The sequence below is a fragment of the Burkholderiales bacterium genome (assembly GCA_015075645.1).
In the GTDB taxonomy this organism is placed as follows: domain Bacteria; phylum Pseudomonadota; class Gammaproteobacteria; order Burkholderiales; family Casimicrobiaceae; genus VBCG01.
This window is the reverse complement of the sequence record JABTUF010000003.1, coordinates 1-55,779: the sequence shown is the minus strand read 5'-3', so window position 1 is coordinate 55,779 and position 55,779 is coordinate 1. Positions and strand designations below refer to the sequence as shown.

The 55,779-nt window shown below is 67.4% G+C and carries 62 protein-coding genes and 1 pseudogene (1 of these 63 only partly in view); 9 read left to right on the top strand and 54 right to left on the bottom strand.

The window, feature by feature from the left end:
• The 6 genes in view from HS109_07205 to HS109_07180 are tightly spaced (at most 54 nt apart) and all read right to left on the bottom strand, a layout consistent with a single transcriptional unit that may run on beyond the window.
• Positions 1-14, bottom strand: the start of a protein-coding gene (locus HS109_07205) for a carbohydrate ABC transporter permease (GenBank protein ID MBE7522157.1). 826 nt of this gene lie to the left of the window's left edge; 14 of the gene's 840 nt are visible here — the first part of the coding sequence; it begins with the start codon at positions 12-14; its stop codon lies beyond the left edge, outside the window.
• Positions 11-907: a sugar ABC transporter permease gene (locus HS109_07200; protein ID MBE7522156.1), complete on the bottom strand. Its 897-nt coding sequence runs from the start codon at positions 905-907 to the stop codon at positions 11-13. The genes HS109_07205 and HS109_07200 overlap by 4 nt, the downstream gene beginning before the upstream one ends.
• 25 nt (positions 908-932) lie before the next feature.
• Complete coding sequence (locus HS109_07195; protein MBE7522155.1) at positions 933-2,345, bottom strand: sugar ABC transporter substrate-binding protein; 1,413 nt, start codon at positions 2,343-2,345, stop codon at positions 933-935.
• A 54-nt stretch (positions 2,346-2,399) separates the two neighbouring features.
• Positions 2,400-3,965 carry a choline-sulfatase gene (gene betC / locus HS109_07190; protein ID MBE7522154.1) on the bottom strand — a complete coding sequence of 522 codons (1,566 nt, stop codon included), beginning with the start codon at positions 3,963-3,965 and terminating at the stop codon, positions 2,400-2,402.
• An 8-nt stretch (positions 3,966-3,973) separates the two neighbouring features.
• Positions 3,974-4,915, bottom strand: a complete 942-nt coding sequence (locus HS109_07185) for a tripartite tricarboxylate transporter substrate binding protein (protein ID MBE7522153.1) — start codon at positions 4,913-4,915, stop codon at positions 3,974-3,976.
• 44 nt (positions 4,916-4,959) lie between these two features.
• Positions 4,960-6,447, bottom strand: a complete 1,488-nt coding sequence (locus HS109_07180; protein ID MBE7522152.1) for a sulfatase — start codon at positions 6,445-6,447, stop codon at positions 4,960-4,962.
• Between the two features lie 147 nt (positions 6,448-6,594).
• Here HS109_07180 and HS109_07175 point away from each other — a divergent pair, with 147 nt between their 5' ends.
• Positions 6,595-7,695, top strand: coding sequence for a LacI family DNA-binding transcriptional regulator (locus HS109_07175; protein MBE7522151.1), 1,101 nt, complete (start codon positions 6,595-6,597; stop codon positions 7,693-7,695).
• On the opposite strand, the gene HS109_07170 is transcribed toward HS109_07175, so the two are convergent.
• From HS109_07170 to dinB, 7 genes are all read right to left on the bottom strand, one after another.
• On the bottom strand, positions 7,674-8,600 hold the full coding sequence (locus HS109_07170) for an ABC transporter permease (protein MBE7522150.1): 927 nt from the start codon (positions 8,598-8,600) through the stop codon (positions 7,674-7,676). The two genes, HS109_07175 and HS109_07170, sit on opposite strands and share 22 nt — an antisense overlap.
• Entirely contained in the window at positions 8,600-9,661 is a 1,062-nt protein-coding gene (locus HS109_07165) for an ABC transporter permease (GenBank protein ID MBE7522149.1), read from the bottom strand. The genes HS109_07170 and HS109_07165 overlap by 1 nt, the downstream gene beginning before the upstream one ends.
• Positions 9,651-11,189, bottom strand: a complete 1,539-nt coding sequence (locus HS109_07160) for an ABC transporter ATP-binding protein (protein ID MBE7522148.1) — start codon at positions 11,187-11,189, stop codon at positions 9,651-9,653. The genes HS109_07165 and HS109_07160 overlap by 11 nt, the downstream gene beginning before the upstream one ends.
• Before the next feature lie 121 nt (positions 11,190-11,310).
• Positions 11,311-12,309, bottom strand: a complete 999-nt coding sequence (locus HS109_07155) for a BMP family protein (protein MBE7522147.1) — start codon at positions 12,307-12,309, stop codon at positions 11,311-11,313.
• Between the two features lie 367 nt (positions 12,310-12,676).
• Positions 12,677-12,889: a hypothetical protein gene (locus HS109_07150; GenBank protein MBE7522146.1), complete on the bottom strand. Its 213-nt coding sequence runs from the start codon at positions 12,887-12,889 to the stop codon at positions 12,677-12,679.
• A 705-nt stretch (positions 12,890-13,594) separates the two neighbouring features.
• Positions 13,595-15,655 (bottom strand): NADPH-dependent 2,4-dienoyl-CoA reductase, encoded by a 2,061-nt coding sequence (locus HS109_07145; protein MBE7522145.1) that lies wholly within the window; start codon positions 15,653-15,655, stop codon positions 13,595-13,597.
• 122 nt (positions 15,656-15,777) lie between these two features.
• The gene (gene dinB, locus HS109_07140) at positions 15,778-16,971 is read right to left on the bottom strand and encodes a DNA polymerase IV (protein ID MBE7522144.1); all 1,194 of its coding nucleotides are present in this window, start codon (positions 16,969-16,971) and stop codon (positions 15,778-15,780) included.
• A 132-nt stretch (positions 16,972-17,103) separates the two neighbouring features.
• Between dinB and HS109_07135 the strand changes: the two genes are divergently transcribed.
• From HS109_07135 to HS109_07125, 3 genes are all read left to right on the top strand, one after another.
• Positions 17,104-19,401, top strand: coding sequence for a S8 family peptidase (locus HS109_07135; GenBank protein MBE7522143.1), 2,298 nt, complete (start codon positions 17,104-17,106; stop codon positions 19,399-19,401).
• Between the two features lie 143 nt (positions 19,402-19,544).
• Positions 19,545-21,182 carry a peptide chain release factor 3 gene (locus HS109_07130; protein ID MBE7522142.1) on the top strand — a complete coding sequence of 546 codons (1,638 nt, stop codon included), beginning with the start codon at positions 19,545-19,547 and terminating at the stop codon, positions 21,180-21,182.
• A gap of 448 nt (positions 21,183-21,630) precedes the next feature.
• Positions 21,631-21,903 carry a hypothetical protein gene (locus HS109_07125; GenBank protein ID MBE7522141.1) on the top strand — a complete coding sequence of 91 codons (273 nt, stop codon included), beginning with the start codon at positions 21,631-21,633 and terminating at the stop codon, positions 21,901-21,903.
• Between the two features lie 69 nt (positions 21,904-21,972).
• Here the strand turns inward: HS109_07125 and HS109_07120 are convergent, their stop codons facing one another.
• The 18 genes from HS109_07120 to HS109_07035 form a co-directional block, all read right to left on the bottom strand.
• Positions 21,973-22,278, bottom strand: coding sequence for a DUF1330 domain-containing protein (locus HS109_07120; protein ID MBE7522140.1), 306 nt, complete (start codon positions 22,276-22,278; stop codon positions 21,973-21,975).
• 129 nt (positions 22,279-22,407) lie between these two features.
• Positions 22,408-22,893 (bottom strand): VOC family protein, encoded by a 486-nt coding sequence (locus tag HS109_07115; protein MBE7522139.1) that lies wholly within the window; start codon positions 22,891-22,893, stop codon positions 22,408-22,410.
• 49 nt (positions 22,894-22,942) lie between these two features.
• Positions 22,943-24,259: a diaminopropionate ammonia-lyase gene (locus HS109_07110; protein ID MBE7522138.1), complete on the bottom strand. Its 1,317-nt coding sequence runs from the start codon at positions 24,257-24,259 to the stop codon at positions 22,943-22,945.
• Entirely contained in the window at positions 24,256-24,651 is a 396-nt protein-coding gene (locus HS109_07105) for a hypothetical protein (protein MBE7522137.1), read from the bottom strand. Before HS109_07105 ends, HS109_07110 begins: the two co-directional genes overlap by 4 nt.
• Positions 24,618-25,037 (bottom strand): hypothetical protein, encoded by a 420-nt coding sequence (locus HS109_07100; GenBank protein ID MBE7522136.1) that lies wholly within the window; start codon positions 25,035-25,037, stop codon positions 24,618-24,620. Before HS109_07100 ends, HS109_07105 begins: the two co-directional genes overlap by 34 nt.
• Positions 25,038-25,066: 29 nt before the next feature.
• On the bottom strand, positions 25,067-25,492 hold the full coding sequence (locus HS109_07095) for a hypothetical protein (GenBank protein MBE7522135.1): 426 nt from the start codon (positions 25,490-25,492) through the stop codon (positions 25,067-25,069).
• Positions 25,493-25,554: 62 nt separating this feature from the next.
• Positions 25,555-26,202, bottom strand: coding sequence for a class I SAM-dependent methyltransferase (locus tag HS109_07090; protein ID MBE7522134.1), 648 nt, complete (start codon positions 26,200-26,202; stop codon positions 25,555-25,557).
• Between the two features lie 66 nt (positions 26,203-26,268).
• On the bottom strand, positions 26,269-26,670 hold the full coding sequence (locus tag HS109_07085) for a DUF302 domain-containing protein (GenBank protein ID MBE7522133.1): 402 nt from the start codon (positions 26,668-26,670) through the stop codon (positions 26,269-26,271).
• A 112-nt stretch (positions 26,671-26,782) separates the two neighbouring features.
• Positions 26,783-26,986, bottom strand: a complete 204-nt coding sequence (locus tag HS109_07080) for a hypothetical protein (protein ID MBE7522132.1) — start codon at positions 26,984-26,986, stop codon at positions 26,783-26,785.
• A gap of 17 nt (positions 26,987-27,003) precedes the next feature.
• Positions 27,004-27,984: an MBL fold metallo-hydrolase gene (locus HS109_07075; protein ID MBE7522131.1), complete on the bottom strand. Its 981-nt coding sequence runs from the start codon at positions 27,982-27,984 to the stop codon at positions 27,004-27,006.
• A 214-nt stretch (positions 27,985-28,198) separates the two neighbouring features.
• The gene (locus HS109_07070) at positions 28,199-28,372 is read right to left on the bottom strand and encodes an amidohydrolase family protein (GenBank protein ID MBE7522130.1); all 174 of its coding nucleotides are present in this window, start codon (positions 28,370-28,372) and stop codon (positions 28,199-28,201) included.
• 3 nt (positions 28,373-28,375) lie between these two features.
• The gene (locus HS109_07065) at positions 28,376-29,128 is read right to left on the bottom strand and encodes an amidohydrolase family protein (protein ID MBE7522129.1); all 753 of its coding nucleotides are present in this window, start codon (positions 29,126-29,128) and stop codon (positions 28,376-28,378) included.
• A gap of 226 nt (positions 29,129-29,354) precedes the next feature.
• Positions 29,355-29,702, bottom strand: a complete 348-nt coding sequence (locus HS109_07060) for an addiction module protein (protein MBE7522128.1) — start codon at positions 29,700-29,702, stop codon at positions 29,355-29,357.
• Positions 29,648-29,806 carry a hypothetical protein gene (locus HS109_07055; GenBank protein MBE7522127.1) on the bottom strand — a complete coding sequence of 53 codons (159 nt, stop codon included), beginning with the start codon at positions 29,804-29,806 and terminating at the stop codon, positions 29,648-29,650. The genes HS109_07060 and HS109_07055 overlap by 55 nt, the downstream gene beginning before the upstream one ends.
• A gap of 386 nt (positions 29,807-30,192) precedes the next feature.
• On the bottom strand, positions 30,193-30,450 hold the full coding sequence (locus tag HS109_07050) for a hypothetical protein (GenBank protein ID MBE7522126.1): 258 nt from the start codon (positions 30,448-30,450) through the stop codon (positions 30,193-30,195).
• A gap of 30 nt (positions 30,451-30,480) precedes the next feature.
• A complete protein-coding gene (locus HS109_07045; GenBank protein MBE7522125.1) occupies positions 30,481-32,115 on the bottom strand; it encodes an IS66 family transposase in 1,635 nt (544 codons plus the stop codon).
• A gap of 30 nt (positions 32,116-32,145) precedes the next feature.
• Positions 32,146-32,505 carry an IS66 family insertion sequence element accessory protein TnpB gene (gene tnpB, locus HS109_07040; GenBank protein MBE7522124.1) on the bottom strand — a complete coding sequence of 120 codons (360 nt, stop codon included), beginning with the start codon at positions 32,503-32,505 and terminating at the stop codon, positions 32,146-32,148.
• On the bottom strand, positions 32,505-32,861 hold the full coding sequence (locus tag HS109_07035) for an IS66 family insertion sequence element accessory protein TnpB (GenBank protein MBE7522123.1): 357 nt from the start codon (positions 32,859-32,861) through the stop codon (positions 32,505-32,507). Before HS109_07035 ends, tnpB (HS109_07040) begins: the two co-directional genes overlap by 1 nt.
• A 71-nt stretch (positions 32,862-32,932) precedes the next feature.
• Between HS109_07035 and HS109_07030 the strand changes: the two genes are divergently transcribed.
• Positions 32,933-33,442, top strand: coding sequence for a hypothetical protein (locus tag HS109_07030; GenBank protein ID MBE7522122.1), 510 nt, complete (start codon positions 32,933-32,935; stop codon positions 33,440-33,442).
• Here the strand turns inward: HS109_07030 and HS109_07025 are convergent.
• Entirely contained in the window at positions 33,411-33,782 is a 372-nt protein-coding gene (locus HS109_07025) for a hypothetical protein (protein MBE7522121.1), read from the bottom strand. The two genes, HS109_07030 and HS109_07025, sit on opposite strands and share 32 nt — an antisense overlap.
• A gap of 25 nt (positions 33,783-33,807) precedes the next feature.
• Here HS109_07025 and HS109_07020 point away from each other — a divergent pair, with 25 nt between their 5' ends.
• From HS109_07020 to HS109_07005, 4 genes are all read left to right on the top strand, one after another.
• On the top strand, positions 33,808-35,289 hold the full coding sequence (locus HS109_07020; GenBank protein MBE7522120.1) for a DUF4277 domain-containing protein: 1,482 nt from the start codon (positions 33,808-33,810) through the stop codon (positions 35,287-35,289).
• A complete protein-coding gene (locus HS109_07015; protein ID MBE7522119.1) occupies positions 35,177-35,476 on the top strand; it encodes a hypothetical protein in 300 nt (99 codons plus the stop codon). The genes HS109_07020 and HS109_07015 overlap by 113 nt, the downstream gene beginning before the upstream one ends.
• A 601-nt stretch (positions 35,477-36,077) precedes the next feature.
• Entirely contained in the window at positions 36,078-36,227 is a 150-nt protein-coding gene (locus HS109_07010; GenBank protein MBE7522118.1) for a hypothetical protein, read from the top strand.
• 62 nt (positions 36,228-36,289) lie between these two features.
• Positions 36,290-36,469, top strand: coding sequence for a hypothetical protein (locus HS109_07005; GenBank protein ID MBE7522117.1), 180 nt, complete (start codon positions 36,290-36,292; stop codon positions 36,467-36,469).
• A gap of 110 nt (positions 36,470-36,579) precedes the next feature.
• Here the strand turns inward: HS109_07005 and HS109_07000 are convergent, their stop codons facing one another.
• The 22 genes and pseudogenes from HS109_07000 to HS109_06895 form a co-directional block, all read right to left on the bottom strand.
• Positions 36,580-36,816: a type II toxin-antitoxin system HicA family toxin gene (locus HS109_07000; protein ID MBE7522116.1), complete on the bottom strand. Its 237-nt coding sequence runs from the start codon at positions 36,814-36,816 to the stop codon at positions 36,580-36,582.
• Positions 36,813-37,019, bottom strand: coding sequence for a type II toxin-antitoxin system HicB family antitoxin (locus HS109_06995; protein MBE7522115.1), 207 nt, complete (start codon positions 37,017-37,019; stop codon positions 36,813-36,815). The genes HS109_07000 and HS109_06995 overlap by 4 nt, the downstream gene beginning before the upstream one ends.
• Before the next feature lie 61 nt (positions 37,020-37,080).
• Positions 37,081-37,731, bottom strand: coding sequence for an HNH endonuclease (locus HS109_06990; GenBank protein MBE7522114.1), 651 nt, complete (start codon positions 37,729-37,731; stop codon positions 37,081-37,083).
• Between the two features lie 426 nt (positions 37,732-38,157).
• Entirely contained in the window at positions 38,158-38,430 is a 273-nt protein-coding gene (locus HS109_06985) for a type II toxin-antitoxin system RelE/ParE family toxin (GenBank protein ID MBE7522113.1), read from the bottom strand.
• A complete protein-coding gene (locus tag HS109_06980; GenBank protein MBE7522112.1) occupies positions 38,417-38,656 on the bottom strand; it encodes a CopG family transcriptional regulator in 240 nt (79 codons plus the stop codon). Before HS109_06980 ends, HS109_06985 begins: the two co-directional genes overlap by 14 nt.
• A 1,765-nt stretch (positions 38,657-40,421) precedes the next feature.
• Positions 40,422-40,643, bottom strand: a complete 222-nt coding sequence (locus HS109_06975; GenBank protein MBE7522111.1) for a DUF433 domain-containing protein — start codon at positions 40,641-40,643, stop codon at positions 40,422-40,424.
• Positions 40,644-40,688: 45 nt separating this feature from the next.
• A complete protein-coding gene (locus tag HS109_06970; protein MBE7522110.1) occupies positions 40,689-41,783 on the bottom strand; it encodes a RelA/SpoT domain-containing protein in 1,095 nt (364 codons plus the stop codon).
• Between the two features lie 2,696 nt (positions 41,784-44,479).
• Entirely contained in the window at positions 44,480-45,169 is a 690-nt protein-coding gene (locus tag HS109_06965; GenBank protein MBE7522109.1) for a hypothetical protein, read from the bottom strand.
• 97 nt (positions 45,170-45,266) lie between these two features.
• Positions 45,267-45,890 carry a DUF1353 domain-containing protein gene (locus tag HS109_06960; GenBank protein MBE7522108.1) on the bottom strand — a complete coding sequence of 208 codons (624 nt, stop codon included), beginning with the start codon at positions 45,888-45,890 and terminating at the stop codon, positions 45,267-45,269.
• A gap of 539 nt (positions 45,891-46,429) precedes the next feature.
• The gene (locus HS109_06955) at positions 46,430-46,948 is read right to left on the bottom strand and encodes a hypothetical protein (protein ID MBE7522107.1); all 519 of its coding nucleotides are present in this window, start codon (positions 46,946-46,948) and stop codon (positions 46,430-46,432) included.
• Positions 46,945-47,091, bottom strand: a pseudogene (locus tag HS109_06950) (IS3 family transposase). The gene HS109_06955 and the pseudogene HS109_06950 overlap by 4 nt, the downstream one beginning before the upstream one ends.
• A 197-nt stretch (positions 47,092-47,288) precedes the next feature.
• On the bottom strand, positions 47,289-49,556 hold the full coding sequence (locus HS109_06945) for a hypothetical protein (protein ID MBE7522106.1): 2,268 nt from the start codon (positions 49,554-49,556) through the stop codon (positions 47,289-47,291).
• A gap of 191 nt (positions 49,557-49,747) precedes the next feature.
• Positions 49,748-50,461 carry a DUF4400 domain-containing protein gene (locus HS109_06940; GenBank protein MBE7522105.1) on the bottom strand — a complete coding sequence of 238 codons (714 nt, stop codon included), beginning with the start codon at positions 50,459-50,461 and terminating at the stop codon, positions 49,748-49,750.
• A 4-nt stretch (positions 50,462-50,465) separates the two neighbouring features.
• On the bottom strand, positions 50,466-51,056 hold the full coding sequence (locus HS109_06935; protein ID MBE7522104.1) for a TraM recognition domain-containing protein: 591 nt from the start codon (positions 51,054-51,056) through the stop codon (positions 50,466-50,468).
• A 102-nt stretch (positions 51,057-51,158) separates the two neighbouring features.
• Entirely contained in the window at positions 51,159-51,443 is a 285-nt protein-coding gene (locus HS109_06930) for a hypothetical protein (protein MBE7522103.1), read from the bottom strand.
• Positions 51,424-53,007: an IS66 family transposase gene (locus HS109_06925; protein MBE7522102.1), complete on the bottom strand. Its 1,584-nt coding sequence runs from the start codon at positions 53,005-53,007 to the stop codon at positions 51,424-51,426. The genes HS109_06930 and HS109_06925 overlap by 20 nt, the downstream gene beginning before the upstream one ends.
• 78 nt (positions 53,008-53,085) lie before the next feature.
• Positions 53,086-53,433 (bottom strand): IS66 family insertion sequence element accessory protein TnpB, encoded by a 348-nt coding sequence (tnpB, locus tag HS109_06920; protein MBE7522101.1) that lies wholly within the window; start codon positions 53,431-53,433, stop codon positions 53,086-53,088.
• Complete coding sequence (locus HS109_06915) at positions 53,430-53,852, bottom strand: transposase (GenBank protein ID MBE7522100.1); 423 nt, start codon at positions 53,850-53,852, stop codon at positions 53,430-53,432. Before HS109_06915 ends, tnpB (HS109_06920) begins: the two co-directional genes overlap by 4 nt.
• Positions 53,853-54,091: 239 nt before the next feature.
• Positions 54,092-54,361 (bottom strand): DUF2442 domain-containing protein, encoded by a 270-nt coding sequence (locus HS109_06910; GenBank protein ID MBE7522099.1) that lies wholly within the window; start codon positions 54,359-54,361, stop codon positions 54,092-54,094.
• Positions 54,321-54,560 (bottom strand): DUF4160 domain-containing protein, encoded by a 240-nt coding sequence (locus tag HS109_06905; GenBank protein ID MBE7522098.1) that lies wholly within the window; start codon positions 54,558-54,560, stop codon positions 54,321-54,323. Before HS109_06905 ends, HS109_06910 begins: the two co-directional genes overlap by 41 nt.
• A gap of 129 nt (positions 54,561-54,689) precedes the next feature.
• Positions 54,690-55,160: a hypothetical protein gene (locus HS109_06900; GenBank protein ID MBE7522097.1), complete on the bottom strand. Its 471-nt coding sequence runs from the start codon at positions 55,158-55,160 to the stop codon at positions 54,690-54,692.
• Between the two features lie 75 nt (positions 55,161-55,235).
• Positions 55,236-55,700 carry a hypothetical protein gene (locus tag HS109_06895; protein MBE7522096.1) on the bottom strand — a complete coding sequence of 155 codons (465 nt, stop codon included), beginning with the start codon at positions 55,698-55,700 and terminating at the stop codon, positions 55,236-55,238.
• Between the last annotated feature and the right edge of the window lie 79 nt (positions 55,701-55,779).

Genomic DNA, 55,779 nt, shown 5'->3' with positions numbered 1-55,779 from the left:
TGTCGTGATGTCATCGCGCGCGCCTCAGCCGGAACATGAGGAGGGACACCGCGGAGGTGATGACGAGCAGCACCACGGCGAGCGCCGAGCCGTAGCCCAGGTTGAGTTCCGAGAACGACGTCCGGTAGGCGTAGAGGTTGAGGATCTCCGTCGCCGTGCCCGGCCCTCCGCCGGTCGCCGCGAAGATCGCGGCGAACGCGGAGAGCGCGGTCATCATGCGCATGATGACGACGATCACGATGGCCGGGCGAATCAGGGGCAGCGTGATGTGCCGGAAGCGCTGCCAGGGCGTCGCCCGGTCGATCCGGGCCGCCTCGAACACGTCCGGCGGAAGGGCCGCCAGGCTGGCGAGGATCACGAGGAACGCGAACGGCGTCCACTGCCAGGTGTGGATCGCGATCACCGAGACGAGCGCGAGCTGCGGATCGCCCAGCCAGTTGCGGCTCTCGAATCCCAGCGCCCGGGCCGCCACATCGACGAGTCCGACGTCGGGAGCGAGCACCAGCGTGCGCCAGAAGAGGCCGACCACGACCGGAGCCAGCACGATGGGCAGGATCGCCGCCACGCGCAGCACCGCCTGCCCGGCGGGAATGCTGAGGACGAGAAGCGCGAGCGACAATCCGATCGCGACCTGCAGCACGACCGTGCTGACCGTGTAGATGCCGGTGAGCACGAGCGAGTTCCAGAACCGCGGATCTCCGGCCATCTGGACGTAGTTGCCGAGCCCCGCGAATCCGGACAGCCACGGCATCGAAAGGTCGATGCGCATGAAGCTCGACCACAGGAGGTAGACGAGCGGCGCCGTCGTCGTCAGCACGAGGACGAGAAAAGCGGGCGCGAAGAGGGCCAGCGCGAAGCGTCGCTCCGCGCCGGCCGCGCGCGCGCCCACGGTCGCTGCGCGGGTCATGGGCCGCCGGACCGCTCCCTTCGAGTCACGCCTTCATGATCTGGTCGATCCGCGCCTGAGCCTCGTCGAGTGCCTCCTTCGGCTTCTTCTGACCGACGAGTGCCGCCTGGACCGCGGTGGCCATGGTGTCGCCGATCGCGGGCCACTGCGGTACGCGTGGCCGCCAGTCGACGTCCGTGTCCTGTTCCAGCGAGTCGAGCGCCGCCTGGACGAAGTTCGCGCCGGAGTCCTTCATCGCGGCGCCGAAATCCGGCGAGCGCCACAGCGAGGTGCGGTTGACGCCGGAACGCTTCGCGGGACCCGAGAACTTCCACGACGTCCGAGCCTGTGTCTCGGCCGAGGCTGCCCAGGTGACGAACAACCAGGTCGCCTTCTTCGCCTTGTCGGACAACGCCGCGTTGATCGGGAAGCCCCAGTTCCAGATCGACGTGACGCGCCTGCCCGAAGGGCCCTTGGGCCAGCGCGCGAAGCCGATCTTGCCGATCACTCTGGACTTCTCCGGATTGTTGAGCACGGCGGCCGACGAGTGTGCATCGATGTACGCGCCCAACGTCCCTTGCGAGAACGCATCCGCGATGTCGGGCCAGTTCCAGTTGCGCACTGCCGCCGGGGCATACTTCGTCAGGCCATCGACATACCAGACCAGCGCGTCGACGGCCTGCGGCGAATTGACCTTGATCGCGCTCCCGGCGAACCACTGTCCGCCGTAGCCGCGGAAGATCGACGGGTAGATGTACATGTTCTGCCCGGCGCCGGCGAAACCGCGCAGCGCCATCCCGCTCATGCGGTTCCCCGGGTCGTTGAGCGCGGCTGCGTTCTTCAGGTAGTCGTCGAACGTCTCGGCGGGCTTCAGCCCCTTCGCGTCGTAGAGATCCTTGCGATAGACCTGCACCGTGACTTCGCCGTCGTACGGCATCCCGTAGGGCTTTCCGTCGATGGACGCCGCGTCGCGCCATGCCTTCAGGATGTCGCCGTAGTTGAACCACGCCGCGTCCGTCAGCGTGGGGTCGCCGAGATATCGGTCGAGCGGATCGACCCATTTGTTGGCGACATAGAGCGGGTAGTACATCGGATCGGTCGCCGATGTCGCATACGTCGCCGTCTTCGACGAGAGGTCGAGCATCGCCTTCTGCCTGATCTGTCCCGGGGGGACCTTCTCGAAGCGCACCTTCACGCCGGTCAGCGCCTCGAACTGAGGGGCGATCGCGATCAGGTTGTCGAAGTAGGAGGCTGGGATCACCGCCACCGTGATCTCGGCACCCTCCGCCTGCCGCCAATTGACCTTCGCCGACTGCCATGGGCCCAAGTCGGCCGCCTGCGCGTGCGCGAAGCGCGCGACCCACGGCGCTCCGACGGTGGCGGCACCGATGGCGGCGCCTTGCGCGATCCACCGGCGGCGTGACACCTTCGCCGGTCCTTTCGACTCTCGTTGGTCCATCGGATCCTCCTCGGGGTGGGGCGCTCGTGGGTCATGCCGCGTCGCGGCATCGCGTCAGGTCGCCGGTCGGTCCGGCGGCGTGGGGTCGACATAGGGGAACCGGGCGCGCGGCTTGGCGCCGACTGCGCCCGTCGCCGTTGCGGGGCGCACGAAACGCCTGGCATCTCCCGCGCGCGCCTCGAAGTTCCATTCGGGGAAAGCACCTGACTCGAGCGCGAGCTCGCGCAGGAACAGGCGCCGCTTCTGGCTCGCGCGAATCCGGCCATCCACCTCAACCGGATCCCAGTCCGCGAGAACGCGCGAACGCAGCGCTTTCTCGAGATCGGCTACCGCAGGATCGCCGGCGCGATTGTGGAGTTCCCGCGGATCCTGCGCCAAATCGAACATGAGAGGCGGAAGACCGCTCGTGTACACGTACTTCCAGTTGTCGCGGCGTACCATGCGCGACGGCGCGATCACTCCCTCCGACGAATACTCGGACACCGCCTCGCGGCCGGCGCCGTCTGTGCGTCCGTCGAGCAAGTCCACGAGGCTGCGCCCGGCCAGCGGATCGACCGGCACGACCGCGGCACCCGCGCTCGAAGCCAGCTCGAGGAACGTGGGCAGGAGGTCGACGAGCGACGTCACCGCGCCGCTTCGGCGTGGCGCCGCACCAGGGGCGCGCACCACGAGCGGTACGCGTACTGAAGGTTCGTAGAACGTCTGCTTGTACCACATGCCCCGCTCGCCGAGCATCTCGCCATGGTCCGCGCAGAACACCACCACCGCCTCGCTGCCCAGCCCCGAGCGGTCGAGGGCTTCGAGCACCGCGCCGATCCTGCCATCGACGTAGCTCACCATCGCGTAGTACGCGCGGCGCGCGGCGCGCACGTGCTCCGCGGTGACCGTGTGTCGGTCCTGCCCGTGCGCGACGTACAGCCATCGGCTGTGCGGGTCGAGCGCTTCGAACGGTATCGGAGGCACCCGCGGAGCATCGATGGCGGCGTCCTCGTAGAGATCCCATTCGTCCTGCCGTGCGACGAACGGCGGATGCGGGTGCGTGAACGACACGATCAGGAAGAACGGGGCCACCTTCTCCCGCGCGAGATCGTAGATCTTCTGAACTGCGACGTGCGCGACTTCCTCGTCGTAGTCGATCTGCATGTTGCGCAGACAGGGTCCCGCGTCCACCACGTGGCCCATGCCCACCCCGGTGGGCCGGTACTGCGGGCCGCGGGACCAGTCGGGCACCCAGAGGAAGTCGGCGGGGTAGATATCGGTCGTGAGCCGTTCGTCGAATCCGTGGAGCTGATCCGGGCCGACGAAATGCATCTTTCCGGCGAGGATCGCCCGGTATCCTGCCGCGCGCAGGTAGTGGGCCATCGTCGGAATCTCCGACGGAAACTCGCACGCGTTGTCCCAAGCACCGATGGCGTGCGGCATTCGGCCCGACAGCATCGAGAATCGCGACGGTGCGCAGATGGGAGAGTTGCAGTACGCCGCGTCGAAAACGACCCCTTCCGCCGCGAGGCGCGACAACGCCGGCGCCTGCGTGACCGGATGGCCGTGGAAGGGCAACGCGAAAGGCGTGAGCTGGTCGGCCATCAGCAGCACGACGTTCGGAGGCGCGGTACGCGTCATGCAGCCGCCTACTCGAGCTTGATGTCGGCGGCTCGCATCACCGCGGTCCAGCGTTTCACGTCGGCCGCGAAACGCTGCGCGAACTCCGCCGGGGCACCGGTGATCGGCAACATGCCGCGATCGACGAGCTGCTGCGCCACCCCGGGCGTCTTCACGACCTTCGTGATCTCGACATTCAGAATCTGCACAACCTCGGCCGGCGTGCGCGACGGCGCAAACACCCCCAACCATTGGCCAGCCTCGTATCGAGGCAGCCCGGACTCCATCACCGTCGGCACGTCGGGCAGCGCCGGGAAGCGTGCGGACGCGGTGACGGCGAGCGGACGAACCTGCCCGCTCTTGATCTGCGGCATCGCCACCGGGATGGTCGCGAACATCACGGCGAGCCGTCCGCCGATCAGGTCGTTCATCGCGGGCGTCCGGCTGTAGGGCACGTGCAGCATCCGCACGTCCGCCGTCTGGGCGAAGAGTTCGCTGAAGAGATGGGCAGGGCTGCCGATGCCCGGAGTTCCGTACGCGATCTCGCCGGGCCTCGCCTTCGCGGCCGCGATCAGATCGCTCACCGACCTGAGCGACGACGACGACGCGACGACGATCACGTTGCTCGTGTCGGCTATCGGCGCGACGGGAGCGAGGTCCTTCTGCGGGTCGAACGAAAGCTTGCGCGCGCCCGCGACGTCGATCGCGAGCGAGCTCGTCGCCATGAGGAGCGTATGTCCATCGGGCGCCGCCTTCGCCACCTGCTCGGCACCGAGCGTCCCGGCGGCGCCGGGCACGTTCTCCACGACCACCGACTGGCCCAGCACTTTGGTGAGCGCCTCAGCGAGGATGCGTCCGCCGCTGTCGACCAGGCCACCCGGCGCCCAGGGGACGACCAGCCGGATCGTTCGCGACGGAAAGTCGCGCGCAAACGCCCGGCCGCTCGCGAGCGCGAGTCCGCCAATGGCCATCGCGCCCAGGACTCGGCGGCGGGCGCCGTCCGGCCTTCGGGACGTCATCGCGAACCCCGCGTCGTCGGTATGGCGGCGAACGGGCTGCAACCGGATGCGTCGTTCGCGTCGTCCGCCTGCTTGAGGAGGAAATCGGGAAACGAGCCTCCGGCGTCCGCCACGCCGAGATCGAACAGCCGCTTGACGACGTCCGGATGCCTTTCGGCGAGATTCTGCGCATCCGGGGCCGGCCGTGGCGAATCGTGCAGAAAGGCCCCTCGCCCATTGATTTTGGCGTTGAACCACCAGTCATCGTCGATGACCGTCATCGCGCTGCCCCACCCGATGGTCACGTGGTCGCGCGCGGCGGGCGCGCCGTCGAACGCGGTCTTCCAGAACGAAAGTCCATCGATGGGCGCCGGCGGCGTCACTCCCGTCGCCTCGAGGAGCGTCGCCGAGATGTCGTGGTGCTGCACGAAGGCGTCGCACACCGTGCCCGCGCCCTTCTGCTGCGGATGGCGCACGAGCAGCGGGACCTCGTAGCTCTCGGGATCGGACGGGTATCCGCGCTTGCCGATGTAGCCGCGGCGCTCCCACATGCTGTGGCCGTGGTCGGAGGTGACGACCACGAGCGTCTCGTCGAGCAGGCCGGTTACGCGCAACGTCTCGATCAGGTGTCCGAACCACCGATCGCACATCTCGACCAGCCCCTGATAGTTTGCGCGCGTGCGCTTCACGAGGTCCGGCGGCAGCCAGGGCATCTCGGCATAGGGGGAGATCACCTGTTCGCGACCGTTGCCGTCGTCGTACTTGCGCCGGTAGTGCTCCGGCACGAACCACGGCTCGTGCGGGTCGAACGACTCGACGGTGAGGAACATCCGCCCAGCGTCGAGGTTCTGCTCGAGCCAGCGCGCCGACTCCTGCATCACCTGCGCGTTGAACCACTGCTCTTCGCGGACACGATCGCGCATGTTGAGGAGAATGCGGCTCGAGAACCATGCAGCGCCGAAGCCAGGCTGCTCGAGGCCCGTGGCCTTGCCGCGCAGTTCCTGCAGCTCTCGGGGCACCCAATGGTCGATCTCCTCCTGCGAGGGCCACGGCCCGCTGCGTGCGGCATCGGCCTCCTGTCCGCGAATGAAGCTCCACTGGTGGAAGCCACGCCAGAAGTTCTTGGACGGTTTGAACTCGTGATAGAGGTCGGAGACGAGGCCGGTGCGGAAGTGCGCCTGCTCGAAGATCTCGGCGAGCGTGGACTGGTGCTCCGGAATCGGGCCCCAGCCAGGCGCGATGCCCACGAAGTCGCCCTTGATGTGGCGGAAATCTCCGTCGCGGAAAGGATAGGTCCGGCGCCCCGTATAGATGGTGCGGCGCGCGCACAGTGTCGGCAACGCCTCCGGATACGCGCGGTCGAAGCGCACGGCTTCCTTCGCAAAAGCGTCGAGGTGCGGTGTCGCGATCGCGCCCCACGGCGGCGGTGTGCCGTAGCACCCGACGGCGTCCCGGCGCAGCGTATCGAAGATGACGAGCACAACATGCTTGACGGGGGCGGACATGTCCTTGCTTCTCCGGCGCGTGGATGTATTCGTTTACATAAGGATTGCGGCTTTCCGGTTAGCTGTCAATCCTGCACAGCAGCATCCCGCGCTGCAGGGCGGCCGACCGGACTTGCAATCGATTTCGTCGCGCGTATGCTCACCACCATGAAGAACGACCCGTCCGACACGCTGCCACGCCCCGCCGAGCCGCCCCCGCGCTCGAGCGCCCGGGACGTCGCGCGCCTCGCGGGCGTGTCGACGGCCACCGTCTCACGTGCGCTCAATCTGCCCGGCCAAGTCGATCCGGACACGCGGGAACGCGTCCGGCAGGCGATCGACAAGCTCCGATACGTGCCGCACGGCGCTGCCCGCGCGCTGCGCAGCCAGCGCACGCAGATGGTGGGCGCCGTGGTGCCCTCCTTCGATTACGCGCTGTATGCGCGCACGACCAGCGCGCTGCAACGTTCGCTGGACGAGCGCGGATACTCGCTCGTGCTCGCCGCCCACCATTACGATCTCGCCACCGAGGTTCGGGTCACCGAGCAACTCATCACGCATGGCGTCGATGCGTTCGCGTTCGTGGGTCTCGACCACGACCCCGCGCTCTTCCGTCTGCTGGACGACTACGGTCGCCCCTACGTCCTGACTTGGGGCGTCGACCCGTCCGGGCGCCATCCGTCCATCGGTTTCGACAATCACGCAGCCGCGTTCGCCGTGACGGAACACCTGCTGAAGCTTGGACACCGGCACGTGGGGCTCGTCAGCGCTCCGTTGGCCGGTAACGACCGTGCACGTGAACGGGGCGCAGGGGTGCGCGCTGCGCTCGCTGCGCGCAGGCTCGCGCTGGACCCCCGAAACGTCCGATTCGCCGCGATCTCGCTCCCGGCAGCCCACGCCGCGGTTGAAAGTATGCTCGCGCAGGAGGAACGCCCGACCGCCGTCGTTGCGACCAACGACGTGCTTGCGGTCGGCGCCATGCTCGCCTGCCGCGAGGCGGGCGTCCGCATTCCCGAAGACATCTCGATCACCGGGGTGGACAACACCGACCTCGGTGCGACGCAGACCCCTCCGTTGACGAGCGTACGCACTCCGATCGTGGAAATCGGAAGCGCAGCCGCGCTTCAACTCATCGCCCGCCTGGAGGGTGCCGCTCCACCATTGCACCAGGTGCTGCCGTTCGAGGTCGTGGTCCGCGGCAGCACGAGCCCGCCCCCCAGCGCTGCGCGGAGACGCGACAGCCGCGGTCAGCGCTCGCCCTTGCGATAGGGCTTCATCAACGCCTGCGGATAGCTCGCCCGGCGCGCGACCGCGACGAGCGCGACGATCGACAGCACGTAGGGCACCATCAGCCACACCTGGTAGGGCAGCGCTCCCGCGTCGGCCTGCTGCAGACGCAGCTGCATCGCGTCGAAGAACGCGAACAAGAGCGCGCCGGCGAGCGCCTTCCCCGGCCGCCAGCCGGCGAACACGACGAGCGCGACGCAAATCCACCCGCGTCCGTTGATCATGTTGAAGAAGAACGAGTTGAACGCGGAGAGCGTGAGGAACGCGCCGCCGACGCCCATCAGCGCGCTTCCGGCCGCGACCGCCCCGATGCGCAGCGCGTAGACCGACAGTCCCTGCCCTTCCGCCGCGGCCGGATTCTCGCCGACCGTGCGCAGCGCGAGTCCGAGCGGTGTTCGGTGGAGCACCCACGCCACCAGCGGCACGAGCGCGATCGCGGCGAGCGTCAACGGCGTCTGTGCGGCGAGCACCGGTACGCCGAGCCAGGCCATTTCGGCGAACGGCTCGATCGTCGGCGGCGTCGACACGTTGGGAAAGCTCACGCGGTACGCGAAATACGCGACGCTCGTCGCGAACATCGTGATCGCGAGGCCGGACACGTGCTGCGAGAGCGCGAGCGGAACGGTCAAGAGGCCGTGCAGCAGGCCGAACAGCGCGCCGGTGCCCGCCGCCACCGCGACGCCGGTCCACAGGCCGGCGCCCGCATGCACGGCCAGCCACCCGGCGAAGGCGCCGGCGACCATGATGCCCTCGATGCCGAGGTTCAGCACGCCGGAGCGCTCGCACAGGAGCACGCCCAGCGTTCCGAACAGGAGCGGCGTCGCGATGCGCAGCACGGCCGACCAGAAGTCGGCGTTCAGCAGCATCGAGGCGAGCGCGTCGGCCATCAGCGCCAGCGGATCCTGTAGCGCACGGTCAGCGTCGCGACGAGCATCGCGATCAGCGCGACCGCGACGATGACGTCGGCGATGTAGGTCGGCACCGCCACCGCGCGGCTCATGCTGTCCGCGCCGACCAGCACGCCGGCCACGAACACCGCGGCGGCGACGACGCCGAGCGGGTTCAGGCCGGCGAGCATCGCAATGACGATGCCGGTGTAACCGTAGCCCGGCGACATGTCGAGCGTCACGTATCCGGTGCGTCCCGCCACTTCGATGGCGCCGGCGAGGCCCGCGGCCGCGCCGGACGCGAGCGCGACGAGGATGAGCGTGCGCGTGACCGGCACGCCGGCGAACTTCGCGGCGCGCGGGTTCGCGCCGACCGAGCGCACCTCGAAGCCGAAGGTCGTGGCGCGCAGCACGATCCAGGCGAGGGACGCGAACGCGATGGCGATCAGCAGCCCGGCGTGCACGCGGGTGCGCGCGAGGAGCTTCGGCAGCTCCAGTTCCTCGCGCAGCGCGACGCTCTGCGGCCAGCCCATCGCCGTCGGATCCTTCATCGGGCCGTCGAGCATCATCGACACGAACAGGAGCACGATGAAGTTCAGGAGCAGCGTCGTCACGACCTCGTCGACGCCGAAACGCGTCTTGGCGAACGCCGGCAGCACCATCAGCAGTGCACCGACCAGGGCGGCCGCCGCGAACATCGCGACGAACAGGACCGCCGGGGGCAGGTCGAAGCCGCTGCCGCCGTGCAGGCCCCCGATCGCGACGGCGGCGAGCGCACCCGCGTAGAGCTGGCCTTCCGCGCCGATGTTGTACAGATGCGCACGGAACGCGATCGCGGCCGCGAGGCCGGTCAGGATGAGCGGCGTCGCGCGCGTGAGCGTCTCGGCCCAGGCGAAGCGCGAGCCGAAGCCGCCCTCGAAGATGAGCGCGTAGGTGCGTGCGACCGGCGCCCCGGCCCAGGCGACGAACAGCGCCGCGACGACGAGCGTGAACGCGATCGCGGCGAACGGGGCGGCGAGCGCCATGCCCGCCGAGGCGCTCGAGCGCGGCTCAAGCCGCATCGCGCGCTCCCTCGCCGGCCATCGCGAGTCCGAGCCCGGCGAGCGTCCAGTCCCGGGAGGGCCGCGCGGGGGTGAGCCGGCCCGCGTGGAGCACCGCGATCCGGTCGGCGAGCACGAGGATCTCGTCCAGGTCCTCGGACACGAGCAGCACCGCCGCGCCACGCGCGCAGGCGTCGAGCAGGTGCTGGTGCACCCAGGCGACCGCGCCGGCGTCGAGGCCCCAGGTGGGCTGGCTCGCGACGATCAGCGCGGGCAGGAACGCGTCGGGCTTCGCGGCGCCGCCGGAGAGTGCGCGCCCGACGATCAGCTTCTGCATGTTGCCGCCGGAGAGCAATCGCACCGGCGTGTCGATGCCGCCGCCGCGCACGTCGTACCGGTCGACGAGCCCGCGGGCGTAGGCGCGGGATGCGCGCCGTCGTACGACGCCCGCGCTCGCGAACGGCCGCCGGTAGCGCTCGGCGATCGCGTTCTCCCAGACCGGCATTTCGCCGATCGTGCCGACCTCGCGGCGGTCGTCGGGGATGCGCGCCACGCCCGCCGCGATCCACGCGCGCGGGTCCGCGGCGAGCGCGGCGCCGCCGAGCGACACGCTGCCCGCGTCGGCCGCGCGCATGCCGCACAGGAGGTCGACCAGCGCGGACTGGCCGTTGCCGGCCACGCCCGCGACGGCGGTAATCTCGCCGGCGTGGAGCGCGAGCGAGACGTCGTCGAGGCGCTGACCGCGCTGTTCGCCGCGCATCGTCACGTGATCGATCACGCACACGGCGCCGCCGCGCGCACGCGGCTTCGCGCTCGGCGGCGGGATCGCGCGCCCGACCATCAGTTCGGCGAGCGCGGCCTTGGAGGTCGCCCGCGCCGGCAGCGTCGCGGCGAGCTTGCCCGCGCGCAGCACCGCGATGCGGTCGGAGACGCGCAGCACCTCGTCCAGCTTGTGGCTGATGAAGATCACCGACACGCCGGTGTCGACCATGCCGCGCAGCGTCGCGAACAGCCGCTCGCTCTCCTGCGGCGTCAGCATCGCCGTCGGTTCGTCGAGGATCAGGACGCGCGCGTCCCGGTAGAGCGCCTTCAGGATCTCGACGCGCTGTCGCTCGCCGACCGAAAGACGCGCGACGCGCGCGTCGGGATCGACCGCGAGCCCGAAGCGCTCTGCCGTCGCCACGAGGCGCGCGCGCGCCTCGCGCCGCCGCGACACCGGCCGCCACAGCGGCTCGGTGCCGAGCGTCACGTTGTCGAGGACCGACAGGTTGTCCGCCAGCGTCGAGTGCTGGTGGACCATGCCGATGCCCGCCGCGATCGCGGCGGCGGGATCGCCCGGCGGCAGCCTCGCCCCGAACGCGTCGATCGTGCCTTCGTCGGCGACGTAGTGCCCGAACAGGATCGAGACGAGCGTCGACTTGCCCGCGCCGTTCTCGCCCAGCAGCGCCAGGATCTCCCCCGGCGCGAGATCGAGCGAGACGGCGTCGTTGGCGACGAGCGCGCCGAAGCGCTTGGTGATGCGAGACAGCGTCAGGGCGGGCGTCGACATCGCATGCCTCGGGTGCGCGGCACCCGCCCGCTCCCCGGGTACGCGGCGGCTGCCGGGTACCGGGGGTGGGCCACGGCCGCCGGCGCCCGCGGGAGCGGGCCGCGCGGCGAGGCGGTCCGGCCTACTTCGCCGTCGCCTTCGGTTCCTTGTCGTTGATCTTCACGATGAACTTGCCGTCGAGGATCGCCTTCTCCTTCGCCGCGATCTTCTCCTTGAGTTCCTTCGGCACCTTCGCGTCGAACGTGCCCCAGGGCGAGAGTTCGCTGCCCTTGTACTTCATCATCGAGTACGGGCCGTAGTCCTCGGCCTTGAACTGCCCCGCCTTCACCGCCTTGATCGCGCGGTCGATCGTCGGCTCCATGTTCCACAGCGCGCTCGACACGACGGTGTCGGGGTACTGCGGCTGCGTGTCGATCACGTTGCCGATCGCGAGCTTGCCTTTCTCCTTCGCCGCATCCGACACGCCGAAGCGCTCGGCGTACATGATGTCGGCGCCCTTCTCGATCATCGCGAACGCCGCCTCCTTCGCCTTGGGCGGATCGAACCAGGAGCCGATGAAGGTGACGTAGAACCGGGCCTTCGGATTGACCTCCTTCGCGCCTTCCATGAACGCGTGCATCAGGCGGTTCACTTCGGGGATCGGGTAGCCGCCGACCATGCCGATCTTGTTGGTCTTGGTCATGCCGCCGGCGACCATCCCGGTGAGGTACGCCGGCTCCTGGATGTAGTTGTCGAACACCGCGAAGTTCGGGGCCTGCGGCTTGCCGGAGCTGCCCATCAGGAACGAGACCTTCGGATAGTCCTTCGCGACCTTGCGCGCCGCGGCCTCGACCGCGAACGACTCGCCGACGATCAGCGTGTTGCCCTTCTCCGCGTACTCGCGCATCACGCGCTCGTAGTCCGCGTTCGCGACCTTCTCGGAGAACACGTACTCGATCTCGCCGCGGTCTTTCGCCGCGTTGAGCGCCTTGTGGATCCTGCCCACCCACTGCTGCTCGATCGGCACCGTGTAGATCGCCGCCACCTTGAGCCTGGTCTGCGCCATCGCCGGCGTGCCGAGCATCGCCGCCGCCAGTGCCGCCGCCGCGCCCGCCCTCAACCATCCCCGTCGCGTCACCATCGCGTCATCTCCCCGGAACGAATTCGCCGCGCGCGCCGTGGCGCCGGCCCGGCGCATCGTGCGCCGCGCGACATGATCGCATACACCGGGACGGCCCGCGCCGGGCGTTTCGTCGAGGATCCCGGCGGAGGATCGACCTCCGCCGGGCGTCCCGACTGGTGACCGCAGGCGCGAAACGCTCCGCACCTGCGGCGGCGACCCCGATCTCCGGTGAAGCACGCCGCGCACAGCGTGCAGGATCGCCGTCCTTCCGTCTTGGGACGGAAGCCTTGCCGCTCCATCGGGATCGACCTCCCGATCGAGCGCGTGGTTCCCGCGGCGGACCGATCCCGAGGCGATTTCCCCCGATGACCGGCCCGGCCCGCGTTCATCGCGGCCGCTCGCCGCTCGCGAGGAACGCGAGCGCGAAGCCCAGCACCGACAGCCGCTCGCGCTGGACGGAAAGCTCCCGCTCGGGCGCCGCGAGCCTGACGTCCAGTCCGTCGCGCCCGCGAAACCAGGCGCCCGCCTTGCCGCTGCCGGCGTACTCGAGGTCCGCGCGGCCGTGCGGCCGTTCCGGGGTTTCGTTTCGTCGTGCCATTCTGGGTGCCTCGCATGTCGTGATGATGAAAGCCATCGCGTCGGACGCCCGGAAACGACCGGGCCCGGCGCCTTGCGGCGACCGGGCCCGGTCGGAGGAGACGATGCGCGGGTCAGCGCATCGTTCCCGGCTCCGTCGGCCGGTCGCAAGAGTGCAGGTCGGAAGTCGTCATGGGCATGGAATCCTCCTCGTCATGCTCGCGCGGGCGAGCGAAGTCGAACGGCCGCACGCGCGGCGGAACACGGACGAAGATGGGAAACGACTGGCCCTTCGTCGATGCCGCCGGCGCCCCGGCGGACCGCGTGGGCCGGGGAACTACCGCAGGACGATGCTGCCGCCGATGCGCATGCCCATGCCGATCCGGGCGCAGTGCGCCTGGAGGGCAACGGGAAGGTTCATCGTCGGGGTCATGGTTGCGTCGTCGTGCGGTGGCGCTCGTGCGAGCGAGGATCGAATTCTAACGAGGGCCCCGCGACGACTCCAGCAATTTCGCGATCGCGACACGCGGCGCGTGGCGAAAACGCAACACCGCCCGTGAAGCGCCGGATTGAAGCGAAAGGCGTCAGGCTCAAGCCTGACCTACCGGAACCCGCGACATCTCGCAGTCCTCGTAGGTCCGACTTCAGTCGGACGCTTCTCGCCGAGACTCGGCGAACCCCGTCAGGCTCAAGCCTGACCCACGGTCTCGCCGGCCGCCGCGTGGCGTTACAAGCCCATCGCCACCCGCGTGCCCTGCTCGATCGCGCGCTTCGCGTCGAGTTCCGCCGCGACGTCGGCCCCGCCGATGAGGATCGGCTTCACTCCGGCGGCCTCGAGCGGCGCGACGAGTTCGCGCCGCGGCTCCTGCCCCGCGCAGATCACGATCGTGTCGACGTCGAGCACGCGCGGCGTGCCGTCGATGACGACATGCAGTCCCGCGTCGTCGACCTTCACGTACTCGACGCCGCCTGCCATCGTCACCCCCCGCTGCTTGAGCAACGTCCGGCGGATCCAGCCGGTCGTCTTCGCGAGCCCCTCGCCCACTCTCGAGGATTTCCGCTGCAACAGCCACACCTGGCGCGGCGAGGCTTCGGGCGACGGCGACGTCACGCCGCCGCCATGCGCGTAGGCGCCGTCGATGCCCCACTGGTCGCGGAATTGGTCGAGCACGTCCGCATCGCTGCCGACGGCGCTCGGCGCCGTCGGCACGGCGCCGGGAGGAAGCACCGCTCCCGGGTGGGTGAGCAACTCGGCGACGTCGAATCCGATGCCTCCGGCCCCGACGATCGCCACGCGCTTCCCCGCCACGCGGCGCCCGGCGACCACGTCGGCGTAGCCGGCGACCTTCGGGTGCCCGATGCCCTCGAAGCCCGGCGCGCGCGGCACGACGCCCGACGCGAGTACCACGGCGTCGTAGTCCGCGAGGTCGGCGACATCTGCCGCCTTCCCGAGCCGGAGGTCGACGCCCAGCCGATCGAGACGCGCGGCGTAGTAGCGCAGCGTCTCCTCGAACTCCTCCTTGCCGGGGATGCGCTTCGCGAGATTGAACTGTCCGCCGATCTCGGCGGCGGCGTCGAAGAGCGTGACCGCGTGTCCGCGCTCGGCGGCGGTCGTCGCGCAGGCGAGTCCTGCGGGACCGGCGCCGACGACTGCGACGCGCTTCTTCGCGGCAGCGCGCACCACGGCGAATTCCGCTTCTCGGCACGCGGCCGGGTTGACGAGGCAGCTCGCGGTCTTGCGCTCGAAGATGTGATCGAGGCAGGCCTGGTTGCACGCGATGCAGGTGTTGATCTCGTCCGCGCGCCCTTCCGCGGCCTTTCTCACGAACGCCGCGTCGGCGAGGAACGGACGCGCCATCGACACCATGTCGGCGTCGCCGCGCGCGAGCACCGCCTCGGCGACCGCCGGATCGTTGATGCGGTTGGTCGTGATCAGCGGAATGCGCACCTGCCCTTTCATCCGGCGCGTCACCCAGGTGAAGGCCGCGCGCGGCACCATCGTCGCGATCGTGGGCACGCGCGCTTCGTGCCAGCCGATGCCGGTGTTGATGATCGTCGCGCCGGCGTCCTCGATCGCCTGCGCCAGCGTCACGACCTCGTCCCAGGTGCTGCCGCCCTCGACCAGGTCGAGCATCGAGAGGCGGAAGATGACGATGAAATCGCGCCCCACGGCCGCGCGCGTCGCGCGCACGGTCTCGACCGCGAAGCGCATCCGGTTCGCGTAGCTGCCGCCCCATCCGTCGTCACGGTGGTTGGTCCGCGCGGCGACGAACTGGTTGATCAGGTAGCCCTCGGATCCCATCACCTCGACGCCGTCGTAGCCCGCGCGACGAGCGAGTTCCGCGCAGCGCGCGAAGTCCCCGATCGTCCTGCGGATGCCGGCTTCGGACAGGGCCCGGGGCTTGAACGGAGTGATCGGCGAGCGGATCGCCGACGGCGCGACCGCGAGCGGGTGGTAGGCGTAGCGACCTCCGTGCAGGATCTGCATCGCGATCCTGCCGCCGGCCTCGTGCACGGCCGACGTGATCGCGCGGTGTCGCGCGACCTGCCACGGATAGGACAGTTGCGAGGCGTTGGGCGCGATCCGTCCCGCGAGATTGGGCGCGATGCCGCCGGTGACGATCAGCGCCGCGCCGCCGCGCGCGCGCTCCGCGTAGAAGCGCGCCAGCCGCGCGAACCCGCCGCGTTCCTCCTCGAGGCCGGTGTGCATCGAGCCCATGAGCACCCGGTTGGGGAGCGTCGTGAAACCCAGGTCGAGCGGGGCGAGCAGGTGCGGATAGGAGGTCATGCTCATAGTGTAGCCGCCTGGTGCGGCCCCGATCGATCGTAGGCGCATGTGGCCGAGCGATGAAGTGCGCCGGCCACCGGCGCATCACCGGACCGGCGACCGGCGCGCGAAGGCTCGGGAGTTCACGCGATCGATCGAGGATCCTCGCTTCCTCGACGGAACGCTTCGAGCGACCCCGCACGCACGCCGATCAGCCGGATCCGCCGCCCCAGTGGGACCCGCTTCAGGCATTCGCCGGCCGCCCGCCGGATCGCGCGCGCGTCCTGGGTCGGCGCCTCGATCGTCTGGTCGCGCGTGACCGTCGAGAAGTCGTCGAAGCGGAGCTTCACGCCGATCGTGCGCGTCGCGTAGCCCTTGCGGACGAGGTCGCCCGCGACGTGCTCGCACAGCCAGGTGAACACGCGCGTGAGCTCGGCGCGGTCGCGCTTCACCGACAGGTCGCGCTCGAAGGTCGTCTCGCGCGAGATCGAGCGCGGTTCGCTCTCGGTCACCACCGGGCGGTCGTCGCGGCCGTTCGCCGCGTCGATCATCCAGCGCGCATAGCCCGCGCCGAACACCGACTCGAGCTTCCCGCGATCGGCGTAGGCGAGTTCGCCGATCGTGGCGATGCCGAGCCGCTCCAGGCGCGACGCCGCCTTCGGCCCGATCCCGTTGATGCGCTTCGCCGGCAGCGGCCAGATCACCGCCGGTATGTCCGCTTCGCGCACGACGGTGAGCCCGTCCGGCTTGTCGAGGTCGGAAGCGATCTTCGCGACGAGCTTGTTCGGCGCGACCGCGACCGAGCAGGTGAGCGAGGTGGCCGCGCGCACCGCGTCCTTGAGCGCGCGGGCGACGTCGCGCGCGCGCCACCATGCGTCGGCGTCGTCCTCCGGTTCGCCTTCGTGCTCCGGCAGGCGCACCCCGGAGAGGTCGAGGTAGATCTCGTCGATGCCCCGGTCCTCGATGACCGGCGCGATCGCCCGCACCGCCGCCTTGAACGCACGCGAAGCCGCCCGGTACGCGTCGAAGTCCGCCGGCAGCAGGATCGCGTCGGGCGCGAGCTTCGCCGCCTTCATCAATCCCATCGCGGAACCGACGCCGAGCTTGCGGGCCGCGTAGGTCGCCGTCGTGATCACGCCGCGTCCCGCATAGCCCGCGAGCCGCTGGTAGCGCCGCGACACGACTCCGGTCGCCGGATCGACGCTCTCCTGCGGCACCGACGCGCGTCCGCCGCCGATCACCACCGGCAGCCCGGCCAGGTCCGGATAGCGCAAGAGTTCGACCGACGCGTAGAACGCGTCCATGTCGAGATGCGCGATGAGTCGCGGGCCGGACATCGGTGCGGTCCGATTATCCCGCAGCCCGGGGCGCCGAACGGGATACCCGCCGGATCCGCGTTGGACTATGCTCGCCGAAGCCCCGGCGAGCGATCTCCCGGGGCGAAGCCACGGACCAGGGGAGTCCATGCCATGCCGCGTGCTCGCGCACCGTCGGCGCATCGCGCCGTTCGCATCGCCGCCTGCTTCACCCTCGCCGCCGGCGCGACGTTCTTCACCGCGCCCGCCCTCGCCGCGCCTCCGGACGCCCACGCCACGGCATCCGCGGCGAAGGCGGCGCCTGCGGTCACGCGCATCGTCGTGCGCCTGCAGCCCTCGCTGCATCCGCCGCAGGGCGAGCGCGTGTCCGGCCGAATGCTCGAGGAACTGCGCGCCGCCGCGGGCCGGGCGTTCACGGTCGACGCCCCGACCCGCAGCGGCGACCAGGTGCTGGTGCTCGCCGAGCCCGCGACGCCCGCGGAAGCGCGCGCCGTCGCCGCCGCGCTTTCGCGGCTCCCCGAGGTGCTGCGGGCCGACGTCGAGCGCGCCTCGCGCCTGAGTCCGGAAGCGAAGTCGCGCATGAAGTCGCAGAACGACGGCCAGCGCGTCCGCCGGTTCGTGGTGAAGTTCTCCGACCCCGCGAGCGCGAAGCTCGCCTCCGAGAACGGGAAGCTCTCCGCCGACCACGACCGGATGCTGACGGAAGCTGCCGGCCTCCCGATGCGCGTCGTCCGCGCGACCGCTGACGGCGCGTGGGTCGTCGAGATCGAGCGGCCGGTCGATGGCGCGCGCGCCCGCGCGATCGCCGAGGCGCTCGAGGCCGCTCCGGGCGTCCTTCGCGCCGAGCCCGTGTTCCGCGAACGCCCGCAGGCGGCCTTCCATCCGAACGACCCCTACTACCAGTTGGGCTACCAGTGGGATCTCGACGATCCGGTGAACGGCGACTGGTACGGCATCGACGCCGCGCAGGCCTGGGCGATCACCGTCGGCTCGCCGTCGATCCGCATCGCGATCGTCGACACCGGCGGCACGATGCACCCGGATCTCGCCGGCCGCTGGGTCGGCGGCTACGACTTCGTGAGCGACGACGATCCGGTGCGCGACGGCGGCGCACGCGATCCCGATCCGACCGATCCGGGCGACTGGTCGCTCCAGGACGAGTGCGGCGACGGCGAGGCGCCGGAAGACAGCAGTTGGCACGGTTCGCACGTCGCCGGCACCATCGGCGCGAGTGCGAACAACGGCTACGGGACGGCCGGCATCAACCACGTGTCGGGGCTCATCGCGGTACGCGTCCTCGGGCCCTGCGGCGGCTCGACGGTCGACATCAACGAGGGCATGTTCTGGGCCGCCGGCGGCTCGATTCCCGGCGTGCCGGACAATCCGTCGCCCGCGCGCGTGATCAACATGAGTCTCGGCGGCAAGGGCGAGTGTTCGCCGCAGCGGCAGGCGCTGATCGACGCCACGCTCGCGCGCGGGGCTTTCATCGCCGTGTCCGCGGGCAACGAGAACGACGACGCCGATCTCTACACGCCGGCGAGCTGCTACGGCGTCAGCACCGTCGTCGCGACCGACTCGCGCGGACTGCGCGCCAGCTACTCGAACTACAGCGTCTACGCCGACATCGCGGCGCCGGGCGGCGACAAGAACCGCTACGACGACGAGACCGAGGACATCCTGTCGACGGTCGACACCAGCACGGAAGCCGCGTCCGGCGACTACGGGTTCGCCTGGTACCACGGCACCAGCATGGCCGCGCCGCACGTGTCGGGCGTCGCCTCGCTGATGCTCGCGGTCAACCCGTCGCTCACGCCCGCCCAGATGAAAGGCATCATGGCGGACACGTCGATGAACTTCTCGCCGAACTCCGCCTGCCGGACGGACGGCGACTGCGGCGCCGGCATCGTCAACGCGTACTACGCGGTGCTGGAATCGATCCGGATGCTGGCGGTGGCGAAAGTGCGCGTGATCGAGTTCTACAGCGCCGCGCTCGACCACTACTTCATCGCGGCGGAGTCGCAGCCGGACGTGTGGGCGCTCGATTCGGGCGCGATCCCCGGCTGGGCGCGAACCGGCCGCGGGTTCTACGCCTACGCCGGCGCCCAGTCGGGACTCTCGGGCGTGTGCCGCTTCTACATTCCGCCCGCGAAGGGCAATTCGCACTTCTATTCCGCGCGCGCGGACGAATGCGACGCGATCTACGACGCGGCGACCAATCCCGCGAACCCCGTCTACGACTGGTACCGCGGCTTCATCTACGAGACCGGCAGCGCGTTCGTCATCGACGTTCCGGTGAACGGCACCTGCCCGCCGTCGCGCGTGCCGGTGTGGCGGCTGTGGAACCATCGCCTCGACACCAACCATCGCTACACGACCGATCCCGCGGTCCGCGCGCAGATGGTCGCGCAGGGGTCGATCGACGAGGGAATCACGATGTGCGCGCTGCCGTAATTCGCCGGCAGTCGCGCCTGCGCAAGGCCCGCAGGCCCGGACATGGATCTCGCCCCGCGACGCGTGTCGTTCCTCGGGGCGGGCGAGCATCCCCCGTATAATCGCAACCCCGCGGACGCCGGCCTGGCGCCCGCGCGACACGCATGGCCTCCCCCGCTCCCGCTCCGCACGTCCCCGATCCCAAGCTCGCCCGCGACGTCGCGCGCCGGCGCACGTTCGCGATCATTTCGCACCCCGACGCCGGCAAGACGACGCTCACCGAGAAGCTGCTGCTGTTCGGCGGCGCGATCCAGCTCGCCGGCACGGTGAAGGCGCGCAAGAGCGCGCGTCACGCGACTTCCGACTGGATGGAAGTCGAGAAGCAGCGCGGCATCTCGGTGACGAGCTCGGTGATGCAGTTCGAGTACGCCGGCCACGTGATCAACCTGCTCGACACGCCGGGCCACGAGGACTTCTCCGAGGACACCTACCGGGTGCTGACCGCGGTCGACGCCGCGGTGATGGTGATCGACGCCGCCAAGGGCGTCGAGGCGCAGACGATCAAGCTGCTCGAGGTCTGCCGCTTGCGCGACACGCCGATCATCACCTTCGTCAACAAGATGGACCGCGAGGTGCGCTCGCCGCTCGAGCTGCTCGAAGAGATCGAATCGGTGCTGTCGATCCATTGCGCGCCGGTCACCTGGCCGCTCGGCATGGGCCGCGGCTTCAAGGGCGTCTTCGATCTGCGCAGCGACCGGCTGCTGCGCTTCGCGCCCGGCGAGGAGCGGATCTCGGACGAGACCGAGACGATCGAGGGCCTCGACAACCCCCGCCTCGACGCGCTCGCGCCCGACGACGTGGCCGCGCTGCGCCACGACGTCGACCTGCTGCGCAGCGCCAGCGAGCCGTTCTCGCTCCCCGCGTTCCTCGGGGGCAGGCAGAGCCCGGTATTCTTCGGCTCGGGCATCAACAACTTCGGCGTGCGCGAGATCCTGCAGGCGCTGGTCGACTGGGCGCCGCCTCCGCAGCCGCGGGACGCCGGCGTGCGCAGCGTCGCGCCGACCGAGACGCCGTTCACCGGCTTCGTGTTCAAGATCCAGGCGAACATGGACCCACGGCACCGCGACCGCATCGCGTTCTTCCGCGTCTGCTCCGGGCGCTACGCCCCGGGAATGAAGGTGCGGCACCTGCGTGCGGAACGCGAGATGAAGATCGGCAACGCGCTCACGTTCATGGCGAACGAGCGCGTCGCCTCCGAGGACGCGGTCGCCGGTGACATCATCGGCATTCACAACCACGGAGCGCTCCAGATCGGCGACACGCTGAGCGAGTCGGGCGAGGCGCTCGCGTTCACCGGCATCCCGTACTTCGCGCCGGAGCTCTTCCGCGCCGCCCGCTCGCGCGACCCGCTGAAGACCAAGCAGCTCGCGAAGGGACTGCAGGAGCTGGGCGAGGAAGGCGCGATCCAGGTGTTCACGCCGGAATCCGGTTACTCGATCCTGCTGGGTGCGGTCGGGCCGCTCCAGTTCGAGATCGTCGCGCACCGGCTCGCGACCGAGTACAAGGTCGACGCGCTCTACGAGACGCCCGGCATCGCGACCGCCCGCTGGCTCACCTTCCCCGACGAAGGCGCGCGGCGAGACTTCGAGCGGCGCAACGCGGCGTCGCTCGCGACCGACGTCGACGGCAACCCGGTGTTCCTCGCGACGTCGAAGTACAATCTTCAGGTGACGATGGAGCACTTCCCGCGCGTCGGCTTCCACGCGACGCGGGAGCACGGCCGACAGGTGTCGCACGGCTGACGGAGGCCGCACCATGGACGCGACCGCACTCGTCGACGCGCTGAAGCGCGTGCTCGATTCCCGCGTGTGGGCGTGACTCGATCCGTCGAACGACATCGCAACGCGCACCGGCATGCTGTCCGGCATCGTCACCAGCATGACGACCTGCAAGGGCCGCTTCCAGTTCGACTGCGCGGGCGATGCTGGTCGGCGAGACGACCCGCGTGCCCGGCGACGAGCGCGCGGCACTCCGGCAACGGCCGGGATTCCGGCCCGTTCGCATGTCGGGCGACTGCACTTTACTTGCGCGCGCCCCGGATCGATCATTGCGCCATTGCGCCGCGCGCGCCCTCGTCGAGGTTTCGTCATGCTCCGTTTCCGTCTTGCATCGGGAAGTCGCCTGCCTCTCGTGCTCGCGCTGTCGCTCGCGGTACTCGCACCCGCCGGTTGCGTCGTCGCGCCCTACCCGGTGGATGCCGGCTACAGCGTGCCCGCGAGCTTCGACCGCTCGTGGGCGGCCGCGATCGGAGCGTTGCAGGACAGCGGCCTCGCGATCACGAGCCAGGACCGCGCGACGGGCACCGCCGTCGGCAGCCGCCCCGACGCGGACATCGTCGCCCGGGTCAGCCAGCAGGCGGACGGCTCGGTGCGCGTCGAGTTCACGTCGCGGCGGGCGAACAACAGCGACCCGGGACTCATCCAGCGCGTTACCGCGGCCTACCATCAGCGCATGGGGCGATAGACCGCGCCGTCGCGCATCGGCAGAGTGCGGCTTGCCGACGTTGGCATGGCGTGCCCCCGAGGCCTCGCCTCACGCGGGCTGCGGACCGTCGTACCCTTCGATGATGACGAGGTCCGCCGTCGAGACCGGCACGCGCAGGCTCATCGCCTGCTGATACTCGGGCGAGCGCCAGCAGTCCAGCGCGGCCCGGTAGCTCGGAAATTCGATGACGGCGTTGCGCGAGCGGGCCGAGCCTTCGACGCTCTCGAACGCGCCGCCCCTGACGAGAAAGCGCGCGCCGTACCGGGCCAGCGGTTTCGCGTTCGCGGCGATGTATTGCTTGTAGCGTTCGGGATCCGCGATGTCGACGCGGACGATCCAGTAGCCCTTTGCCATGCTGCTCCTCCTCCAATGGACCGGCCGGCGGCGTGCCGTTCATGCGACGACAGTGAACGCGTGGACAGCGCAGCGCCGGGTGCAACCGCGACGACGCGATCGGGCGCCCTTCCGCCTTCCCCGCCCAACTCAGCCGCGAACGGCCGCCTCGATCGCGGCGACGTCGATCTTCTTCATCGTCATCATCGCATCGAACGCGCGCCTGGCAACGGCGCGATCGGGATTCGTGTAGGCCTCTATCAGGGCGATCGGCGTGATCTGCCACGACACCCCCCACCTGTCCTTGCACCAGCCGCAGTCGCTCTCCTGTCCGCCGTTGCCGACGATCGCGTTCCAGTAGCGGTCGGTCTCGGCCTGGTCCGTGGTGGCGACCTGGAAGGAGAACGCTTCGTTGTGCCGAAACGCCGGCCCGCCATTGAGCCCGAGGCAGGGAATGCCCATCACGGTGAACTCGACGGTCAAGACATCCCCCTTCTTCCCGGATGGGAAGTCGCCCGGCGCGCGATGGACCGCGCCGACGAACGAGTCGGGGAAGGTCTCGGCGTAGAAGCGCGCGGCGCTCTCGGCGTCGCGGTCGTACCACAGGCAGATCGTGTTCTTCGCCGGCGCGTTCATGTCGCCTCCCCCCCGTGACATGCCGTGCAGATGGCGAGTCGTCGCGCGACTAGATCGCGCTGCCCGTCGCCGCCCGCTGGCGCGCGGCCGGATGCGCATGCGCTCCATCGTAGACGATCGCTTCGAATCCGGCACGATCGGTGTCGCCTTCGGTCGAGATGAAGTACAGGACGGACTCGCGGTCGATGCGCAGCTCGCGCTTCGCGTCGGCGAGTTCGGGGCGCGTGAGCACCTCATGGGCGAATCCCAGCGGAGCGGCCCCGGACTCGCCGGAGATGATGCGCGAGTCGGCGTTGCGGTCCGCGGGACCGCGAGGCGGCGCCGCCGGATCGCCGTCGCGGGCACGGCTGGGGTTGGAGAGCACCCGCATGCCCTGCGCCGCGACGTAGTCGGGCAAGCTCACGACGAAGTCCACGCAGTTCGCCAGGAGGTCGATGCCCACGGTGACCGGCTCGCCGCACGCCAAACCGGCCATGATGGTGTCGAGGTCGCCCTTCACGACGCGGATCGCGCCGTCCTCGGCGCGCAGGGTCTCGAAGATGCACGCGGCGTTCCCGGGCTCGACCACGACGATCGCCGGCCCGCCTTCGCTCGACGAGCCGTAGACGTTGGCGAGGTACCCGGCGACGGCCGTCGCGAGGGATCCGACGCCCGCCTGCACGAACACGTGCGTCGGCCGCTCGCCGCCGTGCTCGGCCTCCAGTTGCTCGACCGTCTCCGCGAGCAGCGTCGTGTAGCCCTGGATGATGGCGCGCGGGATGTCCTCGTATCCGGGCCAGGCGGTGTCCTGCACCAGGATCCAGCCGTGCTCGTCGGCCTCCCGGCTCGACAGGCGCACGGCGTCGTCGTAGTTCATGTCGACGATGTCCGCGTTCGCCCCCAACGCCCGGATGTTCTCCAAACGCTCGATGGCGGCGCCCCTGGGCATGTGCACCACGCACTTCTGTCGCAGCTTGTGTGCGGTCCATGCCACGCCGCGGCCATGGTTGCCGTCGGTGGCGGTGACGAACGTCACGTCGCCGAGTCGCTGACGCACCTCGTTGGAGATGAGCCGTTCGTAGGGCATCCGCGAGATGTCCACGCCGAGCCTGCCTGCCAGGGTCGAAGCGATGGCGTAGCTGCCGCCCAGCACCTTGAATGCGTTGAGACCGAAGCGGAAGCTCTCATCCTTGACGTAGATCGATTTGACACCCAACCGGGAAGCGAGGTTGCGCAGGCGCAGAAGCGGCGTGGGCGCGTAGCCTTCGACCGATCGATGGAATGCCCGCACCTGGCGCACCGCATCGGGCGCGAGCAGCGACAACATGGGCGCCGAGGCTGCCGCACGCGCTCCGCGGTGCCGGTTCGCGACGAGCGAGGCGATCAAGGGCCGCCTTCCTGCGCCGGTCCGCTCCGGGACCACAGCGCGATGCGATAGGGAAAGAGCTCCGCCCGCATGACGCCGTGGATGACCGCGGGGTCGTTCTCCATGACCGCCCGGGCGTGGGTTTCGGACGGGGCCACGAGCACCGCGATGCCGAAGGTTCGCTCGTCGCGGGTGAGCGTGCGCCCCGCCATGAGGAGGGTTCCCTCTTCGGCCAGGCGAGTCAGATAGGCGAGATGGTCTGCCAGGACCGCGGACTCGCGCACGGTCGGTCCCTCGCTCAGCATCGCGAGACGCATGGGGTGGAGCCGATAGAGAAACTGCGGCACGAGCGGGAGGATAGGGGACGGAGGCACGCGGCCTATCGCGCGGCGGCTTCGAGTTCCCGAATCCATCGATCGACCAAGCCTTTCTGATGCTCCTTCACCGGTGCGCCCGGCCGATGAACCGGAAGGCCGCCCTCGGGCTGCTGCAGCAATCGCCTGGCTTCGCTGGCGTGAATCTCCACGTACCGGTAGCGGACCTCGCCGATACGCACCGTCCTCCGGCCTTCGTCGATCTCCCGAAGTCGGACCGGCTCATCGCCGATCTCCCACACCGAATCCCTGCGGTAGGTAACGACGAGGTACCCGCGCTGGCCGACGCCCGGCGCGATGCGGTCGCGCGTGAGCAACAGCGGGACGTAGCAGCTCTCGCAGTCCGTCGATGAACCTTCCGCGAGGAGGACGTAAGCATGGCGGACCGGCGCCAGGTCACCGCCATGCGCGATGGACGCGAGCATGGCACAAACGATGAACGCCGCAAATCTCGTCATGGCCGGGCGGTCGACCGGGCGGCGATCGCGCGAACGAGGTCGAAGTGCGCCGGGTCGGCGCGATCCATCCGGCCGTCGCGGGGCATTCGACGAGCATACGATACGCGTGGGTGGGCGACCGGCCGACGGCGCGAGCAAGCGGCCAGATGCCCGGGCCGGATGAGGCCGTGTCCGCACGCCGGCCCAGTGCCGGCGAAGTGCGCGTGCGCGCACGAGGCGAACACGACGTCGACGAGCAGGAGGCAGCCGCCGACGCCGCAGACGAAGGTGAGCGACGCGTAGAGCGCCGCCGCGACGCGGTCGTCGGGCGCGCCCCGGAAATCCAGCACGATGAAGTGCGTGGCGAGTACGCCGGCGCCCAGACGGAAGAGCGCGAACAGGAGGAGGCCCAGCGCGGGGCTCGGTGGGCCGAATCGGGTCATGGGCGCGAAGCGGCGGCCTCCCCCGCCGTCCCCGACTCGAACCGGGTCGATAACGGAGCGGGCTACCTCGCGACGTCGGCGACGACGAGGATGAACGCGCCGGTGTGGAACGACCCCGGCCAGATCCTTTCGACGAACCGGGCGAACCGCCCGCCGCCCGGAAGATGAATCGCGGTGCGAACGCGCACCTGCTGCGCCGGCAGGCCGTCGAACAAGCGAGCGGCCTCGCGGACCGTGTGCCAGCGCGCTCCCCGATAACCGCCCCGGCCGCCGTCCCTCGCTCTCTGCCACCCGAGGAGGCTGTGACGGTTCAGGAGTCCGACGGCGACCCGGCGCCGCGCCACGCGCAGCATCTCGCACAGCGCGCGACGCTCGTCGTCGACGAAGCACAGCGCCGTGATCGCCACGACGAGATCGAAGCTCCGGTTCGGGTGCGGCAACGCGCGTGCATCGGCGACCTCGTAGCTGAGATCGGCGTCTCGGCGGCGACGCGCGTAGTCGACCCGCCGCGGATCGACGTCGGCGCCGGTGACCGTCCCGGTGGTCGCGGACGCCAGGGCGCGCGTGAAGTAGCCGGTGCCGCATCCCACGTCGAGCAACGATTCACCGGGCCGAGGCGCGAGTTCGGCGAGCACGAGCGCGCTCTCGCGCGTTCCGATCCATCGGCCGCGCGGCGTCTCGTACCACCGGTCGTAGACCTCCGGGTCCATCGCCGGGCCGCCGGTCGTCGGAGTTCGCCTCCGGGCGTGGAACGGATGCTCCGCCCGGACGCAGCATCAGGCGCCCGCGCCTCCGCCGAGCGCCGCCTCGACCACGCGCTCGGCGGCCACCAGGTTCGCCTCGAGTTCGGGAGGGAGCCCGTGACGCCGGATGAGCGCCGCCGCGGACGTGAAGTAGACGGCCACCTGCCCGGGCGCGGACTCGCACACGAGGACCTTGAGCGGCAGATCGACGCCGGCCTGCGGATTGGCGAGCATGAGCGGCGTACCCGCCCGGGGATTGCCGAACATCACCAGAGTGGTCGGCGGCATCGCGAGCCCGACCGCGCGGGCTTCCGCCTGCTGGTCGATGGTCGCGAAGACCTTGATGTTCTTCGCGTCGAGTGCAGCGAGCAGGCGCCGCACGGTGTCGGCGAAGGAGTGCGGGCTCTCGAGTCTGACGATGTGCGATGCCGGCATGGGATCGGTGCCTCCTGATGTCCGTGGTCGCGCGACGGCGGTTCGGGACGACTGCCGATTCCCGCGGATCGCCCGCGCTGCGGCGAATGCGCGACAGCGTGGAAGGACGATGCTACGCATGGGGAACGCGCCCCCCCGCCGGAGACCCGTTCTCCCACGCGACGTCCTGAAAGACGACCATCACGTTCTCCGGATCGAAGTCCTTCGCCGAATGGCGCTCGACGATGCCGACGAGCGCCTCGTGAACCGCCGAGAGCACCTGAGTCTTGAACTCGGCGGACTTCGGCTTGCGTACGGTGACGGTGACGATCGGCATGGGCGGTTCCCCGGTTCTCAGACGACGTACCGTTTGCCGACCGCCGACGGCACGAGTTCGTCGCCGAAGGCCCTGGCCATCGCGTTCACCGCCCGCCATCCGGTGCAATGGCCCGGAGCGAGCAACCTGAGGCCGAACCGCTGAAGATCGGCGACGGTTTCCGGGATGATCCTCTCGGTCGCGCCGGAGAGGTGGAATCCCCCCATGACCCCGTAGAGAGGCACCGACGGGAACACGGAACGGGCGTGCTCGAGGACGTTCACGATTCCGGCGTGGGAGCACGCCGAGAAGACGACCTGCCCCTTGCCCTTCACGTGCACGGAAACGAACCGCTCGTCCAGGATCAGCGGGTCCGGCTCCCAGGACCGGCCGTCGTCGCGCCGGCGAACGTGGCCCGGGAGGCCGGTCTCGTACGTCGTGACGCGCGGGATCTCTCCGCTGAGGTAGAACGCGCCATCCGCGATCGATTGCGGCTCGCGGGTGTTCACGACGCGGGCGCCCGCCTTCGCGAGATCGGTAGCATCCGGCACGGACTCGAACCTGAGCAGTTCGCCGTTCGGCCGCTGCAGCGCGCGCTCGGCGAACATGCCGGGGTGCACGAAGCATTCGACGTCCTGACGGCGCCGCGCCCGCGACATGCGCTCGATCGCCGCCACGAGGCCGCCGCCGTGGTCCCAGTGCCCGTGGGAGAGCACCACGGCATCGATCGCCGCGAAGTCGACGCCCAGGATCTCGGCGTTGCGCAGAAAGGTCGCGGCCTCCGGACCCGTGTCGAACAGCACCGTGTGCGCGGCGCTTCCGACGCGCGCGGTGATCAGCAGCGAGAGGCCGTGATGGGCGCAGCAGGTGCACGATCCCGACAGCACCGGGAGACGGCCCGCGGCCGAGAGCCCGGCCCACTCCGTTGTCACCACGCCCGTACCGGTCGACAGGCTGTCGGTGACGTTGTCGACGAGGACCAGCACCTCCAGCCGGTCGACCGCCAGGAACTTTGACATCGCCTGCTCCACTTCTCCCCCGACCGATGACGCCCGGCATCGCGTACGCAGCCGCGCCCGGTTCGCGGATCATCGCATGGACCACGATCCGGTCGCGCGCCCGATTGGGCCTGCCTGGCTCGGCGCGGGCTCGACGACTACGTGTCCGGCGGCGGATCGAAGTTCGGGGTCATCGGCCTCCCGCACGGCGTCGCGGGGCGCGACCCGCGGAATCTCAGCGGTCCTTGATCCTGAGGAAACGAACCGCGTTGTTGTAGAGAATGTCGCGCTTCTCGTCTTGTGTCAGGAATGGGGCCGATTCGATTGCTTCCACCGCCATGCCGATGGCCTCCGGCCAGTACATCTGGTCGGACCCGAAGAGCAGGCGCTTGCCGAATCCGGCGCGCATCATCTACCTCAGGTAGGCGTGGAACTCCTCCCGGGGCAGAACCCAGTTGATGACCGAGAGATCCCCGTAGACCTGCGGATAGACCGACATGATGGCCTTCGTCTCCTGCACGTAGGGCGCGCCACCGTGCATCAGGTACAGCCGAAGCCTCGGGTGACGGACCAGCACTTCCTCGATCAGGACCGGATTGCCCAGCGTCACCCGGAACTGCGGGAAGCAGGGCAGGTACGGCGTCCCGGGAGGACCTATGCCGGTGTGCACTCCGACGGGAATGTCGAGTTCCTCCGCGAGGGCGTAGTACGGTTCCAGCCGAGGGTCATTGAGCGCCATGCCTCGGTACTGGAGCGAGAGTTCCCCGAGGACGTGCACCTGCCCCGAGCGGATCTTCGCGCGGAGTTCGGACAGATCGGGAAGAGGATGGGACTCGTCTACGAACGCTCCGACGAGGATGCGCTCCGGAGCGGCGGCCTGCCACTGGGCCACCGTCGCGGCCGGCCCGCTGGTCACGGCCTTGACGATGTTGTAACGAGCGAGCGCGGAGAGCGACGCGTCGCGAAGCTCCGCCTTCGTGCGGGAGGCGGACGGTCGCCCGGTGACCGGATTGGGTGGCGGCTCTTCTCCGTCGGGCAGATCGAACGCGTGCAGATGCACGTCGATGATGGGCGACCTGCTGCGGGCCGCCGGTTCGGCCTCGGCCACCGGCGATGCGACCAACAGCGTCAGCAGCAGCGCTGCCAGCGGTATCAACTCTCGCATGGGAGCCTCCCGGTCACCGTACGGCAACACGGTCGAAGAACGCCGCGTGTTCGCGTTTCGTCGCCGCGCGATGGGTTGGGCCGCATCGGGCGCGCGAGTCGCCGCCGGAACCGCGAGGTGCTCCGGCCAATCGTCGGGGAGCGATGGAAGCTCCATCTCCCCAAGGGGGCTACGCGATGGATTCGCCCGTCGTCAGCGAGTTCCATCACGCTTTCGCCACGCGCGATCACTGAGCCATCCGGTCCGACGATCGCTCCAGCCTTTCGCACAATGTTCTCGAACACGAAGAGGCCGCTGGACAGAACCAAGCGGCAATCCGGGAAATCGCGTTGGAAACCTCAATTTGCCACGCTTCCTCGACCCCCACGTCCGCTTCCCCATCGAGTGACTCAATGAGGGCGAGCGCGAGCTCAGCTCGCTCGTTCTCGTTAAGCTGAGCGGCTTTGCGCTTCAGTTCAGCCTTACATTCCGCACATCGGCAGACGCATTTCTCGGTAATTTCCCGATCGCACGTCGGAGTCAGTGATCGCGAGGTTGTTCGGCTTCGATGAGTCGCGCGGATTCTCTCTCCCATTCGCGTAGCAGTTTCTTGAGCTTGCGGTAGTTGGCGATCGCCAGGCGCATGAGGCGGGCCTGCTCGGCCGAGAGGCGGCGACGCACGAGCTTGCCGTCCTGCATGTACCCCCGTCGTAGTACGGCCCGTGGCGAGCTGCCAGGTCGGTGGCGCAGCGACAGCCAGCCTTGCCGCAGCGGCTCAGATGTTCGTAGAGCGTGCCGGTGCACAGGTAGTCGATCGTGCCGACGGCAGCGCGAATCTTCTCGATGCGTTGCCGCGACCGTCTGGCCTGGGTGGCGAGGGATCGCTTGGATGGGGGCTTGACTTGGTCATGGCTGGCGATAATACTATCGTCAGGTTGAAGAAACCACAAGTCTACCCGCCCGAACGCTTCGCCCTGAACAGCGAGCGACTGGGACCGCTACCCCGGTCAATCACTGCTCGAGCGCATGGGGTTGCCGGCGCCGCTCGAGGAAGTTCGTGCCCACCGCCGATCGACGCCGTGCCGTCAGCCACGCGGCAGGCACTCGGCGTGCTGCTGCGCTCGATCCTGGTCGAGCGCGAGCCCGTCTACCGCCAGCAGGAGACCGTGCACGGCTTTGCGCCGGGGTGCTTCGGCATCGACGCGGCGCAGATGGTGCGGCTGACCGACGACCGCATTGGGCGCGCGCTCGATCGGCTCTTCGACGCCGACCGTGGAGCCCTGCTCACCGCGGTGGTGGTCGCAGTGGGGCAGCGCTTCGGGGTGACCTTCGAGCGGCTGCACAACGTAACCGCTCGCCGAGCGGCGTACTTGTCAGAGCGCGAGGCGCTCGATCTCGGAACGCAGCCGTTGGTGGGCGAAGTGCTGCTTCCACAGCCGCGGCGTGAGTTGCTCGACCTCGGTCGCGGGATGACGGTCGACGCGCTGCAAGACATCGACCAGGTAATCGTAGGCGTTGATGTCGTGCAACTGGCAGGTCACGAGCAAGCTCTGCACGATGCCGATCTGCCGGGCACCGAGTTCGGTCCAGCTGAACATCCAGTTTTTCCGACCGAGCGGGATGGGACGCAGGCTGCGTTCGAGGTGGTTGGTGTCGACCGGCAACTCCGGATCGCCGAGGAACAGCGACAGCGCGTGTCGGCGCGCGTGCGCGTAGCCCAGCGCCTGCACGAACCGGCTGGTCGGCAACAGCGCCTGGTCCTCGAGCCGCTGGCGGACCCACTCGAAGAAGGCCTCCACCTCCAACTTCGAGTGCGTCAGTCGATGCAGGTGCTTGTTGGCGTCCGCGAGCTTGCGGACGCGGATGTCTTCCTCGATCGCGTAGATCCGGCCGATCCGGGCGAGTGCTTGGCCGGCGAGTTCGGGCTCCACCGCCTGCGCCTTGAAGAACTCGCGCCGGCAATGGGCCCAGCACTGCGCGTGGGCGATACCGGTCTTCTCGGCGTAGGCCGCGTAGGCGCCGTAGCCTTCGCTCAGCAGCACCGCATCGCGGCGCGGCTGCAAGCCCAGGATCGCCTCGACACTCGCGTGCGCGCGGGTCGCGAAGAACGGAAAGCACACCTCGTCGAGCTCGCCGTACACCGGCCAGAAGTAGCAGGCCTTCATCTTGCCCGGCGCCGAGCGCCCCGCCTTGATCGGCGTCTCGTCGATCGCCTTCACCCGCGAGCCGCGGATCGATTCGAGCTGTGCGTCGTAGATCGGCTCGAGCAGCCCGACCGCCTGCGCCGTGATCTCGGTGAGCCAGCCGCGGCTGACCTGAATCCCGGCCTGCACCATGCGCTGGTGCTGCCGGTGCAGCGGCAGGTGCCACTGCATCTTGTCGATCAGCAGGCCGGCGAGCAGGCTCACGTCGGCACGGCTGCCCTCGATCACCCCCGCCGGTGCCGGCGGGCACGACAGCGCCTGCGTGTCGCGGCGCTTGATCACCGGCCGCACGTATTTGAGCACCACGTAGCTGCCGGGCTGCTGCGCGAGGCGGTGCGATACCTTCTGCCCGATCACCTCGTACTGCTCGGGGCGCAACCCCTGCGCTTCGGCGTTGGGCACCTCGATCACCCGCACCGGCACCCGGGACTCGTCGAAGAACAGGCTCGACTCGTCGTGGCCGGTGGCGGCCAAGTCGCTCCGTGGCACTCGTCGCGTATGCGCGGGTACCGACTGGGTCGGTGGCACCGGTGCTGGCTCGGGCACCGCCAGCAGCTCGCCCAGGTGCAGTTGCAAGGCGTCGGGTGGCACGATGCGCCGCTCGCTGGTGCTGCCGAAGATCTGCCGGCGAAACCACTCGAGCTGGTGCTTGAGCGACTCCACGTCGCGCTGCAACCGGGCGTTGCGCTCTTCGCTGCTGCGCAGCGTGTCGAGTAGGCCGCGCACTTGACCGAGCACTTCCTGCGCCGACCAGTGCGCCACCTCGTCGAGGGTGGCGGCGTGCAGCGCGGTCGGTGTCGACATGACTACGATGATAGCGGTAAGACCGTGTATTCATGCAGCCTCGTGCGTGATTTTCGCCACGTTGTAGCGCAGTCGTTGTCGCGTTACAACGAAGCCTTCGAGCATCAGCTTGAACTGCGTCCAGTCGATCTCGCAACTCTTCATCTGCGACCAGTCCGACACGAAGCAACCACGCTCCAGACGCTTGCCCCAGATGCAAAATCCACTGCGGTCCCAGTACAGCACCTTGACCTGAGAACCGCGCCGGTTGATGAACACGAACAGGGCGCCCGACAGTGGATCGAGCCCCAGCGCGTGACGGGTCAGCGCGTACAGTCCGTCGAACGATTTGCGCATATCCACGGGCTGCCCGTAGACGTGCACGCGCACCGTGCCCTCGGGGAAGAACATCAGCCACGACGGATCGTCACCACGATTCCGCCTCCCAGTTCCAGGCGCATCTCGACGGGCTCGGACACGCCACCCATGCGCAGCATTCCGGCGTCGACGAATCCACTACGCGGCGCCGCGACCGCCGCACGTTCGGCGCCGGTGCGTTCCGCAACCACGTCGCTCGTGCCCTTCGCGAGCAGCGCTCGCCAACGTCCAAAGCTCGAGCGGCTCACGCCCTCCCGTTCGCAGAAGGCCAGGATGCTCATGCCGCTCGCCCGCTGTCGCTCGATCATCGTGCGCCACGCCTGCTCGCCGTGGCGTTGCCAAGACTTGCCTCTGACCTCCACCGATACCGCCTTCGTTCCTTCGCCCATCACCGATCCCCGTTCGTGGTTGCCAACGGGATCGAGTATTCACGGCAAGTCAGCGGCAGGGAAGAACGCCGATGGGCGAGCGCTTACTGCACAACGACTCGACCTCGATCGCCTTCTGCGGCCAGTACCGGGCGGCGACCGGCCGCGAGCTGCGCGGGCGCACCGCACCGGCGATCGCCTTCGGCTTTTCCAAGGACCACCGCCCGGATTTGCGCCAGCTGCTGTTCATCCTCACCGTCACCGCCGAGGGGGTTCCGGCGTCGTTTCGCTGCGCCGACGGCAATACCAGCGACTCGGTCACCCACGTCCAGACCTGGGAGGCATTGCGGGCGGTGGCCGGCCGTGCCGACTTCCTGTATGTCGCCGATTCCAAGCTGTGCTCCTACGAGAACATGCGTCACATCGATGCCGCGGGCGGGCGTTTCGTTACCGTGATGCCACGCAGCCGCCAGGAGGATGCACGCTTTCGCCAGTGGATCCAGACCCATGACTTACATTCCGCACATCGGCAGACGCATTTCTCGGTAATTTCCCGATCGCACGTCGGAGTCAGTGATCGCGGGGTTGTTCGGCTTCGATGAGTCGCGCGGATTCTCTCTCCCATTCGCGTAGCAGTTTCTTGAGCTTGCGGTAGTTGGCGATCGCCAGGCGCATGAGGCGGGCCTGCTCGGCCGAGAGGCGGCGACGCACGAGCTTGCCGTCCTGCATGTACCCCCAGTCGTAGTACGGCCCGTGGCGAGCTGCCAGGTCGGTGGCGCAGCGACAGCCAGCCTTGCCGCAGCGGCTCAGATGTTCGTAGAGCGTGCCGGTGCACAGGTAGTCGATCGTGCCGACGGCAGCGCGAATCTTCTCGATACGTTGTCGCGACCGTCTGGCCTGGGTGGCGAGGGATCGCTTGGATGGGGAGCTTGACTTGGTCATGTCTGGCGATAATACTATCGTCAGGTTGAAGAAACCACAAGCCTACCCGCCCGAACGCTTCGCCCTGAACAGCGAGCGACTGGGACCGCTACCCCTGGTCAATCACTTCCTCGAGCGCATGGGGTTGCCGGCGCTGCTCGAGAAGTTCGTGCCCACCGCCGATCGACGCCGTGCCGTCAGCCACGCGCAGGCACTCGGCGTGCTGCTGCGCTCGATCCTGGTCGAGCGCGAGCCCGTCTATCGCCAGCAGGAGACCGTGCACGGCTTTGCACCGGGATGCTTCGGCATCGACGCGGCGCAGATGGCGCGGCTGACCGACGACCGGATCGGGCGCTCGCTCGATCGGCTCTTCGATGCCGATCGGGCGGCCCTGCTCACCGCGGTGGTGGTCGCGGTGGGGCAGCGCTTCGGGGTGACCTTCGAGCGGCTGCACAACGATTCGACCTCGATCGCCTTCTGCGGCCAGTACCGGGCGGCGACCGGCCGCGAGCTGCGCGGGTGCACCGCACCGGCGATCGCCTTCGGCTTTTCCAAGGACCACCGCCCGGATTTGCGCCAGCTGCTGTTCATCCTCACCGTCACCGCCGAGGGGGTTCCGGCGTCGTTTCGCTGCGCCGACGGCAATACCAGCGACTCGGTCACCCACGTCCAGACCTGGGAGGCATTGCGGGCGGTGGCCGGCCGCCGACTTCCTGCCACGTCGCCGATTCCAACGCCTGCTGTGCTCCTACGAGGACATGCGTCACATCGATGCCGCGGGCGGGCGTTTCGTTACCGTGATGCCACGCGCAGCCGCCAGGAGGATGCACGCTTTCGCCAGTGGATCCAGACCCATGACCCGGCCTGGGAACAAGTCTGGATCGGCCGAATACTCGGCACCGTGACGGACCACGGGACTGCTGGTACGTCTACCGCCAACCGTTGCCCTCGATGGAGGTCTGGCCGATCACCTGGTGTGGCACGCTGCTCTGGCGCTGCACCAGCGTGCCCGACGCGACCGCCAGCTCGCCGCGGCCAGCGAAGCGCTCGAACAGTTGCACCGGCGCCTGATCGCAACCCGCGCGCGGGGCTGCGGGTGCTGCCGAGATCGATCAGCGCGTGGCCGAGATCCTCGAGCAGTACCGGGTCACCCGCCACCTCAAGGTCAAACGCGTGGTGCGCGAGCGCAGCACAGCCAAGCAGGTCCGCCGTGGTCGTCCCTGGCCTGACACCGCGTACCGCAAGATCACCCGCCGGCGCTTCGACATCGAATGGTCGATCGACGCCGCCGCCGTGGCCTACGACCAGAAGAGCGATGGCATGTATCCGTTGCTCAGCAACGACCGGACCTCCCTCACCCCGCCCATGCTCGAGCCCCACAGGGCCAGCCCACCATCGAGAAGCGTTTCGAGCAGGTGAAGACCGTGCACGAGATCGCCCCGATCTTCCTCAAGAACGAAGGGCGCATCGAGGCCCCTGTTCACGCTGTACTTCCTGGCCCTGCTCGTGCGGCGCTCATCGAGCGTGAATTACGCGGCGCGATGCGCCACGAGGTGATCGCCGAGCTACCGCTGTATCCGGAGCAGCGTCAATGTCGGCGGCCTACCACCGAGCAGGTGCTGCGCCTGTTCAGCCTCGCCCAACGCCACCGCCTGTTGCGCGACGGCCAAACCGTCCAGACCTTTGACGCCGACCGCCACCGCGTCTGCGCGTGACCGACCTGTTAGCGCGACTCGTGCGCCCTCGCGTTGCTGGAGTTCCCGCATTGCGACACCCACCGCCGCCGATGTGCGCCTACCGCGTCTGCGCGTGACGCCCCAGCCTTCCGGCCTCGCCTCCGGAAATTCACTCCAATTGCGTCCGCCGATGTGCGGAATGTAAGCCATGACCCGGCCTGGGAACAAGTCTGGGATCGGCCGAATACTCGGCACCGTGACGGACCACGGGACTGCTGGTACGTCTACCGCCAACCGTTGCCCTCGATGGAGGTCTGGCCGATCACCTGGGTGTGGAGCACGCTGCTCACGCTGCACCAGCGTGCCCGACGCGACCGCCAGCTCGCCGCGGCCAGCGAAGCGCTCGAACAGTTGCACCGGCGCCTGATCGCAACCGCGGCGGCGGCAGTGCTGCCGAGATCGATCAGCGCGTGGCGCGCAGATCCTCGAGCCGTACCGGGTCACCGCTACCTCGCGTCAAACGCGTGGTGCGCGCGAGGAGCACAGCTCGGCGGTCCGCCGTGGTCGTCCTGCCTCGACACACGACCGCAAGATCACCCGCCGGCGCTTCGACATCGAATGGTCGATCGACGCTGCCGCCGTGGCCTACGACCAGAAGAGCGATGGCACGCATCCGTTGCTCAGCGAACGACCGGACCCTCACCCCGCCCATCGTGCGCTCGAGGCCCACAACCTGGGCCAGCCCACCATCGAGAAGCGTTTCGAGCAGGTGACCGGCGCGTCGCCCTGATCTTCCTCCAGGAACGAAGGGCGCATCGACCCCTGTTCACGCTGTACTTCCTGGCCCTGCTCGTGCAGGCGCTCATCGAGCGTGAATTACGCGGCGCGATGCGCCACGAGGTGATCGCCGAGCTACCGCTGCCGTCCGGAGCAGCGTCACGTCGGCGGCCTACGACGGTGCTGCGCCTGTTCAGCCTCGCCCAACGCCACCGCCTGTTGCGCGACGGCCAAACCGTCCAGACGCACGCTTGACGCCGACCTCACCGACCTGCAGCGCCAAGTCCTCGCGTTGCTCGGAGTTCCCGCACACGCCTACCGCGTCTGCGCGTGACGCCCCAGCCTTCCGGCCCGCCTCCGGAAATTCACTCCAATTGCGTCCGCCGATGTGCGGAATGTAAGGCAGAAAGCCCAGTGTGCTTCGCAATGCGCGCAAGCATCTTTGGACCGATCTCTTCGCCATCGTGGAAGGCGAAGACGAAGTCTGGCCATCCCGCGCGGCTCAACGTCCGATGCGACCCGGACTGTCGCTTGACGACCCACCCCAACCCAAGCAACGCCGCCAGTACGCGACGCGCTTTGGTCGAAGGCCAATGACTCAAGCAGCGGCCACCGAAATCGAGATTGAACCGGGTTGGCTCTCGGAGTGCTCCAGGCGCTCGGCGAGGACCCGCAGCGCAAGCACCTGGACGCGAGCCACGGCCTCGTCCCGAGTGGCTCCGTAGGCCAAAACGCCAGGCAACTGCGGTACCTCCGCAAGCCACCGGCCATCGGCCTCGCGCTCACTCTCGATGTCGAGATTCACCATAGGTACCTCCGATTTCACCCGATTCTACGCCCGACGCTGTGGTGACGCGCAATGTGAATTAGACGGCGGATTCCTCCAACTTGTCCCCCTTTCCGACATTGCAGTGCGAGCACAACGTTCGGAGATTGCCCTCCTCGGTCACTCCGCCGCGCACAAAAGCGATGATGTGATCGACGTGGAGTTGGCACGTTGGTGTTACGGCCGGACTCGCACCGCAGAGAACACACTTGAAACGATCTCGGCGCAGGACGTCGTAACGCAAGCCCAGGGAAATTGTGCGACGAGGTCTTTTTGTGGTCATCTCCGGGTCCAGTGCTGCATCTGGCTTTGGGGGTGACGGCAAGATTGAGTCAAGCTGTCGATCGGCGTTGACGCGTTCAACAAACGCACTGAGCGCCCGACGCCAACCTTCGAACTTGCGCGCATAAGCCCCCGATGTGATTCGGGAGGGCTCCCGATCCATTTCTCTATACCTCGGTTGCCGACCGTGGTGCGTCCATACCGCCAGGATGTTCTCAAAAAACTCCTCATCGGAGTAACGCTTAGAACCACGTCCGGGTACCAAGTTCGCACGAACTATAGCGGCATGCCATGACCCAAACGTCCGCACGATTGAGGTGGAATGGATCCGACCATGAGCGTTGTATTGTCGAACGGTGAACGAGGTCAAACCAAGCTCGTCCGCTACCCTACGAAGTTCGGCAAGCATGTCGCTATCAGAGTATCTGTGACCACAACCAGTGCGCATGCGATGGGAAACGACTGCTCCCGAGTATCTATTCGAAAGCCCAGCCCGACGCAATGCCTGATGCCAGCCACCGAATCTGCGGCAAATGCTACTGGAGCTTGCACGGGCGAGCCGATCAAACGCCATTCTCGTAATATGCGGTGAAGTGATCAATCCAGCGACGCGTCGAATTTCGTCGAGAAGCGCATCATCAGAGTAATCAAACAGGCTGTCAGGTGTGAAATCCATTGGCGACCCGGTCAGACTGATGAAGTGCGATGCGGTAGCGCATGAGTACCTCCAATCTCGGCCTAGTTTAGCGCCGTGTCCTGTGACGCCCAACGTGCAAAGTAACCGGCCGCAGAGGCCGGCGAAGCCGCGCCGAAAGCGGTCCGGTTGACTGCCGGGTTAGGGGGCGCTGCGATAGACCTCACGGCGATGCCCCACCTTGATGACCTCGACGGTCCGATGCGCGTCATCGACCCAATAGATGACGCGATAATCGCCTTGGCGAACACGAAAGAGGGCTGCCGGACCTGCGAGCTTTTCACTGCCCGGGGGTTTGGGCTCGTTCGCCAACGATCGTATCCGACCCACGATCCGTTGACGGTCACGCTTGCTTCCGACCGCCTCGATCTCCTTTGCGGCCGACGGCTTGATCAGCAGCCTATATTCGGCCACGTTTCCTCAGGTCGCGAACCAGCGTCTCGAAGGAAACGCCGCGCTCGGACTTGCGTTGATCAAACGACGCAAGATCCTCGGCGTCTTCCGCCAGTGCGACCTTCACGGCATCGTTGACCATGTCGGAAATCGACCGATCAGTTGCGGCGGCCTTGAGGCGCAGCGCTTGGTGGACCGCTGCGTCGAAATACACGGTGGCGCGTTTGGCGTCTTCCATCGTGCGCATGGTAGCGCTATAACGTCACAACGTCAAGACGCCACGCGCTACGGAAGCCCCCTAACGTTCAAGGTGACCGGCGCGCCGCCAACGATGCGAACGAAGAAGAAGCCGCGTACCGGCGCGTCCGGTTGACCACCCTGTTAGGGCGCGATCGATGCATCGCGCCATCGTGCACCGAAGGCTTTCCCTTCGCAATGCACGACCGACGACCGGACCCGCGCGCCACAGCGTGGTGTGATGCCACCCGAAGCCATCGGCGCGCCGCCGCGCGGGACCTGCACGGGGGCGAGCTCTGGTGCCTGCGAGGCCACGACGCGGACGACTACGAGCGCCGTTGGCGTGCCGGAGCGGTCGGGGTGCGACCTGGATCGGAGGCGTTGTGGCGCGGCAAGCGGTCGCCGTTCGCTACAGCTCCATCGCGCCGACGCTCGCCGCGCGGGCGACCGAGCGAAGTCGTTCGATCGAGCGATATGCAACGCGCCTTCCGCGCCCTAACGTTCAAGGTGACCGGCGCGCCGCCACCGACGCGAACGAAGAAGAAGCCGCGTACCGGCGCGTCCGGTTGACCACCCTGTTAGGGCGCGATAGTTGCACGGCGCCATCGTGCACCGAAGGCTTTCCCTCCGCAATGCACGACCGACGACCGGACCCGCGCGCCACCGCGTGGTGTGATGCCACCCGAAGCCATCGGCGCGCCGCCGCGCGGGACCTGCACGGGGGCGAGCTCTGGTGCCTGCGAGGCCACGACGCGGATGACTACGAGCGCCGTTGGCGTGCCGGAGCGGTCGGGGTGCGACCTGGATCGGAGGCGTTGTGGCGCGGCAAGCGGTCGCCGTTCGCTACCGCACCATCGCGCCGACGCTCGCCGCGCGGGCGACCGAGCGAAGTCGTTCGATCGAGCGCGATATGCAACGATTCTCGCGCCCTAACGTTCAAGGTGACCGGCGCGCCGCCACCGACGCGAACGAGGAAGAAGCCGCGTACCGGCGCGTCCGGTTGACCACCCTGTTAGGGCGCGATCGATGCATCGCGCCATCGTGCACCGAAGGCTTTCCCTTCGCAATGCACGACCGACGACCGGACCCGCGCGCCACAGCGTGGTGTGATGCCACCCGAAGCCATCGGCGCGCCGCCGCGCGGGACCTGCACGGGGGCGAGCTCTGGTGCCTGCGAGGCCACGACGCGGACGACTACGAGCGCCGTTGGCGTGCCGGAGCGGCCGGGGTGCGACCTGGATCGGAGGCGTTGTGGCGCGGCAAGCGGTCGCCGTTCGCTACAGCTCCATCGCGCCGACGCTCGCCGCGCGGGCGAACTCGCGAACACGTGTGATCGAGCGCGATATGCAACGATTCTCGCGCCCTAACGTGACAGGTAACCGGCGCGCCGCACCGGTCGTCGCCAAAACTCAAGTCGCATCTCGGCGCGTCCGGTTGACCGGCAGGTTAGCCGTCGTCAGGGAATGCGAACCTCGACATAGCTGCTGGCCTCGCAGCCGGCAATCGTTCCGCGACACCAACGGCGACGCGCTGAATCCGGGCCAACTCGTCGAAAGCAAACATACGATTGCGATCCTTCGACCTGCCAGATTCTGCTGGTATCGAAGTCGGGCATCCGTGGTAACGAAGACCTCGAAGCCCTCCTGTTCAGCCGCGTCGAGCAGCTCGCCGTTCGTCAGCTTCGACCAGCCGCGCTCATAGGCCGTCGATACGTCGTGCCGCCGCAGCGATTCACGCAACGGAGCCGGTGTACCTTGATCGAAAAGGACTCGCACTCAGACCGGAGCGAGTGCACTACGCGCGGCGTGCTCGAGGACCGCCCGTACCTGATCTAGCGATACGCCTGGAAAGAGCTCAACAAACTGGCTGGCCGACACACCGTCCTCGAGATTCTCGAACAGGGCCGATACGGGCACGCGCGTACCACGAAACACCCACGCCCCGCTAACGCGATCAACATCGCGCTCGACGGCCGAGCAGGAGGACCAATCGATCATCCGGCAATCCTAGCACTCCCGCGGCAGGACGGCTAACGCTTCGGTTCAGCGGCGGCGCCTGGGCGCCGTCCGCTGCAACCGGTTGTTAGCCGGCGCTGCGTTCGCCTCCGTGATAACCGCGTGCATTTCCGTTACGAACGCTTGTGTATCCAAGAAGTAATTCGGATAGGCCCTTCTCAAGGCTGCCACCGGACCAGCAGCTACGAGCACGGCCTCGACGCGCTCGCCAGCCCTTGTTCGCTCCTCGACAGCGGCGTAGTCGATAGTGGCCTGTGCAAGGCTAGCAACGGGGTACGGGCGAATCGTTACGGTGCGTCGGTCAGAGTCCAGCACTATGAGATGATACGCGCCTTGACCACGCTCGGTCGTGATTCGGTCGGCCGCAATTGCGAACCCCTGTAGTCGCTGGAGTACACCGAGGCGCGCCTCCGTGTCAGCGACATCGCGGAACACGGCGCCTCGAGCGCGGTCTTCGAATCCTGGCACAGGCTTGGAACTCTCGAGTATCGCGAGTGCAGCGCTTGCTTTGGCGAAGAACTCGCGCCACTCCCGGTCGCCTCGCCCGGACTTGAGTGCCTGGCCAAGAAACGTGCCCATGGTCTCGACAGCAGTCGCCCAGGCGTGTTGGCGGCGCGTGCGTATCTGCAGCTCTAGAGACAGACCGTCATATTCGGGAGCTCGCTTATTCTTATAGCGATATATGAGGTGAATGCCGCGATAGCCGTCCTCTTTCGGCTTATTGATGTAGTCCTTCGAATTCGCCAACTCATGGTCGAACTTGGTGTTCCGATAGTCCTTCTCGAGTCGTCGAACTCTGGCGACGGAACTCAACACCGCCCGCAGACCGCCAATGTCCTGCATACGCGCAAGCTGCATTCCGTCGAAGCGCTGAAGCTTCAGGATGATTGAAGGGGCTCGCTTGAGGCGTTGAGCGACAATCGTGTCGCCGTATCCATCCTTGAGCTTGTGTCGTAGGGTCGCTTGGAACGTGTTGATCGGATAGCCATGGCAGGCGCGCCAGTTGGCAAGGACGTCGGCAGCCCATTGCTGATCGTCGGCAGTCGCTCCTTCAGGACGCGCAAGTATCTCGCCGGCACGGGAAACCTGACTCCTTGAGAACCGTGGCGTGACGAATGACATAGAGTGCTTTCAGCCGGCTAACGCTCAAGGTGACCGGCGCGCCGCCACCGACGCGAACGAAGAAGAAGCCGCGTACCGGCGCGTCCGGTTGACCACACTGTTAGGGCGCGATAGTTGCACGGCGACATCGTGCACCGAAGGCATCACCTCCGCAATGCACGACCGACGACCGGACCCGCGCGCCACCGCGTGGTGTGATGCCGCCCGAAGCCACCTGCGCGCCGCCGCGCGGGACCTGCACGGGGGCGAGCTCTGGTGCCTGCGAGGCCACGACGCGGACGACTACGAGCGCCGTTGGCGTGCCGGAGCGGTCGGGGTGCGACCTGGATCGGAGGCGTTGTGGCGCGGCAAGCGGTCGCCGTTCGCTACAGCTCCATCGCGCCGACGCTCGCCGCGCGGGCGAACTCGCGAACGCTTGCGATCGAGCGCGATATGCAACGATTCTCGCGCCCTAACGCTCAAGGTGACCGGCGCGCCGCCACCGACGCGAACGAAGAAGAAGCCGCGTACCGGCGCGTCCGGTTGACCACCCTGTTAGGGCGCGATATTTGCACGGCGCCATCGTGCACCGAAGGCTTTCCCTCCGCAATGCACGACCGACGACCGGACCCGCGCGCCACCGCGTGGTGTGATGCCACCCGAAGCCATCGGCGCGCCGCCGCGCGGGACCTGCACGGGGGCGAGCTCTGGTGCCTGCGAGGCCACGACGCGGATGACTACGAGCGCCGTTGGCGTGCCGGAGCGGTCGGGGTGCGACCTGGATCGGAGGCGTTGTGGCGCGGCAAGCGGTCGCCGTTCGCTACCGCACCATCGCGCCGACGCTCGCCGCGCGGGCGACCGAGCGAAGTCGTTCGATCGAGCGCGATATGCAACGATTCTCGCGCCCTAACGCACAAGGTGACCGGCCGCGTGGCGTGGCGACGAAGGAGCCACGCAGCAAGCGGTCCGGTTGACCGCCCTGTTAGGGCGCGATAGTTGCACGGCGACATCGTGCACCGAAGGCTTTCCCTTCGCAATGCACGACCGACGACCGGACCCGCGCGCCACAGCGTGGTGTGATGCCACCCGAAGCCATCGGCGCGCCGCCGCGCGGGACCTGCACGGGGGCGAGCTCTGGTGCCTGCGAGGCCACGACGCGGATGACTACGAGCGCCGTTGGCGTGCCGGAGCGGCCGGGGTGCGGCCTGGATCGGAGGCACCGTGGCGCGGCAAGCGGTCACCGTTCGCTACAGCTCCATCGCGCCGACGCTCGCCGCGCGGGCGAACTCGCGAACACGTGTGATCGAGCGCGATATGCAACGATTCTCGCGCCCTAACGCTCAAGGTGACCGGCGCGCCGCCACCGACGCGAACGAAGAAGAAGCCGCGTACCGGCGCGTCCGGTTGACCACACTGTTAGGGCGCGATAGTTGCACGGCGACATCGTGCACCGAAGGCTTTCCCTCCGCAATGCACGACCGACGACCGGACCCGCGCGCCACCACGTGGTGTGATGCCACCCGAAGCCACCTGCGCGCCGCCGCGCTGGACCTGCACGGGGGCGAGCTCTGGTGGTTGCGAGGCCACGACGCGGATGACTACGAGCGCCGTTGGCGTGCCGGAGCGGCCGGGGTGCGGCCTGGATCGGAGGCACCGTGGCGCGGCAAGCGGTCACCGTCCGCTACAGCACCATCGCGCCGACGCTCGCCGCGCGGACGACCGAGCGAAGTCGTTCGATCGGGCGATATGCAACGCGCCTTGCGCGCCCTAACGTTCAAGGTGACCGGCGCGCCGCCACCGACGCGAACGAAGAAGAAGCCGCGTACCGGCGCGTCCGGTTGACCACACTGTTAGGGCGCGATAGTTGCACGGCGCCATCGTGCACCGAAGGCTTTCCCTCCGCAATGCACGACCGACGACCGGACCCGCGCGCCACCGCGTGGTGTGATGCGGCCCGAAGCCACCTGCGCGCCGCCGCGCGGGACCTGCACGGGGAGAGCTCTGGTGATCGCGAGGCCACGACGCGGATGACTACGAGCGCCGTTGGCGTGCCGGAGCGGTCGGGGTGCGACCTGGATCGGAGGCACCGTGGCGCGGCAAGCGGTCGCCGTTCGCTACCGCACCATCGCGCCGACGCTCGCCGCGCGGGCGACCGAGCGAAGTCGTTCGATCGAGCGCGATATGCAACGATTCTCGCGCCCTAACGTTCAAGGTGACCGGCGCGCCGCCACCGACGCGAACGAGGAAGAAGCCGCGTACCGGCGCGTCCGGTTGACCACCCTGTTAGGGCGCGATAGTTGCACGGCGACATCGTGCACCGAAGGCATCACCTCCGCAATGCACGACCGACGACCGGACCCGCGCGCCACCGCGTGGTGTGATGCCGCCCGAAGCCACCTGTGCGCCGCCGCGCGGGACCTGCACGGGGGCGAGCTCTGGTGCCTGCGAGGCCACGACGCGGACGACTACGAGCGCCGTTGGCGTGCCGGAGCGGTCGGGGTGCGACCTGGATCGGAGGCGTTGTGGCGCGGCAAGCGGTCGCCGTTCGCTACAGCTCCATCGCGCCGACGCTCGCCGCGCGGGCGACCGAGCGAAGTCGTTCGATCGAGCGATATGCAACGCGCCTTCCGCGCCCTAACGTCCAAGCTGAGCGGCCCGCCGCCACCATCGGTCGCCAACGAGAAGGTACTTGCCGGCGGGTCCGCTCGAGCGAAAGGTTAGGCCACATAGGCCTGCGAAAACTTCCCAACCGTACACTTCACAACGCCGCCGGAATGAAGCTTTTTGAGCATGCTTTCGGCTTCACGCCCCTTGTACCCTTGAGCTTGAAGATGCTGCAGGAGTTCGGCACGTCGCATTCGAGCCTTGCCATCTAGTGCGCGCACAACCTTCAGGGCAAGTGCTCTTCCGCTCTTCTTCGCGCCTTTGCTCTTGCCTTTGAGTGCAGCCGCCAAAGCCTTCTCAAAACGCTTCGTGAAATCGTGCTCGCGGCAAAGCCTGTGCAGTTCAGCGGATAGCGAGCCTTCCGTCTTGTATTGAACACGCCGCTTACCGTGAAGATCGGAGATGATCGGCGCACCTGCGGAGGCCCTTTGTGACGCCTTGTGTGCGCTCACAAAGATTGCCCGCGGCACCTCCAAGCCCTCGGCGTAACCGTATTCGAGCGACACGTTCGCATTGCCCCCAGTTGCATCAAACACCGCGTAGCTGGAAGAAGCAATGCGCTGCTTTATGATTTCAAACAGGTCTTCGGCGTGCTGTGCGTCGTTGCGCCCGACTATCGTGAAGTACAGAGGGTATCTCTTCTCCAGCGTCGGGATGATCTTTTCGTACTTCGGTCGAACCGTTTTCCACGGCAACCCGACAAAGATCTGATTCGGAGTGAACTCGCGTTTTGTACCTGCCACGGGACTCCTCCATTGTGGACTAACGTTCGACATGAGCGGCATGCGTAACTGCGCGAAGCGCGCCGGAGCATGCCCCGCTCGATTGAAGGGTTTGGCCTCATGGGTGGGCGGCTTTGTTCGGGCGGAAGTTTAGGGCAACGAAGGCATCAATTTCCTCAAGCGAAGGGTTTTCGGCTTCTATCCAAGAGGCAAGTCGCTTGGCGTCGTCTTCTGTGAATTTCGGAACAGTCTCTACCTGCGATGGCACCGTAATAGCTGCATGACAACCAACAAAGCAGTTCGATGAGCCCTTGCTCCACTTAGGGCCGCCCGCGACAACGCCACCGTAGAGCACTTTCGCGTAGAACTCCGACACGCCGGCAGCCCTGCTCGCATAGTAGAAGATGCGATGCACGTCTTGGTGTCGTTCCGTCTTGGTCTCACAGTAGACGTCATGAATGACCGCAGCCTCGCGGTACTGACCTTCAAATGGTGCTCCGACAATAGTCCAAAGTCCGCGGGGAATTGACGCACCGTCCGTCACGGATCCCTTAGGCGCAAGCCAGGTTTTACCCTTCGGATCCACGTATGCGAAGTCTTCTAGCAGACGCATCCGGCGCTCGGTGGCGCTGCCGCGAAGCCACTCTGTCTTTACAGAGCCGGTGAATCGGCCGTAGTTCATGTCAGCAGCCACGGCAAGAAGCGGAGCTAGCAAGATTAGCCAGATCGAGAGTTGGCGCATGACGGACTCTTTCGAGGTGAGGCCTAACGCTCAAGGTGACCGGCGCGCCGCCACCGACGCGAACGAAGAAGAAGCCGCGTACCGGCGCGTCCGGTTGACCACACTGTTAGGGCGCGATAGTTGCACGGCGACATCGTGCACCGAAGGCATCACCTCCGCAATGCACGACCGACGACCGGACCCGCGCGCCACCGCGTGGTGTAACGCCGCCCGAAGCCACCTGCGCGCCGCCGCGCTGGACCTGCACGGGGGCGAGCTCTGGTGGTTGCGAGGCCACGACGCGGATGACTACGAGCGCCGTTGGCGTGCCGGAGCGGCCGGGGTGCGGCCTGGATCGGAGGCACCGTGGCGCGGCAAGCGGTCACCGTTCGCTACAGCTCCATCGCGCCGACGCTCGCCGCGCGGGCGACCGAGCGAAGTCGTTCGATCGAGCGATATGCAACGCGCCTTGCGCGCCCTAACGCTTGAGTTCACCGGCGTGCGGAAGCGGGCGCAGCCCGCTGTAGCACGTCCGGTGCAACGAATGGTTAGCCCGCACCTCAGTCGAGCTTGTAGAACTTCGGCTTCGGGCAAACGAGCGTCGTTGCCATCTGCTTCATGTGCAGCCAGTTCGGCGCATTGACAGAGACCAACTGGTGCTTCTGTCCAACCAAGTCCTGCTGTGCGGCCTCGTTCAGGCCGGCCTCAATGTCGACCACCAGCGCGTCCGGGTACTTTTCAATCTGCTCCTGCATGCGCTGCGCCTTAGCGCTTGGCTTGACGTAGTAAGGTGGAGGCTCTTGCTTGCCAAGAGTACACATGCTGCGGCCAACGGCGTGATATGCATCGCTGAACAGGCCCATGAAGCCGTTTGGATCGGCGAGTGACACTATCCACAGGCGGTGTGATTGGCTGTAGCGGATCGTGCTGTGATTGCCCTTTTCAGGTGACTCCGGAACGATGCCAATGCGTAGGCCCTTGCCGCCCTCGAGCAGCTTGAAGTTGGATTTCACGGTAGCCGCGAAGTACCTGGGATTGAGCTTCCCTCTGTTTTTCGTCCGCCAAGGGAACGGGGTCATGCTGCCACGGCTTGCTCGTGCTGACTGCTGATCCAACCGGCCAGGAACCGCGCCGGCGAAACATAGCCGAGCGTCGAGTGCTTGCGCCTGCGGTTGTAGAACACCTCGATGTAGTCGAACAGATCGGCGATCGCCGCCTCGCGCGTCGCGTACCGGGTGCCATGCACGCGCTCCTTCGTTGAAGAAGCTTCGGCCCAGCAGTTCTTGCGGCTCATCGGCAGGTCATGCGAACTCGACAGCTTGTCTGACGCCTCGCGGGTGTGTTTCGGCTGAGGACGATCTTCACGATGCCGTTCCAGCCCATTTCTCGGTCGGCATGGCGCCCGCAAGCCAATATGCGTCAGGTCAGCTGCGCGCCCGCCTCGCGGCAGACGGCATCCACCGCGGTGGCGACCTCATGCAAGAAGGAGTTCCTGTCGGGTGAGGGCGTTACATCGGGCACCGGCGCAGCTCGATCGTAGATTTGCTCGCCGATGATCGCGGCGCGGGCGTAACTCGATCCTCGACCTGACTGATTGAACGCGGACTGCCACTCGGGCATGCGCTCGGCTCGAACACGGCGCGTCGCAAGGTCAAGCGTCTTGACCGACAGCGCATTGGCAATCCTGTCGAAAACTTGCTGCTTGGTGTCGTCGTCCGTGGGCTCGACCGGGTCCCATTTCAGCGGGTTCTGCAAGAGAACATACAGCCGATCCTGCAGCTGCTTGCGCAGATCGGCCACGGGCTTCAGGTTGTCGTACTCATCGCCAAACCCGGGCGTGCTGAGGCGCCTACTCAAAGCCCAGATACGCTTCCAGTGCTCCTTGCCGACCCCCGGCTTGTAGGCGAGGCCGAGGCGCGGCCACCAGGCGTCGTGGAAGCTCTCGGCCGCGTTCTTCACCGCGAGAACAAGGTTCATGCGGTCGTAAACCGGCTGTACCGCAACAGGGGCTGGCTTCTCGACAATCGTGTCGATGGCGCCAAGCAGCGACTTCAACTGGCCGATCGTCCGCCTGTGCGTCTTCTTCGCGGCATCGAGCGGCTCGTCGATGCCACCAACGAAGAAACAGGCCTCCTTCAGGCGCGAGCGAAGCGCCCTCTCGGCGAAGGGTCCGAGTTCCTCACCGATCGATGCGAGAACGTTTTCGGCAGAGGCCAGCACGTGATGCTCCTTCGCGGCCGCACTTGGCAGGTTGTCGCCCTTGACTTCATCGAAATGCGTGAACACGAGCAGGAGCTTGCTGGCACTGCCGGAAGTAATCATCTCCTTCATGGCCGCGACCGGAGCGGCCTGCATCGGAATCGTCGCGTTGTCTACCAACACGATCGCGTCCGTCGTCTCGATCAGCCGCGTGAGTGAAGTGGAGATGGCTGCGACCGACTTTGGCGTGTGACCAAGGCCCTCGCCATCGAGCAGAACCAGCTTTGGCAGCTGGCCGTCATTCCACGCCGGCACGAAGGCGCCCGATACACGAACGCCGTTGACCAGCGGCGTCAGCAGTCGCCCAAAGCGTGGTGCGTGGTTGCTGGAGAACCGAGTCACCGCCTTGATGAAGGCAGCTCTGTCATCCGTTTCCCACGACCATGATTGCGGCCATCCCTGCTTGCTGCGACGAAGCGTTCCCTCTTCCAGCAGCGAAAAGCGGAGCTCGATCTCGTCCATGAGCTCGTCGCTGATGCGATGGAACTCGTCATCCTCCCGCAGGCGGCGATCGAGCTCCTCCTCGAACAGCTCATCGACAACTCGCTGATCCTTTTCGTCGATTGCGCCGAGCTCACTCTTCAGTTGATCCCCATGGCGCGCGGCGACGGAGCGCAGTGCAGCCAAGCTCTTGATGAGCAGAGCATTCGTGGCTTCGAGATCGATGGCTTTGTCGGCCGGGCTCTCGTCAGCTGGGTCGAACGCGTCTTCACCTTCGTCCTCGTCGTCGTCGGACACAGCCTCCTGCGGGCCATTGCCAAGGACGTAGTTGAAGCGGAACCTTTGATTCACGTGCATGAGCAGCTTGCGGAGCACATCCCCGTCGTCGTCACCGCGATATGCGGCAAGCACGGCTTCGGAAATGCACTCGTTCAAGTGCTCGCGAACCTCGTCGATGGGGAAGAAGGTGACAACGGCCTTGAACGGCCCGGGCGCGAGGACCACTTCGGTCTCATGAACGGTCGTCTTGGCCGTCGACGTCGACGGGAAGCGCTCGGTGACGGGGTCTGTGCCGATCAGCTGTCGGAGCAGCGTGGTCTTCCCTGCGCCGGTGGTGCCGAGCAGGAGAGCGCGCCGGTACTCCGATTCCTGAGATGTCGGCAACGGGATGATCGCGTCACGGATGGCGCCGAAGTCGTTTGCCTCGGGCTCCATGCCGTGGAAGAAGATCTCCACGACCCGGCTGTGGAACCGCTTCCCCGCCTCGCTCTTCGCCGAGGCGTTCCAGAAGGTCTCGTCGGCAAGCAGCTGGTTGAGCTGCTCCTTCAAGACATTGGCCTCGGCCTCGTCCGGCGTTCCCAGCCCCATCCGCACTCGCAGCCCCGGCCTGTTGGTGTTCGGGTCAATTCGTGCCGGATGGCGGAAGATCACCGCCCAAGCGCTCCGGCCCTGGGATCGGCTAAGCGTTGCAGTGAAGCGTTTTTCCATGATCTCACCGTTGTTCAGATGTTGTTCGGATATGCTATGGGGCGTGGCCAGCCCTGTCAAGCGAAATCTGAACAACGCCGGAACAACGTGATGCGCTTCGGCATTCCTCCTGAGCGATTGATGCGGCTGGCAACGAGTTGCCCTGCCGCACGGACTCGAGGCTGCTGGCCAACCGCAGTCCCCAGCCCGGCCTACATGTGCTTCTTGTAGTACGCCCACTGCACGCGGGCCAGCCCGCCCAAGAGGACCGCGCCGAGCGGCACGCACAGCTCCCAATTCACCGGCCCGGGCCAGAGCAGCAGGCCGACGCCGCCCAGTCCCAGCACCGCCACCTGCAGGTACTTGGCCCGGTGGTATAGGCCGGCCGACTCGCGCCCCCCGCAAGCTCGGCGGATCGCTCGCTGGGTGAAACCGTCGGCGGCGCCGACGACGTAGAGGAGCAGGAGCAGCGGCGCGAACCGCGCCAGGATCGCCGCGCGCACCCCGAGCAGCTGGGTTCCGACCATCGCCGCCTCGATGCTCTCCCGGTGCGACACGTAGCTGCGCCGCATGACCGTGTCCGGGATCGACAGAGCCGCCCCGTTGGCGAACTGCGTGCCCATGTCGTGGATGCCGGTGGCTTCGAACACGAACGAATAAAGCGCGTTGGCCGGCGCGGTGATGGCGCCGGCGCCGGTACCCTGTCGGGCGGCAAGGGCAACGCCGTGCTCGAGGTCGTGCGCGAGCAGATCACGCAGGCGCTCGATCCCCTGCGGCCAGACCTTGAACACGAACGTCCAGTCGAGAATCCAGGCGCACAGCAGGAGCGCAGCCAAACCCAGCGCCAGCGAGAAGAGCAGCTTCAGCGGACTCAGCAGCACGCCCGCCAGCGCCCCGTCGTGAAACGCCGCGTTCCTAGACGACACTTCGCTACTCCGCCTCGAAGCCAATTTCCGGCTGATTCCACGGTCCGTCGATCCGCGCTCTCAGCGTCTTCCCGATCGCCGCCAGGCTCATTGGCATCAGCGGATCGCTCGCTGCCGAGGGCAGCGGCATGCGGATCTTGTGCAGCTGGCCCCCGTGGATCAGCGCGAAGGCCTCGCCCTTGGGCAGCTGCACGAGATCGGTCGGCTCCAGCATCCGAACCGTCTCCGGCGCGATGCGGTCCTCGTTGCGGCTGGCGAAGTCCGCGAAGTCGATCGGATCGTTGGTGTCGGAGACCGACGACGACACGACGGTCGAGACGACGTGTACCTCGGGCAGCTGGCTGGTCAGCAGCTCGGCCGTGGCCACCTCCTTCACCCGCAGCATGATCAGCGTGTTGAAGTTGCCGGCGATCTGCCCGGCCTTGGCGGGCGAACCAATGCGGGCTTCCACGTCCGACCAGGTCTGCGTGTAGGCCGTCACCTGAAACCCCGCTCCGCCCGCCTTGTTGAGCAGCGGGATGAACTCGTCGCCGATCAGCTCGTTGAACTCGTCGGCGTGGATCGCGATCCGCCGCGGCTTCACCTCGCCTGGCAGTCCGCGACCGGTGCCGAACTTGTGTAAGCGTCCGGTGCTGGCATCTCGCCGGCTAGTCGCGGAGGTGTTGCAGAGGGATAGCCGGGTGCTCCCGGCATCCGATCATTGATTCGACGGGGGGTTGATCTCGTCGATGCACTCGCCGGTTTCGCTGGCGACGGCGATAGCCTCGTCGAGTCGTTGGAGTAGTTCGAGCAGCGATTCGCCGTGCCGCCGCTGCAGCATCGCCAGGCACTGGTCTTCGTTGGCGGCCGTGGCAGCACAGCGGATCGGGCCGAACCGCCCAATCGTGATGTCGCCGTCGCCGTCGATCAGGAGTTCGATATTCGGGAAGGCGCCAGGCGATACCGCCGGTGGCGACGTACGCTTACGCCGCGAGCCGCTCATCGGCCGCCTGCGTCTGGGCGTAGTTCCACGGCAGCAACTCGGCGAGCCGGTTGCTCGGGTGCTCAGCGATGCACCCCAGCACGAAGCGCAGGTACGCCTCTGGATCGAGCCCGTTCAGCTTGGCCGTCTGCAGCAGGGTATAGAGCACCGCGGCACGCTCGCCACCGGAGTCGGAACCCGCGAACAGGAAGTTCTTACGCGATAGCACCGGCCCACGCAACGCCCGTTCCGCGGCGTTGTTGTCGATCTCGATGGCGCCGTCGCCACAGTAACGGGTCAGCGCCTCCCACCGGTTCAGGGCATAGTTGATCGCCGCGGCGAACTCCGACTTCGCCGATACCTTGGACCGCGTATCGACCAGCCATTGCCGCAGGTCCTTCAGCAACGGCACGGCGTCCGTCTGACGGGCCTCCCGCCGCACCTCGGGCGGCTTGCCTCGGACTCGCTCTTCGATGGCGTAGATCTTCTGGATGCGCGTCAGCGCCTCCTCGGCCAGCGGCGAGCGGGTCGCCACCTGCAGGTCGTAGAACTTGCGCCGCGCATGCGCCCAGCACGCGGCTTCGCGCACCCGGCCCTCGACGTACAGCCCGTCGAAGCCGCTGTAGCCGTCAGCCTGCAGCGTGCCGCGGAAGTCCCTCAGGTGCGCCCGCGGGTGCGCTCCCTCCCGGGTCGGCGTGTAACGATAGTATGCGGCCGGCGGGTCGGTGCTCGCGGCAGGACGATCGTCTCGCACATAAACCCATAGTCGACCGGTCTTGGTCTTGCCTCGTCCGGGATCGAGCACCGGCACCGGCGTGTCGTCGGCGTGGATCTTCGTCGCCGCGATCACGTGGCGACCGACCAGTTCGGCCAGCGGCGTCACCAGGCGGGTAATGCCGGCGATCCAGTCGGCGAGCGTGGAGCGTTCCAGGTCGACGCCTTGCCGGGCGTAGATCTCGGACTGTCGGTACAACGGCAGGTGATCGAGGTACTTCGAGATGGCGACGTGCGCCAGCAGCCCCGGACCGGCGATCCCCTTGTCGATGGGACGCGACGGTGCCGCGGCCTGGACGATGGTCGAGCACTTGCCGCAGGCAAACTTCGGCCGGACGTGGCGGATGACCTTGAAGTGCTCGGGAATGAACTCGAGCTGCTCGGCGACATCCTCTCCGATCTGCTTGAGCGTGCCGCCGCAGTCAGGGCAAGTGCAGGCCGACGCATGAACCACCGTCTCGCGCGGCAACGTCGACGGCAGCGGCTTGCGCACGGGCTGCGTGCGCGGCGACGGCGGGGTCGAGGGCTCGGTTGCCGCCGAGCTGGCCGCCAAGCCAGTTTCCAATTCCTCGACGATCAACTCCAGTTGCTCAACGCGCGCGTCGTGCTGCTCGGAGCGGCGGCCAAACTGGATTCGACGCAGGCGCGCAATCTGCAGCTTCAGTTTCTCGATCAGCAGCCGCGCCGTCAGCATCTCCGCGCGCTGCGCTTCCAGCTCGGTCAAACGTCGTGCGACCTCGGCGTCGCGTTCGACCAGCAGGCGCTTGAGCGTCGCAACGTCATCGGGAAGTTGATCGATTGCGAGCGCCATGGCCGCGACTGTACCGCAGCGTGCGCGCATGATGCACGCCTCGAACGCATCTCGTACCCAATCGCGATGGCAGTGTTGTTACGCCGCGACGTTCGGTTGCCAGGTGCGTGCCGGACGGCGCCAATCGATGCCTTCGAGCAGCATCGACAGCTGCGCGGCAGACAGATGCACGACACCGCTGGTCGCCTGCGGCCACACGAACCGGCCACGCTCCAGACGCTTCGCGTACAAATTCATGCCGTCGCCGCTCCACCACAGCAACTTGATCAGATCGCCCCGCTTGCCACGGAACACGAACACGTCACCCGAGAACGGCTTCTCGCCGAGGGCCATCTGCACCAAGGCCGCCAGCCCGTCCATGCCCTTGCGCATGTCGGTGACGCCGGCGCCGATCCACACCCGCGTCCCCAACGGCAGTCCGATCAACGTCGTCTCGCCAGGCAGTCCAGTACCGTCCGCAGCAGCGCCGGATCAGCGGCACGGCCGACGCGTATCGTTGCCACCGGAAACATCACTTCGATGCCGTCCTCCGGACGTGCATGCCGATCGCCGGCATTCGCGAGCACCGGCGCCACCGATTCGATCACCGGGAGCAACTGGAACGGCGCCGCCGGCGGTGGCGTTGATACCACCACCGCGACTTCCTGATCGATCGCGCCGAACTTCCCCGCTCGGTACTGGCGGCGCCATTTGAACAGCATGTTGACGTTAATCCGGTGCTCCTGCGCCAGCTTCGCCACCGAGATCCCTGGCAGGCACGCCGCCTGCGCCAACCGCCGCTTGAACTCCAGCGGATGGTTCGGCCGTCCCTTCCGCGATACCCGCTGCAACCCCCCTGTCGCCATTCTGGTCCCCGCTACTCAACTGACGGACACCACTATGGCGTCATCGCCCTTCCCAGCGGAAGACGGTACTCACCGGACGCTTACGTTGGACTTGACGAAGATGGCACATCTCTGCGAAAGCGTGGGCATGCGTTGTCCTTGACGCCTAACGCTCGCGTTGAGCGGCGGCCGACGAGGGGAGCGAGGAGGGCACCGCAAGCAAGCGAAGCGCGCTTGCGGACGTCCGCTCGAACGCGGGGTTAGACCCGGGCTCGGCTAACGAGAGGAAAGCGCTCGGGGTGGAACAGCGATTCGACCGCAAGATCCACGTCCAGATCGGGCCAGTAGAGATGATGCGGCGACGGGAACTGTACGTTCAGCAACTGAGCAATCGAGGCGTCCTTGAACCAAGGAAACTCGGTGAACGGAACGAAAACCTCCTCGTCCCGAATCAGCAGCCAGAAGCCGTGCTTCGAGACGTTTGTCACTTCAACTTCCGAAGTGCTCGTTCCAGGCGCGACGGACGTCATCTTCCTTCTCCCGAATCAACCGGAGGGCGCGGTTAACCTCCGGGTCACTCAATCCGTAGTTTCGCGCCAATTCGATCTGCGGCTCAAGCCAAAATTTGGCTTCGCCCTTCTCGCCCTGGACATGGACGTGCATCCGGGGCTCCTCGCGCGAGAAAAAATAGAAGCGAAAGCCTTCAGCGCGAAATACGGTAGGGCTCACGCTCGCTATCGTACGCCCTGCGCATCACCGTTGCACCCCGGGCCTAACGTGCCAGGTAACCGGCCGCCGAGGCCGGCGAAGCCGCGCCGAGGACGGTCCGGTTGACCGCTGGGTTGGGCCTTAGGAAGGTCACGTGACGCTCAGATACCGTTTGAACTTTGCGGTCGCGAGGGCCGGCTGCGCGATAAACCAGTCGAGTTGAGTTGCTGAAGCTTCGACGACCTTCATATGGTCGTAGCCTAGCTGAGTTGGCTGCGAGCTGTCGCGGTACTGTGCATTTGCTGTATGAAGCTTGAGGCCGCGCTGAAACACCTCCTCTATGTACTCAGGGATGTCGGCCCCAAAAAGGAACTCCGCCTCAAACGTCTTTGAGCGAAACGCAAGAAGGTCAGGAATCGAGCACTTCGCCTCACGGACGATTAGACTGATGAGAATCATGACTTCTCGATAGATCGCTAGGCGGCGCTCGTAGCGATCTATGCGCAGCTTGGTCTCGTTCCCTTTCCATTGCTGCCACGCGACATAGGTGGCAACAACCGCAATCGTTGGGGTCAGAAGCCCTTGAAGTACCTGCAACCACGTGGGAAGGCCGGTGCTCATAAGGCCCAACGTTTGAGTTCACCCGAGGGCGGAAGCGGGCGAAGCCCGCTGTAGCACTTCGGGTGCAACGAAGGGTTAGGCGTCAACGCGGAGCTCTGCACGCGCGAAGTACTCAGGGAGTGTTGAGCGGCCATCCAAGATCTCGGCAATCCGATAGTGAATCTTGCTGACGTGCAAATCGACTCGTGTTGCCGGCATGGGCAGCATGGCGCGCCCGCCATCGACCGAGACGAGCACACGCCGATCGATAAGAGCGCGGTCGTACGTGAGCTCAACCCAGTAGCTCACGGCCTTTGGGTCTGGGAACTTGTTGGCCCAGGGCTCTTGGAAGTTGTCCTGGTGAACCCCTCGCTCGTCGTAGTGAACGGTGACTCTAAGACGTGGATCCTCTTTCAGTGCCGCTTCGGTAGTGACGCCGGTTGAGAATGCCTTCCAATCGTTCTTGGCGTTGGACAGCTCGACATGCTGAAGCAGCTGCTCAATGGTCATTTCGCGCACGGCCCTTCGATCTGGCACGACAAACTTGGCGACCTCGATCACGCCAAACATTGACGAACTGACGCAACCCAGCACGAATGCGACGGACTCTACATCTCTGCCAAGTAGCCACAGGATGCCA

What these genes read in the sequence shown, in the direction of transcription:
- HS109_07130 (MBE7522142.1), top strand. Translation starts at nt 19,545, where the DNA reads ATGGCCTCCCCCGCTCCCGCTCCGCACGTCCCCGATCCCAAGCTCGCC.
- HS109_06970 (MBE7522110.1), bottom strand. Translation starts at nt 41,783, where the DNA reads ATGTCATTCGTCACGCCACGGTTCTCAAGGAGTCAGGTTTCCCGTGCC.
- HS109_06915 (MBE7522100.1), bottom strand. Translation starts at nt 53,852, where the DNA reads ATGGCGACAGGGGGGTTGCAGCGGGTATCGCGGAAGGGACGGCCGAAC.
- HS109_06925 (MBE7522102.1), bottom strand. Translation starts at nt 53,007, where the DNA reads ATGGCGCTCGCAATCGATCAACTTCCCGATGACGTTGCGACGCTCAAG.
- HS109_07160 (MBE7522148.1), bottom strand. Translation starts at nt 11,189, where the DNA reads ATGTCGACGCCCGCCCTGACGCTGTCTCGCATCACCAAGCGCTTCGGC.
- HS109_07080 (MBE7522132.1), bottom strand. Translation starts at nt 26,986, where the DNA reads ATGCCGATCGTCACCGTCACCGTACGCAAGCCGAAGTCCGCCGAGTTC.
- HS109_06930 (MBE7522103.1), bottom strand. Translation starts at nt 51,443, where the DNA reads ATGAGCGGCTCGCGGCGTAAGCGTACGTCGCCACCGGCGGTATCGCCT.
- HS109_07085 (MBE7522133.1), bottom strand. Translation starts at nt 26,670, where the DNA reads ATGCCGGCATCGCACATCGTCAGACTCGAGAGCCCGCACTCCTTCGCC.
- HS109_07095 (MBE7522135.1), bottom strand. Translation starts at nt 25,492, where the DNA reads ATGACCCGATTCGGCCCACCGAGCCCCGCGCTGGGCCTCCTCCTGTTC.
- HS109_07185 (MBE7522153.1), bottom strand. Translation starts at nt 4,915, where the DNA reads ATGGCCATTGGCGGACTCGCGCTCGCGAGCGGCCGGGCGTTTGCGCGC.
- HS109_06960 (MBE7522108.1), bottom strand. Translation starts at nt 45,890, where the DNA reads ATGCGCCAACTCTCGATCTGGCTAATCTTGCTAGCTCCGCTTCTTGCC.
- HS109_07150 (MBE7522146.1), bottom strand. Translation starts at nt 12,889, where the DNA reads ATGGCACGACGAAACGAAACCCCGGAACGGCCGCACGGCCGCGCGGAC.
- HS109_07035 (MBE7522123.1), bottom strand. Translation starts at nt 32,861, where the DNA reads ATGGGCGAAGGAACGAAGGCGGTATCGGTGGAGGTCAGAGGCAAGTCT.
- HS109_06955 (MBE7522107.1), bottom strand. Translation starts at nt 46,948, where the DNA reads ATGACCCCGTTCCCTTGGCGGACGAAAAACAGAGGGAAGCTCAATCCC.
- dinB (MBE7522144.1), bottom strand. Translation starts at nt 16,971, where the DNA reads ATGTCCGGCCCGCGACTCATCGCGCATCTCGACATGGACGCGTTCTAC.
- HS109_06980 (MBE7522112.1), bottom strand. Translation starts at nt 38,656, where the DNA reads ATGCGCACGATGGAAGACGCCAAACGCGCCACCGTGTATTTCGACGCA.
- HS109_07030 (MBE7522122.1), top strand. Translation starts at nt 32,933, where the DNA reads ATGGGCGAGCGCTTACTGCACAACGACTCGACCTCGATCGCCTTCTGC.
- HS109_07180 (MBE7522152.1), bottom strand. Translation starts at nt 6,447, where the DNA reads ATGTCCGCCCCCGTCAAGCATGTTGTGCTCGTCATCTTCGATACGCTG.
- HS109_07145 (MBE7522145.1), bottom strand. Translation starts at nt 15,655, where the DNA reads ATGACCTCCTATCCGCACCTGCTCGCCCCGCTCGACCTGGGTTTCACG.
- HS109_07090 (MBE7522134.1), bottom strand. Translation starts at nt 26,202, where the DNA reads ATGGACCCGGAGGTCTACGACCGGTGGTACGAGACGCCGCGCGGCCGA.
- HS109_07120 (MBE7522140.1), bottom strand. Translation starts at nt 22,278, where the DNA reads ATGGCAAAGGGCTACTGGATCGTCCGCGTCGACATCGCGGATCCCGAA.
- tnpB (MBE7522124.1), bottom strand. Translation starts at nt 32,505, where the DNA reads ATGTTCTTCCCCGAGGGCACGGTGCGCGTGCACGTCTACGGGCAGCCC.
- HS109_07075 (MBE7522131.1), bottom strand. Translation starts at nt 27,984, where the DNA reads ATGTCAAAGTTCCTGGCGGTCGACCGGCTGGAGGTGCTGGTCCTCGTC.
- HS109_07055 (MBE7522127.1), bottom strand. Translation starts at nt 29,806, where the DNA reads ATGCAGGACGGCAAGCTCGTGCGTCGCCGCCTCTCGGCCGAGCAGGCC.
- HS109_07045 (MBE7522125.1), bottom strand. Translation starts at nt 32,115, where the DNA reads ATGTCGACACCGACCGCGCTGCACGCCGCCACCCTCGACGAGGTGGCG.
- HS109_06900 (MBE7522097.1), bottom strand. Translation starts at nt 55,160, where the DNA reads ATGAGCACCGGCCTTCCCACGTGGTTGCAGGTACTTCAAGGGCTTCTG.
- HS109_07105 (MBE7522137.1), bottom strand. Translation starts at nt 24,651, where the DNA reads ATGGATTCGGGAACTCGAAGCCGCCGCGCGATAGGCCGCGTGCCTCCG.
- HS109_07165 (MBE7522149.1), bottom strand. Translation starts at nt 9,661, where the DNA reads ATGCGGCTTGAGCCGCGCTCGAGCGCCTCGGCGGGCATGGCGCTCGCC.
- HS109_07155 (MBE7522147.1), bottom strand. Translation starts at nt 12,309, where the DNA reads ATGGTGACGCGACGGGGATGGTTGAGGGCGGGCGCGGCGGCGGCACTG.
- HS109_07025 (MBE7522121.1), bottom strand. Translation starts at nt 33,782, where the DNA reads ATGACCAAGTCAAGCTCCCCATCCAAGCGATCCCTCGCCACCCAGGCC.
- HS109_07100 (MBE7522136.1), bottom strand. Translation starts at nt 25,037, where the DNA reads ATGCTCGCGTCCATCGCGCATGGCGGTGACCTGGCGCCGGTCCGCCAT.
- HS109_07070 (MBE7522130.1), bottom strand. Translation starts at nt 28,372, where the DNA reads ATGCGCGCCGGATTCGGCAAGCGCCTGCTCTTCGGGTCCGACCAGATG.
- HS109_07175 (MBE7522151.1), top strand. Translation starts at nt 6,595, where the DNA reads ATGAAGAACGACCCGTCCGACACGCTGCCACGCCCCGCCGAGCCGCCC.
- HS109_07060 (MBE7522128.1), bottom strand. Translation starts at nt 29,702, where the DNA reads ATGGGAGAGAGAATCCGCGCGACTCATCGAAGCCGAACAACCTCGCGA.
- HS109_07170 (MBE7522150.1), bottom strand. Translation starts at nt 8,600, where the DNA reads ATGGCCGACGCGCTCGCCTCGATGCTGCTGAACGCCGACTTCTGGTCG.
- HS109_06990 (MBE7522114.1), bottom strand. Translation starts at nt 37,731, where the DNA reads ATGCTTGCCGAACTTCGTAGGGTAGCGGACGAGCTTGGTTTGACCTCG.
- HS109_06910 (MBE7522099.1), bottom strand. Translation starts at nt 54,361, where the DNA reads ATGACGTCCGTCGCGCCTGGAACGAGCACTTCGGAAGTTGAAGTGACA.
- HS109_07065 (MBE7522129.1), bottom strand. Translation starts at nt 29,128, where the DNA reads ATGCGAGAGTTGATACCGCTGGCAGCGCTGCTGCTGACGCTGTTGGTC.
- HS109_06945 (MBE7522106.1), bottom strand. Translation starts at nt 49,556, where the DNA reads ATGGAAAAACGCTTCACTGCAACGCTTAGCCGATCCCAGGGCCGGAGC.
- betC (MBE7522154.1), bottom strand. Translation starts at nt 3,965, where the DNA reads ATGACGCGTACCGCGCCTCCGAACGTCGTGCTGCTGATGGCCGACCAG.
- HS109_07200 (MBE7522156.1), bottom strand. Translation starts at nt 907, where the DNA reads ATGACCCGCGCAGCGACCGTGGGCGCGCGCGCGGCCGGCGCGGAGCGA.
- HS109_07195 (MBE7522155.1), bottom strand. Translation starts at nt 2,345, where the DNA reads ATGGACCAACGAGAGTCGAAAGGACCGGCGAAGGTGTCACGCCGCCGG.
- HS109_07115 (MBE7522139.1), bottom strand. Translation starts at nt 22,893, where the DNA reads ATGAACGCGCCGGCGAAGAACACGATCTGCCTGTGGTACGACCGCGAC.
- HS109_06975 (MBE7522111.1), bottom strand. Translation starts at nt 40,643, where the DNA reads ATGATCGATTGGTCCTCCTGCTCGGCCGTCGAGCGCGATGTTGATCGC.
- HS109_07135 (MBE7522143.1), top strand. Translation starts at nt 17,104, where the DNA reads ATGCCGCGTGCTCGCGCACCGTCGGCGCATCGCGCCGTTCGCATCGCC.